The following is a 57,671-nucleotide window of genomic DNA, read 5'->3' as shown; positions in this document are numbered from 1 at the left end:
GCCGAGGCCGCCAGCGTTCACGGTGTGGGAGTCGGTACCGATCATCATTCCGCCCGGGAAGGCGTAGTTTTCGAGCACCACCTGGTGGATGATGCCTGCACCCGGGAGCCAGCAGTCAATGCCGTACTTGGCAGACACGGACTGGAGAAAATCGTAAACTTCCTTGCTTTCTTCCTTCGCGCGGGGCAAGTCCTTTTCGACACCTTCACGGGCGATAATCAGGTGGTCGCAGTGCACGGAACTCGGCACTGCCACGCGGGCCTTACCGGCGGTGGTGAACTGGAGGAGTGCCATCTGGGCGGTAGCGTCCTGCATGGCCACGCGGTCCGGGTGGAATTCGGCAAAATCCTTGCCGCGCTCGTAAGTCCTGTTCTCGGCGCCATCGATCAGGTGGCTGTAGATAATCTTTTCGGCGAGGGTGAGCGGACGGCCGAGCTGCTTGCGGGCAGCTTCAACGCGGGCGGGAATGCGGGCATAGACGCCCTGGATCATGTCGAAATTGAAAAGCATAGTCTCTTTGGGTTATAGGTTGAATTTTCGGGCGTAAAGATAGAAAATTATTTGGTTGCTTTTTTTTACCCTTAACAAAGGGTGTAAATTTTCCTAAATTTGGCCGCGTTCCTAAGATTGGAGACCCCCATGCCCAATATTAACGCCAAAGATTCCGTCAAGAATTTCCTTGCTGGAGTCAAGACGACCGTTACTCCTGAACTGTTCCGCACGATTCGCAGGGGCTACGACAAGAAGAACTTCGTAAGCGACCTCATGTCGGGCCTGATTGTGGGCATTCTGGCGCTTCCGCTTGCCATTGCGTTTGCTATCGCTTCGGGTGTGGGTCCGGAACAGGGTCTTTATACGGCCATTATCGCTGGCTTTACCATTTCGCTGTTGGGCGGTTCCCGTTTCCAGATTGGCGGCCCGACGGGTGCCTTTATTGTGATTGTTTATGGCATCGTGAGCCAATATGGCTACGATGGCCTTGCCTCGGCCACTCTTTTGGCCGGTATCTTGCTGATTATCTTCGGTTTAGCCAAATTTGGCGCTATCATCAAGTTTATTCCGTATCCGGTTACTGTGGGCTTTACCGCCGGTATCGCTATTATTATTGCTCTTGGCCAGGTGCCGAACTTCTTTGGCCTCCGTTTCCTTTCCAAAGACCCGGCCGATGCCGTGGGCAAAATCAAGCTTTACGCCTCTTCGCTTGATACTGTTAATATTTATGCCGTGATTGTTGGCCTTGTGGCTTTGGCCGTTTGCATTCTGTGGCCGAAGATTACGACGAAAGTTCCGGGTTCCCTGATTGCCATTATCGTGGCGACTGTTATGGTGAAGGTCTTGGGCTGGGATGATCCGATTACGGGCCACGGCGTGGTGACCATTGGCATGAAAAACCACATTCCGAGCGGTTTTCCGGTTCCGCATTTGCCGAACATTAGCCTCGAAATGATGCAAAAAGTGTTCCAGCCGGCTTTGACGATTGCCATTTTGGGCGCCATTGAATCCCTTTTGTCTGCCGTGGTGGCCGACGGTATGACCTCGACCAAGCACCGTTCCAATACCGAACTTTTCGGTCAGGGCGTTGCCAACGTGCTGTCTCCGATGTTTGGCGGTATCCCGGCGACGGGTGCGATTGCCCGTACGGCAACCAACATCCGTAACGGTGCCGTGAGCCCGATTTCTGGCTTGGTACACGCGGTAGTGCTCCTCCTCATTATGCTTGTGCTCGGTAAGTATGCCGAAATGATCCCGATGGCAGCGCTTGCCGCCGTGCTTTTCCAGGTGGCATTCAACATGTGCGGCTACCGCAGCTTTATCAAGATGTTCAAGGCCCCGAAGAGCGATGTTGCTGTGATGCTTGTGGCCTTCTTCTTGACCGTGATTATCGACTTGACGGTTGCAATCGAAGTGGGCGTGTTGCTTGCGGCGGTGCTGTTTATCAAGCGCATGAGCGATGTGTCCGAGATGGAGACGGTGACCGAGGCCCTCAAGGATGACGACGAGGAGGCCGCGCACAACGAGCTCAGCCGCCAGGTGCCGAAGGGCGTGGTGGTTTATGAGTTGGCCGGTTCGCTCTTCTTTGGTGCGGTCGACAAGTTTAAAGATACCATGGCCCGCATTTCGGACAAGCCGAAGATTCTTATTTTGCGCATGCGTAGCGTGTCTAGCATCGATGCTGCCGGTATCCAGATGATTGAAGATTTGCTGAACCGTTGCAACCGCGAAGGCACGCAGCTGTTGCTCAGTGGCGTGCATGCTCAGCCGGTGGTAGCGCTTACTCGCGCCGGAGTGCTTAAGCAACTCGGCGAAGAAAACGCCCTCGGTAACATCGATGCCGCTCTCAACCGCGCCCGCGAACTCTTGGGCCTCCCGATTGTGGATACCTCGCATGAAATGCCGCAGGCGCCTACCGTTTCTTGGGAAAAGAGCCTCGACAAGCCGTGGATGCCGGAAGAATCCAACGCTGCCGTGGCCGAAGAAACGCCGGAAGTTATCGCCGAAAAGATGATGGACGAACCAGTCGTAAAAATCGAAGAAAAAACAAAGTAACTTTTGTAAGTTTTTTATCACTTTGTGATGCTTGTCGCAGTGTGATTTCCGTCTCTTTAATTTTAGTTATGTTATATCTAAATTAGGGGCATGGTTAAGAGACATGCTATGACGAGTTCTGAAAGGACGCACATCTTTTGGCACTTCATCGTGAACTATCTGCTTGCCTTCTGGGCGGTTGGATTGATCCTGATGAATATCTGCTAGCATCAAACAATCCTAGATTATTTTTCTATTTTTGGCGCCATGTTTAAAATAGGCGTGATGGCTTCCGGTGGTGGAAGTAACTTTAAAGCGATAATTGACCGCATTGGCGAGGGCGACCTCGAAGCCCAATGCAAGTTCCTGATTACCAACAACGGTGGTTGCGGGGCTGTTTCTCATGCGGAATCTTACGGGATTCCCGTTTTTCATATTTCGGGCAAGACGCACCCCGATACGGCTGCCTACGAAGCGGCGCTGCTCGAAGTCATCGATCGCTACGACATTGATTTGTTGATTCTGGCGGGCTATATGAAGGCCTTGCCGGTAAGCCTCATTAAAAGGCTCCCGGACCGTATTTTGAACATTCACCCGTCGCTTTTGCCCAAGTATGGCGGCAAGGGCTTTTTCGGAATTCATGTGCACGAGGCGGTGATTGCCGCGCACGATACGGAATCGGGCCCAACGGTTCACCTGGTTAGCGAAGAAATCGACCAGGGCCGAATCTTGGCGCAGACGAAGGTCCCTGTGCTCGAAGACGACACGCCTGAAGTCTTGGCAGCCCGCGTGCTCGTGCAGGAACACGCCCTCTACTGGAAGACCATTCGCGACTACGCCAAGCAGGTGCTCTTGTAATGAAGTTTAAAGTCCCGGCATTTCTCGAAGGAATCGAAGCCCCGGTCGATGGCGAAGTCGCCATGCGCAAATTCGCTGCATCCCAGATGGGGGAGAATGCCGTGGTCGTGGGTATTGACGAAGTCGGCCGTGGCCCGCTGGCAGGCCCGGTGGTGGCGTGTGCCGCAGTGCTCAAGTCGCCTGACGCGCTCCTCACGCTTAACGATTCAAAAAAGCTTACTCGCCCCAAGCGCGAAGCCATGTACCAGGACGTGCAAGATGCATGCGCCTGCTTTGCTGTAGCGAACGCCTCGGTCGAAGAAATTGACCGCATGAATATCCTGGAAGCCGACTTTTTAGCCATGCGTCGCGCACTCCAGGCGCTTGGAATGCCTGGAATTCACGAATCAGAACCCGAAATTCCAATCTTCCAGAAAGGCTCATTCGCGTCCCTGACCACTAGCCACCAACCACTAACCACTTTAATCGCTGTCGACGGCAACCTCAAGATTCACGGAATTCCCGAAGGAATGCAAATCCCGGTAGTCAAGGGCGATGGCCGCATTGCAAGCATCTCGGCGGCCTCGATTTTGGCGAAAGTCTTCCGTGACCGCTACATGGACGACCTCGAAAAGAAGTTCCCCGGCTACGGTTTCGACAAGCATGCCGGTTATGGAACCAAGGCTCACCTTGACGCAATCCGCCGTCTCGGCATGACTGCGGAACATCGTAAAAGCTTTCACCCCAAGAGTTTACAGACGGAGCTGGATTTGTAGGCCTGTTTTTGTAAACTTTTGTTTCTTACGATATTGTTGCAAATTTTACCTAGGACCCCGGAATTTTTTCCGTGGTCTTTTGCTATATTGTTGTCAAACAACAAGATACGAGTCTTTTTCCGGCTAACGGGAGGTGATTTTGAACAATTCGGTACCTTTACTCCAAATGCTTGCACAGTCCGATATCGCGACCATCGTGATTTTGGGCATCTTGGCGGTCATGTCGCTCGGTTCGTGGGGCATTATCATTGTAAAGTACATCGTGAATCGCAAGAACCAGCGCGCAAACGTCGTGTTCTTCCGCGAATTCATTAACGTGCGCCAGTTCGTGGAATTGCAGGGCCTCTGCGAAACCGCCGATGACAGTGCGCTGAAGAGCCTCACGTCTGAAGTGCTGAAGGAAGCTTCCAAGTTCAGTAACTTTGTGAGCTATGACTCGATCCAGCATCGCGCCTCGCTCCTGGAAGATACTATCCAGCGTTCGATCGAAGGCCTGCGTCTTACCGAAGACCGCTACTTAGGCTTCTTGGCCACGTGCTCCAACCTCGCCCCGTTCTTCGGACTTTTGGGTACGGTGTGGGGAATCATGGTCGCCTTCTTCCAGATTGGTCAGCATGGTTCGGCAGACCTTACCGTGGTCGCTCCGGGTATCGCCATGGCCTTGATTACCACGGTTGCAGGCCTTGTTGTTGCAATTCCTGCCTCTGCCGGTTATAACTACTTTACTGCCCGCAACGGTCAGAACGAAATTTCGTACTTCAACTTTGGCTCCCAGGTGCTTAGTCTCTTTAAGCGCGGTGACTTGCTCGCCCTTGAAGAAGTGGCCGGCTAGGAGGCATAGTGAAGCGCAGTCGCGGTAAAGAACTTAAGCAGGAGATGAACCTCACGAACATGATCGATGTCGTGTTCGCGATTCTGATTGTGTTCATCATTTCTGCACCACTCATGAGCCAGGGTGTCAAGGTGGACCTGCCTAAGGCAGAAGCCCCGACCATGGAACAAGAGAAACTCTTGAAGGTTTCAATCACCAAAAACGAGGAACTCTACATTGCCGACATGATGGTCGACTTCGCGAGTTTCAACAACGTGTTCAAGTCGCTCTGGAACGGCGAGATGGCGGTGGTCATCAATGCCGACGAGTCGGTGAACTATGGCCTTGTGATGAAAGTGGTGACCCAGGTGCAAAAGCTCGGGGTGACCAAGCTCGGATTCCTGACGATGAATCCCAAGGAAAAACCGGGGAAGTAGGTGAGCGAAGAAAGAAACATCCAATACTTCTCGTCGCAAGACGATGGAATGACGACGAAGATCATCGTGTGTGCGGTGGTGTTCCACTTGCTCGTTGCAGGTATTTGTGTCGCGTTCCATTTCGTGAACTTTAAGCATGAACCGGAACCGATTCCCGTGTTCGAGATGGTGCAGGTACAGCAGGCTGTACAGCCGCGCCCACAGCCGCCGCGCCCTAAGCCGGTGGAGCCCAAACCGCCTGAACCCAAGCCGTTGGAACCGAAACCCAAGCCGGAACCTAAACCGAAGGTTGACCCGCAGCTGCCGCCTGAACCCAAGGTAGAGGAAAAACCGCCCGAACCGGAGCCGGTGGAAGAACCGCAGCCGGAACCGGAACCTGAACCGGAACCGCAGGATGATTTTGAAGTAGACGACCTGGATCTGCCGACATCGGTGGAGGCCCCGAGCCTGAACCCGGTCGGGTCTGTAGACATGGACCCGCTGATGCAAGTTTATTTGGAACGTTTAAAACAAATTATCATGAGCAATTTCAATCCGCCCTCGAACCTGAACGTGCGTCGCGACGTAAAGACGACGGTGCAGTTTACGGTGGACCGCTTTGGTGGCATTACGGCGATTACCCTCAAGCGCAGTTCCGGTAACAAAACTTGGGACCACTTGTCGGTGCGTGCTGTGCAGATTTCGAAGGTTCCGGAACTTCCGCCCAATTTTAGAGCCCCCTCGCTGGTGCTTCACTTTAATTTCACACCGAATTAAGGTGATTGTGGTCTGGGGTAGCGAAAAATTGTATTATATTGAACAAACGAGTGGATTAGAATGGAAAAAATGAGATTTCTTGTAAGCGTCGCTGCCTTTGCATTGGCCATGCTGCCGGTGACATCGCATGCGACCATCGATACGATTGCCGTGGATGTGGGTATTTCTGTCTTCAAGACGATGCCCATTGGCGTTGTTCCCTTTGCAGAAAAGAAGTCCATTGACTGGATCGAAGAAAAACCACACTTGATTGTGACTCGCGATGCAAACCTTTCTGGCCGCTTCGATGTTGTTTCTTCGGACAAGTTTGACTTGCCGAAATTCAGTAAGGCCCATGCCAAGCATTACATTACGGGTAAGGTAACGCCTGTCGGCAAGATGCTGAAGGTGGAATGCTTCTTGTATGCTTCGCAGACCAAGGATGTTCTGCTTGGTGAATCTTACACGGTAGAACAGAAGGACATGCGCCGTGCCTTGCACCAGTTCTTTGACCAGGTGATTTACCGCCTGTGGGGCGAACGCGGCGTGGCCTCGACCAAGCTTGCTTATGTGTCCAAGATGGACGGCGTCAAGCAGGTGGTGGTGTCCGACTATGACGGATTCCATCGCAGCCAGATTACCCGCGACACGACGATTAGCATGATGCCTGTTTGGATGAAGGGCAATGCCGGTCTTTATTATGTGAATTTCAAGACGCACCGTCCGAAGCTTTATTCCAAGACTTTTGGTGGCGTGGAAAAGTCGGTGTTCCCGCAGTTGGAACAGACTTATAGCCCGGCTGTGAACCCGAAGACTGGCGAGCTCTTGTTCTCGAGCACAGTGGACGGCAAGACGGATTTGTATATCGGTAACCCCGAAACGGGCAAGGCCAAGAAATTCGCTTACCTCAAGTCGAACCAGACGAGCCCGGCCTGGAGCCCGTATGCCTCGGAAGTGCTGTTTACCAGTGACCGTGGCGGTGGCCCGCAGATTTTTGCGATGAGCAAGGATGGTTCCGATTTGCGCCGCGTGACTTTTATGGGTCGCTATAACGAACGCGCCGCCTGGTCGCCTGAAGGGGACCGCATTGCCTACACCTCGATGGATGCCGGCCACATGAACATTTACACCTGCGCTCTCGACGGTTCTGACATTGTGCAGCTTACGAGTAACGCCGGTAACAACGAACACCCCACTTGGTCGCCCGATGGCAAGCTGATTGCTTTCGCGAGCAACCGTAGCGGTTCGTACCAGATTTACATTATGAGAAAGGACGGTTCCAACGTTACGCGAATTACCAATTCCGGTGAAAACACTTCGCCCACTTGGTCCTTTTTCTATGACGATTTTAAACAACCAAAAAAGGAAGGTAAAAAATGAAGAACTTCGTTAAACTCGCTGTAGTGGCATCTGCCGCAGCCCTCTGCCTCGTTGCTTGCGCCAAGAAGCAGCAGCCTCAGACTGAACCGGAAGCTGCTCCGGCTCCGGCCGCGGTTGCTCCGGCTGCAGAACCCAACGCAGATTCCCTGGCTGCTGAACAGGCTCGCCTCGAAGCCGAACGCCTGGCTGCTGAACGCGCCCGCTTGGAAGCTGAACGCGCCCGTCTCGAAGCCTTGATCAACCAGATCATGAGCGAAGACGTGTACTTTGACTTTGACCGTTCTGAACTCACCGAAAAGGCTAAGGAACTCCTGGCTCAGGTGGGCGAACTCCTGATTAAGGAAGAACGCTTCACGATTACGATTGAAGGCCACACCGATGCTCGCGGTACCGAAGACTACAACTTCACTCTCGGTGCAAAGCGTGCCATGAAGGTGAAGGAATTCCTCGTTGCTTACGGCATTGACGCCAAGCGTATGGAATCGGTCAGTTACGGTAAGGAAGCTCCGAAGGTTGAAGGTGCAACCGAAGAAGCCTACTCCCAGAACCGTCGCGCCAACTTCCGCGTGAACATCAAGGAATAAGATTCTTTAAATTTCGTCCTCGTCTTGCCTGTTACTGCAGGCGAGGAATTTTGCGGGTAATTAAAAAGAACTTGTTATATGAAAAACAAAAAATTGAACATCGTATTTCCCTTGCTTATGGTCGCAGCCCTGACGGGTTGTAGCCAGATGACGGTACTCCGTACGCAGGAAATGAAGGCTGTCGGCGCTGAAGTTCAGGCCAACCTTGATTCTGTCGCTGTACGGCTTCAGGCTCAAAATGATTCTCTGCGTGCAGAACTTGATGCGGCTGAGCTTGCTCAAAAACGCATGCAGGCCGAAATCACTATGCTTTCTCGCCGCGTTGCAGACGAGTCCGAACGTAACGATTCCAGGCAAGAAGAAATCATCTACCGCTTGGATATGTTGCTCGGCAAGTCCGACAAGATCTTGGCGAAGAAGGTAGTCGTGAGCGGTGCGCCTACAGCGCCCGTGTCCATGGATAGCCTGGAACGCGAAGCCGAAAAGCTCGTGGAAGCCGAAGCGATGTTCAATACGGCCCGCTCCGATTACCATCGTGGCGAATTCAAGCTGGCCTACAGCGGTTTCAAGCAGGTTTACGAACAAATGAAAGAAGGCGAACTCGCCGAGAATTCGCTTTACTGGATGGCTCTCTGCCTGATTGATGTTGCCCAGGTTGACAAGGCGAAAAAGGTCTTTGCCCGCATGTCGGAAGCCTTCCCCGACGGCCAGAAGACCTGCCCCGCATTGTTCAAGCTTTCGGGCCTTTATGGCGAAGAATGCGACATCAACATGCAGAAGCAGTACTTGCAGAAGATTCTTTCGACCAAGTCTTGCGAAAAGTCTGCTGAATTCGAACAGGCCGCCGAAATGTTGCAGGAAATCTTGGAAAAAGAAGACAAGAAATCTGCCGGTGAACCTGTGGAACGTTGCGTGCCTGTGGTTCGCGAACCGGTCAAGCCGACCTCCCGCAAGTCGACGACCGATAATGCTTCTGAACCGACTGCAAGCGCAACGACCGAATCTACGGAAGCCGCTCTGTAATAGTTCAAAAACTTTCAAAACGAAAACTCCGACGATTGCCTCGCCGGAGTTTTTTTATTTCAAAATTTCAACTTCGAAAAATAAATTCCGAAATCTGAACTCAGAATTCTGAACTTGCTACGGTTCGTCCGCGTCGATGATGACGCGCTTGACTTCGGCACCGAGCTTAGCCATTTTAGCTTCGAAGTCTTCGTAACCGCGGTCCAGGTGGTAAATGCGGCTGATCTTGGTTTCGCCTTCTGCGATTAACGCGGCGAGCACGAGGGCTGCGCTTGCACGCAGGTCGGAGCCCATCACGTCGGCGCCTTCGAGCGGGAGCCCGCCTTTGATGGTGGCGGTGTTACCGCTGAGTGTAATGTTTGCACCCAGGCGTTCCATTTCGGCCACATGCTTAAAGCGGTCATTGTAGACGGTATCTTGAATCACGCTGTTGCCCGGAACCGAGAGGAGCGTTGCCATGAGGGGCGCCTGCATGTCGGTGGGGTAGCCCGGAAACGGGAGCGTCTGAATCGTAATCGGCTTGAGTTCCACGTTGCGGGCGTCGACTTCGGCCCAGTCGGGGCCGACGGAAACCTTACAGTTCATGTCGCGGAAGGCATCGAGCGTCGAGGCGATGTGTTCGGGAATGATCTTGGTGACCTTCACGCGGCCACGCGTAATGGCGGCGCCGCAGAGGAAGGTGCCTGCTTCGATACGGTCGGGAATGGTGACGCCATTACCCGGGCGTAGAGCTTCTACGCCCTGCACCGTAAGGGTGCGCGTGCCGCGACCTTGAATTTTCGCGCCCATGCCGATGAGGTAATCGACGAGGTTATCGATTTCAGGTTCGAGGGCTGCATTCTGCAGGACGCTCGTGCCCTTGGCAAGCGTTGCGGCCATGAGTACGTTCACCGTGGCGCCCACGCTCGAAATCGGGAAATGGAATGTACCGCCCGGTAGGCGCCCATCGCAGGTGGCTTCGACATAGCCATGCGTTACCGTAATCTTTGCACCGAGCGCCTCGAGCCCTTTCAAGTGAAGGTCAACCGGGCGCGGGCCCCAGGCGCAACCGCCCGGGAGCGAAACGCGGCAGCGGCCAAAGCGTGCTACCAGAGGGCCAAGCACGTAAAAGCTTGCACGCATGGTCTTCACGAGTTCGTAAGGGGCTTCCAGATGGTCGGCACCGCGGGTGTCGATTCTTAAGGTGTGGGCTTCGCCACCGATGTGGCAACCGATCACGCGCAGCACGTCAGACATGGTCTTCATGTCTTTCAAGTGCGGGACGTTCGTGATTTCGGAGACGCCGTCGGCTAAGAGGGCTGCGGCCATGACGGCCAAAACGGCGTTCTTGGCGCCGGAAATTTCAACTTCGCCGTCGAGCGGCTTTTTAACCTGAGGTACAATAAACTGGTACATAATAAATTCAGAATTATGAATTCGGATCTCGTAATTGTTTTCCGAGGAAAATATAGTAATTCTGAAATTTGCAATCTCAAGGAACGATATATAATGTGTGATGTGTAATGTGAAATGTCTAATCCCACATTTCACATCTCACATTACTTCTTGAGCTTGTCATGTACAACCCTGGTGCGGGCGATGTAATCGTGGAGGGCGCGCCGCTTGGGGTCAATAAAGACAATCAGGTAGCCAAGGCCGTAGAACATGAGCGTGCATTGCGTAATCAGGCTTGCGATAAAGCGGAGTGCGGCACTTACCCAGCTCATGGGTTCACCGTGGGCGACTTCGACATGTATTTTCACGAGCATTTTGCCAGGGGTGGCCGACTTGATGGCTGTAAACGCAATAAAGTAAATGGCCTGTACCACACCCCACATAATCAGGAACAGGTGCGTGCCGGGAATGTCAATCACCTTGTTCAAAGCCTCTTCGGAGGTGGGATTGCTAATGTAGGCGTTCATAGCGTCGGCGAGGGCGTTCAGGTCAATCGCCTGAACGGCGCTCATGATCACCAGAATCAAGACGCCTGTTGCAGACAAAATAACGTTGTCGATAAAGTAGGCGATAGCGCGGACAAAGAATCCGGCGTAATGCTTGCCTTTATTGTGCTCGGCAATAATGGCTTCCAGGGCCTGCTTGATCTGTTCTTCTTCGGAGAGCGGAACTTCCTTGGATTCTTCGGTGTCTTTCCAGGCGACCCAGGCTTCCATGCCCGAATGCCACACTAAAGTTTCGTCTTTTATTGTGCCGTCTTTTACAAAGTCCCTGATTTCGTCGATATTAAAGGGACCCTTGCGTCGTTCACCGTCTGTTACAGTTTCATCTATAAAATACCATATCATACGAGGTAAATATAGAACTTAGAACTTAGAACCTAGAACTAAGAACATAAAATTTGTGGTATGAAACTTGGATTTTCTCTAAGCTCTGCCAACTAAGTTCTGCCAACTTTTTTAAATTTAGGAGGTATGATGAATTTCAAGATTGGCCAACGCTATGTAAGTCAATCGGAACCTACTCTCGGGCTTGGTATAGTCACCGAGGTGCAAGACCGTATTGTTAAGATTTCTTTCCCCGCTGTAAGTGATGTCCGTTGCTACCGTTCCATGGGTGCCCCTGTGGACCGCTTTGAACTTTCGGTGGGTGATACCGCCAAGAGCGAAAAGGGTATGTCTTTTACCGTGGAATCGGTGAAAGAGGTGGACGGCTTGTTAGTGTATACGGGTCGTGCCGGCAGACAGATGAAGGAATCTGAACTGAGCGGCAAGATTTCGATTGCGCGTCCTGCGGACTTGTTCAAGGCCCTCATGGAAAACCGCGTGTCGAACAGCGTGCAGTTCGGTCGCCGTGAATCGGCCATGGAACTTTCTTGCAAGTGGATTTCGTCGCCGGTGCGTGGCATGATTGGTCCGCGTACCTCGATGATTCCGCACCAGTATTACCTGTGCAGCCGCGCTTGCGATAGTTCTACGCTCCCGCGCTTGATGCTCTCTGACGAAGTGGGCCTCGGCAAGACGATTGAAGCCGGCATGATTTGGCATGCACTCAAGGCCCGCGGTCGCCTGACCCGTACGTTGATTATTGTGCCCGAAACGCTCAAGCACCAGTGGCTTGTTGAAATGAAGCGCCGCTTTAACCACTTGTTCACTCTGGTGGACGAGGGCTACATCAAGGGCCTGTTCGTGAACGACGACGATGACCGCCCGAATCCGTTCACGATTGCAAACGATATTATTTGCTCCATCGATTTCTTGATCAAGCAGCCCGCGTTGATCGAAGACTTGCTCAAGACAACTTGGGACATGGTGATTATTGACGAAGCGCACCACCTGGTTTGCGAAGACGGATTCACGAGCCACGAATACTTGCTCGCTAACGCCGTGATTCAGCGCTCGAAGGGTGTGCTGCTTTTGACGGGTACGCCGCTGCAGTTCCATCCGGAATCGCAGTTCAACCGCTTGAAGATGCTCGACCCCGTGCGCTTTGCGGACTACAACAGCTTTATCAAGGACCAGGACGCTTACCGCAAGCTGGTGAACGAACTTTCGAAGTTGCCGACGGACCCCGGCCAGACCATGAGCTGGGACGACTTGAACGAATGCGTGCCGAAGAAGTCGATTATCCGCCCGTGGCTTGAACAGGAAAGCGCAAAGAGCATGCCGGCCGACGAATGGATCCGCCGCATTGTAGATGCCGTGGGTACAGGTTCGGTGGTGTTCCGCAATACCCGTAAGGGCGTGGGTGGATTCCCGAAGCGCGTGCTCGACGAAATCCCGCTGGAACCGAACAAGAATTACCGCGACATGGTGAACGTGGCTGCCGAAAACGACCTCGACATGTCCACCGACATTCAGGAAAATGGCCTCTTGTGCACGAGCTATTCCGACGCCTGGGCGCTCGACGAACGCTACGTGTGGCTCAAGGGATTCTTGAAGGAACACGCGGGCGACAAGGTGCTCCTGATTTGCGAATCCATCCAGGTGGTTCAAGCTCTTGAAACGCTCTTGAACGAATACATGGGCGAGGGCGCCTTCTCGATGTTCCATGAGAACATGACGATTATGGCCCGCGACAAGGCCGCTGCAAACTTCAGTAAAGAAAACGGCGCGAACTTGTTGATTGCATCTGAAATCGGTTCCGAAGGCCGCAACTTCCAGTTTGCCCATCACCTGATTCTATTCGACTTGCCGCTCGATGCAGCCTTGGTGGAACAGCGTATTGGCCGCTTGGATCGTATCGGTCAGACCGAAAACATCATTATTCACGTGCCGTATGTGAAGGGCTCCGGTCAGGAAGTCATGTTCCGCTGGTACCACAACGGCTTGAACGCCTTCGGCACTCCGATGATGAGCGGTGGCGAACTCTTCCTCAAGTACACCGACGAACTGATTGCCGCTTTGGCCGAACCGCAGGCATTGCTCCAGAATTTTGTCGATACCGTAATCCCTAAGGTCAAGAAGGATTGCGATACCATGCGCAAGAATATCGAGAAGGGGCGTGACCGTCTGTTGGAATTCAATTCCCGCAATCCGGCGAAGGCTAAAGAAATCACCGATGCCATCTTGAAGATTGACGCCGACAAGGATTTGGAAACGCTCGTGTTCTCGTCGCTGATGGACCGCGGTCTTGAAATCGAAAAGAGTAAGATCAAGGGCTGCTACATCATTAGCATGGGTACGCAGGTGGAATCGGGCTCGATTCCTGGTATGCCGGAAAGCGTTGGCATGGCGGGCGCCGGTGGCGGTGGCCGCGTGACGCAGGCCGTGGGTAATTTTGAAGAAAGTTCGGGCGGTGGCGATGAAGATGCTCGCTTCTGCGATACGTCTAGCTTGACTGTGACCTTTGACCGCAACGTGGCCATGGTGCACGACGAAGTGGACTTCGTGAGCTTGGAACACCCGCTTTCGCAGGGCGTGATTGACTTTGAAACTTCGCTCGACAATGGTGCCGTGGCATGCAACATCTGGCAGAATTCCGGAATGCGTGGCCTTGTGATGCAGTACAACTTTGCGGTGGACTTCTCGGTCTCCGAAGAATGGGGCGTGTCTGACCTTGCGGGCCCGCGCTACATTAGCGTGCTCGTGAACCCGACGGGTGAAGACTTGACCGAAAAGGTGCCGGAACTGAAGAACGCAAACTTCAAGGATGTGCCTGTTCCGCAGGGGAACGCTGCCGTGAACATGACGCTCAAGTACTTTGGCAAAGAAGGCCTCGCCATTGCACGCCGCATTGTGTCTGCCAAGGCAAAAGAAATCGCCGAGGTGGCAGCAGAAGCTGTCGAAGCCCGCGCCGAACAGGAATACCAGCGCATGAACCATTTGCTGAGCATGCGTGGCAAGGCGGGCAACAACGCCCAGCTGCAACAGCTCCGCAAGAACGCGCAGGAATGGAAAAAGATTATTTCAAACCCGCAGATTCGCCTAGACGCGATTAGATTGCTTGTTTGCCGTTAACCACTGTCTACTTCTAACTTCCTACTGTCTACTACATATGAGTGAATTAAGAAAGAATATTCTCGATGAATCCCGCCGTATTGTCGTAAAGATCGGGTCCCGTATTTTGGTCGACTCCGAAAAGGGCGGCGTTCGCACCCGTTATATCCAGAAACTAGCAGATTCCGTTGCTCGCCTCATGGAAGCGGGCAAGGAAGTTGTGATTGTCACAAGCGGTGCCGTGGGAACAGGCATGAGCCAGCTCGGTTACAAGGAAAAGCCGACGGTGCTTGCCGAAAAGCAGGCCTGCGCTGCCGTGGGTCAGATTGACCTCATGTACGCCTACCGCGAAATGTTCCGTTGGATGCAACTTTCGGTGGGCCAGATTCTTTTGTCTGCCGAAGACTTCCGCGACCGCAACCGCTACAAGAATTTGCAGAACACCATCAAGGCGATGCTTGCCCGCAAGATTGTTCCGATTATCAATGAAAACGACTCGCTGGCTGTTGCCGAAATCAAGGTGGGCGATAACGACAAACTTTCGAGCGATGTGGCGCTGTTCCTTGATGCCGACTTGCTTTTGATTTTCACGGACGAAGACGGACTCTTCGATGATAATCCGAAGAAGAATCCGAATGCACGCCTTTTGCGCTTTGTGCCTGAAATTACGCCTGCGGTGCTTGCACTCGCGGGTAAGCCCGGCGAGACGGGCTCCGCTGTAAGTACCGGCGGAATGCGTAGCAAGCTCGAAGCGATTCGCAACGTGACCAAGAGTGGTTGCAACGCGTTCCTCGCGAGCGGCATGAAGGTGTTGCCGCATCAGGTGATTTTTGAAAACGCCGAAGGAACCTTGTTTGTTGGCTCCAAGAAAAAGCTCAACAGCCGTCAGCGCTGGCTCAGCTTCATTACGACTCCGCGCGGGGCCGTGGTGGTGGACGAAGGTGGCGTGAAGGCTCTGCGCGAAAAGCATTCCAGCCTGCTCCCCGTGGGTGTGTGCGCGGTGAAAAAGCATTTTGACAAGGGCGACCTGATTGAAGTCTTGAGCGAAACCGGCGAGCCGGTGGCACGCGGTGTCGCGAAGTTCGACAGCGAAACCTTGAAACTTGTGCTTCACAAGAAGACCGCCCAGATTCACGAACTCTTGGGCAAGGATGTCGCCGACGAACTCATCCACAAGAATGACTTGGTTGTGTTCTAGCTTAGAATGTCATCCCGGCCCCCGAGCCGGGATCTATTGGTAGATCTTGAACTGAAAATTTGTATCTTGGTAAGCGTATGGAAGAAAATCAGAATTTGGACGATTTGGCCGAAGAATCGGCGGAACTCCCGAAAGTCGAGAGCCAAGAGGATTTGGCCCGCATTATCCAGGCGCTCGTATTTGCGTCTCCTGACATTGTGACGCTTAAAAAGCTGCGTGAAATTCTGGGTGATTTTCTGGATGCGCGCTTGGTGTCCGATGCTTTGATTGCGGCGAACGATTCGCTGAACAAGATTAATTCCCCGTTCGAAATTGTGGAACAGGCCGGCGGTTACCGCTTTAGGACCCGCGCCAAGTATTACCCGTGGGTGCGCAAGTTGTTCCCCGAAGCAAACGCCCGCAGGCTCAGCCAGGCGGCGCTTGAAACCTTGGCGGTGATTGCTTACCAGCAGCCGATTACCAAGGCGGCGATTGAACAGGTGCGTGGCGTGTCGTCGGTGGACGGCCCGATCCGTAACTTGCTCGACAAGGGCTTTATTGCGCTGGGTAGCCGTGCCGATACGGTGGGTAACCCCTATACCTACGTGACCACGCAGGAATTCATGAAGTATTTTGGCATCAACCGCATTCCTGAAGACCTGCCGCGACTCCGCGAATTCAGTGAACTTCTGGAAGCGGGCGCCTTGGTGCCGCAGTATGCGAAACCCGAATCGGTGAGTCCCGAAGAACCCAAGCAGCCCGAAGAAAATCCGGACCAGGTTGAATTGTCGATGGGAGATGCCTAATGGCTGTGACCCCGTTAATGCAGCAGTATTACGAGATCAAGAAACAGAATCCCGGCTGCATCTTGTTTTTTAGAATGGGCGACTTCTTCGAACTTTTCGAAGACGATGCCGTGGTTGCCTCCAAAATTTTAGGACTTACGCTCACGAGCCGCAACAACGGCGCCTCGGGAGCAACGCCTTTGTGCGGGTTCCCGCACCATGCCGCGGACCGCTACGTGCCCAAGATGGTGGCGGCGGGTTACCGCATCGCCATTTGCGAACAGGTGGAAGACCCGAAACTCGCAAAGGGAATCGTCAAGCGCGACATTGTGGAAATCATCAGTGCCGGCACCGCGATGGACGAGTCGAACCTGAATGCGAAAGAGGCGAATTACCTTTGCGCCTTCATTCCCGAAAAGGATTCGGTCTCGTTTGCGATTGCCGACGTGACGACTGGCTACTTGGCAGCGTGCAAGAGCTCGGTGCAGGCTTTTGAATGTGAATTCTGCCGCCGCATGCCGAAAGAAGTTGTGGTGCCCGAAGGAACCGTGATTCCTAGCGGAGTGATGGACTTGATTCGCTCCGAAAACATTCTGGTGACAGAACTTCCGGCATTCCTGTTCGGCGAAGATTCCGCGAAGGATGTGCTGTTTACGCACTTTAAGGTCGAGGCTTTGGACGGTCTCGGCCTCGATGGGCGAGTGGTCGAAACCCAGGTGACGGGAGCGCTTCTCCAGTACCTGATGGACCAGAAGAAGTCCGAACTTTCGCACTTTACGACGCTCGAGATTCTGAATCTCAACGACTACATGACGCTTGACCCGAGCACGCTGCGTAATCTGGAACTGGTGCGTCCGCTGAATGCCGACGACATCAGCAGCACGCTCTGCTACGTGCTCGACTTTACGGTGACCGCGATGGGCGGGCGCAACTTGAAGGAATGGGTGAGTCACCCGCTGATTTCGGTGGACCGCATTAAGGAACGTGAAGAAGCCGTCGAAGAACTTGTCAATAATCCGGTCGCTCTTGACGAACTGAAGGAATCGCTGACTTCGATTCTCGATATGGAACGCCTGATGGGCCGCGTCGGTTCTGGCCGCGCGAATGCCCGCGACTTGGCGGGCATGGGCCGTTCGCTTTCGCAGGCATCCAAGGTGGCCGATGTGCTTGAGGGTTTGAATTCGCCGATTTTTGAACCGATGCGAGAGGCCCTCATTGCCGCCCGAGGCCGTGGCGAAGAACTCCTCTCGCAGTTTAACGATGACTTGCCGCTGACGGTTCGCGAGGGCGGCATGATTCGCGCGGGTGCTAACGCGGAACTCGATGCCATGAACGAAGACATCAAGGAACGCCGCGAATGGATTGCCTCTTTGGAAGTCCGCGAGCGCGAACGCCTCGGAATCCCGAGCCTGAAGGTTGGCTACAACCGCGTTTTCGGTTACTATATCGAAATTACTAAGGCGCAGATGGCGAAGGCGACCGCTCCGATTCCCGATGAATACATCCGCAAGCAGACGACGGTGAACGGCGAACGCTATATTACGCCCGAGATGAAGGAATGCGAATCCATCATCAGTAACGCCGAAGTCAACATTCATGCGCTGGAATACAAGATTTTCTGCGAACTCCGCGAACGCGTGAACAGCTGGCGTGCCGAACTGCAGGAAATCGCAAATGCCATTGCGCATGTCGATACGCTTTACAGCTTTGCCCGCGCCGCCCGCAAGTACAATTACGTTCGCCCCGAAGTCTTCGAAGGCTCGGGTATCGAAATCAAGGGCGGTTTCCATCCGGTGATTGTCGCGGTGAATTCCGACCTCGACTTTATCCCGAATGATGTGAATCTTTCGCCCGAAGCGACCCGCCTGATGCTCATTACGGGCCCGAACATGGCTGGTAAGTCGACTTACCTGCGCCAGACGGGTCTCATTGTGCTCATGGCGCAAATCGGCTGCTTTGTGCCGGCAGAAAGTGCCCGCATCGGCGTGGTGGACCGCATCTTTACGCGCGTGGGTGCCAGCGACCGCCTGAGCCGCGGCCTTTCGACGTTCATGGTCGAAATGATTGAAACCGCGAACATCTTGCGCAATGCGACTTCGCACAGCTTGGTTCTCCTCGACGAAATCGGTCGCGGAACGAGCACCTTTGACGGCCTCTCGATTGCGTGGGCGATTGTAGAAACGCTGCACGACGAACCGGCCCGCGCCGCCATCACGCTGTTTGCAACGCACTACCACGAACTCACGGGCCTTGTCGAAAGCCTTGAACACGCCGGCAACTTCCAGGTGGGCGTTCAAGAAAAGGGCGATAAGCTCATCTTCTTGCATAAGATTTTGGAAGGCGCTTGCGACTCCAGCTACGGTATTCACGTGGCCGAAATGGCGGGCCTTCCGAACAACGTGCTGCGTCGTGCCCGCAAGATTCTTTTGCGCCTCGAAAAGCAGAAGATTGACCCGAGCGATGGTGCTACCCACAAGAAGCTTATGGAAAAGCCGCAGGTCGACCTGTTCGCGCCTCCCGACGAATCTACGCAGCTTCTCAAGGAAGAAATCCGTCGCCTGAAACCCGAAGAAATGACTCCGATCCAGGCGCTCCAGTGCCTGATGGACCTGAAGGAACACTACGGAAAATAATTCGGAATTCAGATTTCAGAATTATGAATTAAATTTTATATAGGTAATTCTGAATTCCGAACTCCGAAATCTGAATTAGATCTATGCTAGATTTTGCTGCCTTACAGGAGTTTGTCTATAGCAATCGAATCGTGGATTCGACGATTCATGGACTTGCTCATTGGCGGCAGGTGGAATTTAACGGCTTGCTCCTTGCGCCCATTACTGGTGCCGACGTGACAGTCGTGCGGCTGTTCGCACTCTTTCACGACTGCAAGCGCGAAGATGACGGCTACGATGGCGAACATGGCGAGCGCAGCGCAGCTTTTGCCAAGGAATGTTTCGAAAAGGGACTCCTCGATATTACGCAGGAACAGTTCGACCAACTGTACCATGCCTGCTTCTATCACACTAAGGAACATCAGACTGATAATCCGACCATCAACACCTGCTACGATGCCGACCGCCTAGACCTCGGCCGCGTAGGTATGCATCTGGATCCTAAAAAGATGGCTACCACTCCGGGTGCAAGAATCGCCCACAAGTCTTTGCGGGCGAAAGTTGATGTCTATGAAATGCGCGAATGGTTAAAGACGGTTAATCTTTAACTTGCGAAATTAACCGGCAAAATTCTTTCCGAGAATCGCAGAGACATTTTTTAGAATGCCTTCTGCAACGTCGGGCTTGTTCATGGAATACACGTGAACGTTGGTGATGCCGTTGGCGTACAGGTCGATAATCTGGTCGCTTGCGTAGATGATGCCCGCCTGCTTCATGGCCTCCGGGTCGCTTCCGAACTTGTCGACCAGCGACTTGAAGCGTTGCGGCATAAAGGAGCCCGAAAGCTTGATGGCGCGTTCCACCTGGTTTGCGTTGGTAATCGGCATAATGCCGGGGAGCACCGGGCAGTTGACGCCTGCATCGCGCAACTTGTAGAGGAAACTGAAGAACAGGTTGTTGTCAAAAACCATCTGCGTGGTCAAAAAGTCTGCGCCGGCATCCACCTTTTCTTTAAGGTGCTTGATATCTTCGGCCTGGTTGACGCTTTCGGGGTGCTTTTCGGGGTAGCAGGCGGCGCCAATGCAGAAGTCTGCATTGGATGCCTTGAGTTCGCGGATAAGCTCGACGGCGTAGTGGTAGTCGCAGTTGTCGCGGCCTTTTTCGATGAGTTCCGGGGTCAAGTCGCCGCGGAGAGCCATCACATTCTTGATGCCTGCGGCCTTCATGTCTTCAATGCGCTGGTGCACAGTGTCCTTGCTGCTTGAGACACAGGTGAGGTGGGCGAGCATCGGGATGTTGAACTTTTCCTTGAGGTTTTTCGCGATATCGAGTGTGAAATGGCTCACGCCGCCGCCTGCACCGTAGGTGACGCTCATGAATGCGGGGCCGAGCGCCGCAATGGATTCTGTCGCCGCCTTCACGTTTTCGAAGCTCGTCTCTTTTTTAGGCGGGAACACTTCGAACGAAAGGCTCATCTTATCTTGCTTCAGAATGTCTACAATCTTCATAATCTCTCCGTGGGCGGGTCAAACCGGCGTCCTAGGTTTATGCAAATATTTTAATATATGCATAAATATAGATAATGTTTCTGAAAGTGGCAACTGGAATTATGAAATAGTCAATGAAAACTTGAAAAATTTTTCTATATTTGCGCCACAACGCTCGAGTAGCTCAGTTGGATAGAGCAATTGCCTTCTAAGCAATGGGTCGTGGGTTCGAATCCCGCCTCGAGTATATAAAAGAGGCTCCCGAATGGGAGCCTCTTTCCATAAGGAGTAGAATCTAGCGGCTTTAGATTACATCATGCCGCCCATGCCCATGGACGGGTCCATGGCAGGAGCTGCCGGCTTCGGTTCCTTCTTTTCTGCAATCACGCAGTCAGTGGTAAGAATCATCGAAGCGATGGAGGATGCATTCTTGAGAGCCGTACGGGTCACCTTGGCCGGGTCAATCACACCGGCCTTGATGAGGTCTTCGTAGGTGTCAGTCTTGGCGTTGTAGCCGAAGCTATCCTTGCCTTCCTTCACCTTGTTCACCACGACAGAGCCTTCGAGGCCTGCGTTCTGGACAATCTGACGGAGAGGTTCTTCGATAGCGCGGCGGATGATGGCGGCACCAGTCTTCTGGTCGGCGTTATCGAACTTGAGGGCGTCAATAGCCTTTTCGGCACGGATGAGGGCAACGCCACCACCCGGAACGATACCTTCTTCGACGGCAGCGCGGGTTGCGTGCATAGCATCGTCGACGCGGTCTTTCTTTTCCTTCATTTCAACTTCAGTAGCGGCACCGACCTTGATCACGGCCACGCCGCCAGCGAGCTTAGCCAAGCGTTCCTGGAGCTTTTCGCGGTCGTAGTCGCTCGTGGTAGCTTCGATCTGCTTCTTGATCTGGGCGATACGGCCCTTGATAGAAGCGGCGTCGCCAGCACCTTCAACGATCGTGGTGTTGTCCTTCGTGATGGTGATAGACTTGGCCTGACCGAGCACGGTCACCGGAGCGTCTTCGAGCTTAGCGCCGGTGTCTTCGGAAACGAGCATACCGCCAGTGAGGATAGCGATGTCTTCGAGCATGGCCTTACGACGGTCACCGAAGCCCGGAGCCTTGACGGCAGCGACCTTCAGGGTGCCGCGCATCTTGTTCACAACGAGCGTTGCGAGAGCTTCGCCATCGACGTCTTCGGCGATGATGAGGAGAGACTTGCCCTGCTTTGCCACATGTTCGAGCATCGGCAGCAAATCCTTCATGGTAGAAATCTTCTTGTCGTACAGCAAGATGTACGGGTTTTCGAGGTTTACTTCCATGCTGTCAGTGTTAGTGACAAAGTACGGAGAGAGGTAGCCGCGGTCGAACTGCATACCTTCGACAACGTCGAGAACGGTTTCAGCGGTCTTGGATTCTTCGATGGTAATCACGCCATCGTTACCGACCTTTTCCATAGCGTTGGCGAGGAGTTCGCCAATTTCGGGGTCGTTGTTTGCAGAAATCGTTGCGACCTGGGCAATGTGTTCCTTGCCATTGATCTTCACGGCCATCTTGCCGATTTCTTCGATGACGGCGTCAACTGCAGCGTCCATACCGCGCTTGATGTCCATCGGGTTTGCTCCGGCGGCCACGTTCTTGAGGCCTTCGCGAGTAATAGCTTGGGCGAGCACGGTAGCGGTGGTGGTACCGTCACCAGCAGCGTCGCTCGTCTTGTTGGCGACTTCCTTGGCCATCTGGGCGCCGAGGTTTTCGTAGGCGTCTTCCAGTTCCACTTCCTTAGCGACAGACACACCGTCCTTGGTGACGTTCGGGGCACCGAAGGCCTTTGCGATCATCACGTTACGGCCCTTAGGACCGAGGGTGACCTTGACTGCGTTGGCGAGTTTGTCGACACCCTTCATCAGGGATTCGCGAGCTGCTACATCAAACTTAAGTTGCTTTGCCATTGTTGTTTTCCTTTTTTATTTAAAACTTTTTGTTGAAAGAGTAGGAAGTAGGCAGTAGACGGTAGACAGTTTAATAGCTAGGCGGCGAAGCCGCGATTGTAAATACTTTCTACTTCTAACTTCCTACTGTCTACTAACCACTACAGAGTAGCGATGACGTCCGATTCCTTCACGATCAGGTAGTTTTCGCCATCAACAGTGACTTCAGTACCGCTGTACTTGCCGTAAAGCACCACGTCGCCGACCTTGACTTCCATGGCAACGAGTTCACCCTTGTCGTTCTTGCGACCCGGGCCCACGGCCACGACCTTACCCTGCATCGGCTTTTCCTTGGCGTTGTCCGGGATAAAGAGACCCGAAGAGGTCTTCTGTTCGGCTTCTGCCGGCTTGACGACGATTCGATCTGCAAGAGGCTTAATCATTTTCACTTTTCCTTTTTTGCGGGCTTTTGCGCCCTGATTGAACTTTTTAGTCCATGTTGGACTATTTTTTTGTTTCGCCCTAGAGTAAGCAATTTCTGTGCCAAGTCCTATTGGTGGGCGATTTGTGTCTGTTTTGGTGTTTTTTGGCGTCTTACAGTATCGTTTTGAAACGTTTTTGGCGGCTTTTAAGGTTTTAAGGAGGACGTGTTTTAATTTGAAACAGTGTATTTTGCTTGTGGCGGGCCTGCGGGCGATTCCGTAATTGTCCACACTTGACGGCATTAATGAAGAAGTGTAGACTTTTTATTTTTATTACAATTATTAAAAACGCCTAATTGTCTTCAAAAATTTTTAAATAATGTGGACTTTTTATAAAAATTTTGATTATATTTAGAAAAGGAATTGCTGTGGAGTCCTGTTGTCTAAAGACTACAACTAAGAATAATTTGCGTTCTGTTTTTAGCATTTAGAAATAGATTAGCAGTAAGGCCATAGAAAATGGAGTTTATATGGGTATTGGTTTAAAAACATCGACAGTTTTTGCAGGAGCAGTCCTGGCTTTTGGTCTTGCGTCGCCCTCTTTCGCGGCGACCCGCCAAATGGAAAAACTTTCGCGTGGCCTTGCTGTAGCGAATACGGGCAAGGGTATGCTTGTGAGCTGGCGCCTCTTGGGCACCGAGAATCCGGACACGGAATTCAACCTTTACCGTGACGGAACGAAAATCGCCACCATCGGAAAGACTGCTGGCACGAACTACCTGGACGCTGACGGCAAGACGACTTCCAAGTATACGGTCGCGGCAGTAGTTGGCGGCAAGGAAGGGGCCAAGCAGGGTGTTTCCGTGGTGCTCGACAAGACGGTCTCCAACAGCGGAAAGTCTTTTCCGTACAAGACGATTAAACTGGAAGTCCCCGCGGCACAGACGATGCCTGACGGCGAAAAGTGTACGTACACTCCCAATGACGTGAGTACGGCCGACCTCGACGGCGACGGCGAATACGAACTTATCTTGAAGTGGGACCCGAGCAATGCCCACGACAACTCCCAGACGGGCTACACGGGCACGGTGTTCATCGACGCCTACAAGCTCGACGGTACGCGCCTGTGGCGTATCGACCTCGGCAAGAACATTCGCGCGGGTGCTCACTACACGCAGTTCCAGGTGTTTGACTACGATGGCGACGGCAAGGCCGAAATGATCGTGAAGACTGCCGACGGTACCATTGACGGTACGGGCAAGGCGATTGGCGACAAGTCGAAGGATTACCGCAGCTCTGCGGGAACAATCCTCGATGGTCCCGAATACCTGACTGTTTTCCGCGGTGTTGACGGTGCGGCGATTACGACGGTCACGTACGAACCGAGCCGCAATATCTTGAGCCATTCTTCGCCCCAGGCCAAGGGCAAGTGGGGCGACAACTACGGCAACCGCTGCGAACGCTACCTGGCGGCAACGGGCTACTTGGATGGCGTGCATCCGAGCGCTATTTTCGCTCGCGGCTATTATAGCTCTGCCTACGTGGCTGCCTACGATTTCGATGGAAAGGACTTGAAGCTGCGTTGGCTCCACAAGTCCGAAGACCCGGACAAGGGGCTTTACGGCGAAGGAAACCACAGCCTCCAGGCGGCTGACCTCGATGGCGATGGTTACGATGAAGTGTTCTTCGGGGCAGCAGCCTTGAACCACGATGGAACGCTGCGCTACCGCACTGGCCTCGGTCATGGCGATGCCCATCACATCGGTGATTTGGATCCGGATCTTCCGGGGCTTGAATCCTGGGATGTGCACGAACACAAGAATGCCCAGTACACCGAAGAAATGCGTGCCAACGATGGCAAGATTATTTGGGGCACTCCGCAGCCTTCTGCCGAAGGTGTTGATAATGGCCGCGGTATGGCGGCGGACGTTGATTCTGAATATCGTGGCTATGAAATGTGGTCTGCGAAGGGCGGTGGAATGAAAACCGCCAAGGGTAAGCTCATTGGTACGCCTGCCGTGTCTCAGAATTTCCGTATTTATTTTGACGGTGATGAATACGATGAGCTTTTGGATGGCGCCTACGTGACCAAGTTCAATTCATCTTCGAAAAAGTCCGAGGTGTATTTCGACGGGCCTGCTGCTCTCGGTGCTACGGGTTGCAATGGCACCAAGAATACGCCGAGCCTTGTGGCCGACCTCTTCGGCGACTGGCGCGAAGAACTGGTGGTGCGTAGCGAAAAGGACCCGACCACGATTTACATCGTCTCGACTCCGGTAGAAAGCAAGCTCCGCGTCTATACGCTGATGCACGATGCTACCTACCGCACGGCGGTCGCTTCCGAAAATACGGCTTACAACCAGCCGCCTCACGTGGGCTATTATCTGCCCGATATGGTCAAGTCGCTCAAGCAGCCGAGCATCTTCGTTGTGGGCGAGGACCCGGCACCTGCCGACACGACTCCGGTGGTGAACAACGGAAAGTCCGAACTGGATGCCTCTACCCCGAAGGATGGCAAGGGCTGGACGGAAACGACCAACGAGGGCTTCCTCAAGAACGGCTATTATAACTTTGACAATGCGCTTTCGAGCTACGGCACTTGGGAAATCTTCTCGAAGACCGAGGCGAAGACGACGCTTATGGTGCGCTTCACGAACGGTGGGAGTACTTCCCGCAATATGGCGGTTACCGTAAATGGCGCTTCTGCCGGCACGATAAGCTTCCCCTCGACAGATGCCTCCTGGACGACGTATTCCGAAGCCAAGGTCGATGTGAAGCTGGTCGCGGGCGTGAACACGATTACGTTTACCTCGATGACAAGTGACGGTGGACCGAACTTTGACATGTTCACTTTCGGTATCGACGGTGTAGAACTCTATGACGGTACACAGAAGATTGATAATCCGACTGCACTTGCGGTAATTCCGTTCAAGAGCGGTGTGGCCTTCAATCCTTCCACAGGCGTACTCTTTACCCCGAGGGGCGGCTTTGCCGAAGTGTACTTCTACGACATGTCCGGTGCGATGCGCCTGGGTATCTCGAAGAATGTTTCTGCGGGATCTACAGCGATGGCACTCGACCAAGAACTGCTCCCGAAGGGAATGTACTTGGTGAAGGTTAAACTTAACGGAAAGGCTGTTTCGACGAAGAAATTCTCGAAGCTATAAACACCTCACTGCCTAGCCTTGGTCTTTCGAGTGTTGGACCGGGGCTAGGCGATTTTTGGTTTTGGTTATGAAAATGTTTAATAAATTTTGGCAATCTGCCGTAATCGCATCGATGGTCGTGGCGCCGCTCACATGGTCGGCAGTGACCATCTATATGTGTGGCGACTCCACCATGCAGGACTGGAACGAAGGCTACTATCCCAAGCAGGGACAGGGACAGGATTTCCATTTCTGGTTTGATCCGACCAAGGCTACGGTCGTGAATCGCGGCCAGGGTGGCATGTCGCTCGGTGGCGGCGGTCTTGACAAGAAGGGTAATACCGCTGTCGGCTATTACGACATGTTCTTCAAGAAAGGTTGCTCCAATGGCAACTGCATCGCTGAAAAACTCAAGGCGGGCGACTATGTCGTGATCCAGTTCGGTATTAACGACGTGAACTACAGTACCGAAGAATTCTTTGCTTCGAACATGAAAAAGATGGTGAGCGATGTCCGCGCAAAGGGTGCGTACCCGATTATCATGAGCCCGATTCGTCGTAAGTATTACGATTCCCCGACGCAGATTCACAATAGTTACCGCGGCTACCCGGCGCTGAACAAGAGCCTTGCCGAAGAACTCAACGTGCCGTTTATCGACATGAGCGAGATGGTCGCGAACTACATGATTTCTGTGGGTGAACGCTATGCGGAACAGTATGTCTTCAACTATGCGACCAAGTCGGAATACAGTAACCTTGGCAGTGACCAGACTGACGCCGTGCATTTGCAGATGAACGGTGCGAATGCTTTCGGGCGCATTATTACCGAACAGATGCGTGCGCATACGGACCCAATCGTGAAAAAGCTCGGCGACTACATGGCGCCCATGTACCAGGTCGAAGTCAAGGTGAGCCCCGAAGGTGCTGCCGAAGCGACTTCGATTAACGCCTATTACCCGAAGGGCATGACCGTGATGCTCAAGACCATCCCGAAGGAAGGCAAGAAGTTCTTGGGCTGGTACGACGGTAACGGCAACAAGGTGGGTGCCCCGAGCCGTTCGAACGTGAAGTCTCCTTACATTCATACGTTCGTGATGGGGAGTGCCTCGACGCAGTTCACGGCGGTTTACGAGGGCGGAACGGCGCAGAAATATACCGGCGATGGTGCTGCGTTAACCGCATTCCCGACCACGACCCCGAAGAGCCTTGACGATGTGACCTTTGTTCCGTTTACCCCGATTGGAGGCAGCACGCAGGATACGGTGAAAATTGACAAGGATATCAAGAAATTCTTTGATGCAAGCACTCCGGATACGGCTGGAATCGGCTGGACTCAGAACGAATGGACTGGCTTTACGGGCGAAGGCTATTACAATCTGGATAATACGAATGCCTCGTTTGCCGCATATAAGGTCAAGTTCCCAGGCGCAGGCTATGTGACGCTTGCGGTGCGCTATGCAAACGGTGGATCGTCGGACCGTATGTTCAACGCTTATTTGGACCACGACTACCTCGTGAGTGCGCCTCCGACGGGTGGTTGGGACAAGTGGGATACCGCCTACGTGGTGATGGATGCTCCGCAAGGTGAAGCCGAACTCAAGATCATGTCGCTTACAAGCGATGGCGCTCCGAATCTAGATGCCTTTGGTTTCAGTATCGACGGCGTTTGCCGCGTAAGCGAAGGCTGCACCGAAGATACGTCGACGACTATTTTGAATAAGGTTCGCGATGTGACTGGTTTTGCTTTGCATGGCGAAATGCTGCGCCTTGTTGGTACGGAACGTGCACATGTGAATGTGTTCGATATGAGTGGTCGTCTGGTGGCAAAGCGAATTGTCGAAAACGCATCAGAAGTTTCGCTAGCAACGATGGTGAAGTCTGCCGGACTCTACCGCGTTGTGGTGAAGCAGGGTAACACGAAGTTTAACGCAAACTGGGTCAAGGTTAAATAGGATACAAAGTGTCATCCTGAGCGCAGAACCGAAGGTTCGTAGTCGAAGGATCTAAGGAACTCTTTATATGAGATCTTTCGACTTCGCTAAAGCTTCGCTCAAGATGACACAAGGAATGGTTGGAAAAATGAAATCGTTGTTCAAATTTTTCATCGCTGCAGCGGTGTTCGCGGGTGTTGCCGTAAGCGATTCCACCAGTTTCGCAATTTACGTGGTTGGCGATTCTACAGTTTGTACGTACAAGGATAGCGCCTACCCGCAAACGGGCTGGGGTCAGGTACTTGGTTATTTCTTTGACGCATCTCGCGTGAAGGTGAATAACTATGCCATCGGTGGCCGCAGTTCTAGAACCTTTATTGAAGAAGGCCGTTTGGACGAAGTCAAGGGCAAGCTCCAGAAGGGTGATTACCTGTTCGTGCAGTTTGGCCATAACGACCGCGACTACAGCAAGGCGGCCCGCTATGTGGAACCCTCCCAGTTTTCGGGCTATATCCAGAAATATGTGGATGCTGCCAAGGCGAAGGGGGCTAATGCCATTTTGATTTCGCCGATGAACTTGAACGGTAGCCGCAACGTGTTCTCTACCGGCGACAAAAATTACGATGCCCGCGGCATGATGCAGACGGTGGCGAAGAACAACAAGGTCCCGTTTGTGGATTTGAACATGAAGTCGTACAATACCTACAATACGACTTACAAGAACATGCCGGATTACGTGACACGTTATCTGTACAAGAAACTGGAGAAGGGCGAATATCCGAATTACCCGGATGGCGTGAACGATGGAACGACACATTTCCAGGAGATGGGCTCGATGGGCCATGCCCAGATGATTTGCGAAGAACTTGAAGAAAATCTCAAGAGCAATTCGAATCTTTCTGCCGACGCAAAGGCGGCACTCACCACGCTTGTTTCTACTATCAAGAAACGTTACACCATCAAGGTGCAGACTAACCTTTCGAATTACAACGGTCTTATCACGCAGACACAGTATTTCCCGGCGGGTTCCCCGATGACGCTCCGCGTGACTCCGAACGGTCAGACCTTCGAAAAGTGGGTGGACGACGACTGTAACGAAATCTCGAAGAACATGATTTATTACGGTTTCAAGACCAAGGCCCGCAATATCACTTATACGGCGATGTTCAAGGGCGGTTCCGAATGCAAGAAAATTGCTCACGATAGCGAAGAATCCGGCAACGAAAATCCCACGTCCTCTAGCTCCGAGGGTCCGGAATCTTCGAGTTCCATTGATCCGAAACTTTGCTTCGATGGTACAGCCGACGCGGCATGGCCTTCTCCGATCGATATGGCAAGTCCCGAAATTGCAGATGGCTTGACTGAAACGAACCACGAAGGTTATACGGGCCAGGGCTTCTTCAATATTGAAAACAGCGCCTACAGCACTGCTACTTATAAGTTGACGTCCGACCAGTCTGCATCGAATGCCCGCGTCATGATTCGCTATTCGTTCCAGGGGAATACCAATCGCGACATGAAAATCACGATTGACAACGGAACGTATGATGTGGCATTCCCCTCGACAGGTAGCTGGGACAAGTGGGATACCGCCTACATCGAAGATGTCTGGGTAGACGCTCTCGATTTCAAGATGAAGATTGCTTCGACGACAAGTGATGGCGGCCCGAATATCGACATGATTGCCTTCAACATGAAGGGCGTGTACCGCACCGGTTGCAAACCCGCAAAGGTTGAAAACGATATTGAATCGTCTTCGAGCGGCACGACGATTGTCAGTGTACGTCCGGCTCCGAGCCTGCATTTTGATGCACGAAACCAGACAATCACGACAGCCGGTGGAATGTTGATGGTTCAGGTGTCCGATGCAATGGGCAAGGTGGTTGCCCAAGAAACGCACAATGTCGCTCCCGGTACGGTTCCGTTGCTGCAAAATCAGTCGAAAATGACGTCTGGGCGTTATTTCGTGCGGGTTCAGCTCAATGGACAGGTCTTGATGTCTTCATTTTTGTATATTAAGTAAAAAATGGAGGCTTTATGAAGCTTTTTAAATTGATGGCATCTGTATGCGCTGTGTCTGCTGCATTTATGTTTGCTGCTTGCGATGATTCTTCGTCTGCAAGCTCCAATGACGAACCCTCTGCATCCAATGATTGCTCCGTCGAAGATGGCGTGAAGGTTGTTTCTCCCAAGAAGGGCGATTCCTTCAAGATGGGCGATACCATCACCGTGATTTATGGTTCTGACGTGCAAGGTTCCGGTTACCGTTTCGTCTTCAAGACTTCTGAAGAAGATGCTGGCCTTGATATGCTCGAAGAATCTGCCGGTCCCATGAAACCGGACGGCAAGAAGTGCTATGAACAGAAGGTCGTATTGACCGAAGACGTGGCAGAACCGACCAATACGGCAATCATTCGCGTGGTTCCGTACGAACAGACTGCCAAGGGCGCAAATTCCGGTACCTTCAAGGTGACCGAGTAATTTGAACTCGACTCTCGAATTTAAAGATTCTTCAATCACCGTAGCCCTTGTGGGTTGCGGTGGTTTTATTGGTAGCCACCTTTTGCGAGCCATCTTTGAACGCACGAGTTGGCGCGTTTTTGGTGTTGATCTTGATTCCTATCGCATTCAGGAGCATTTGGCGAATCCTCGCTTTGAATTCCTTAGCGCAGACCTTGCAAACCCCGAGGTGGTAAAGCGTATTGCGCAGTATCCTGTAGTGGTCAACTTGGCGGCGATTTGTACGCCCGGGCGCTACATGGCCGAAGCAGCCGAGGTGATTCGCAGCAATTACGACCTTCCGCGGGCACTTGCAGACGCCTGTGCCCAAAGCGGCAGTTGGCTGATTCATTTTTCGACATCCGAAATATACGGCAAGACGGCGGCTGATTCGGGTGCGCTTCTCGAAGACGAGTCCGAAATTGTGCTTGGGCCAGTAGCGGCGAGTCGCTGGAGCTATGCGACGGCCAAACTCTTGACCGAACGCTACTTGGCCGGTCTGGACGGACTCCATTGGACGGTGGTTCGACCGTTTAATTTCGTGGGCCCGTTTATGGATTTCATGCCGGGGGTCGATGGCGAAGGGATTCCTCGCGTGCTTGCGAATTTCTCGACGGCACTTGTTCGTGGGGAATCGCTAAAACTTGTAAATGGAGGTGTTGCGAAACGCTGCTTTACCTCGGTGCACGATGCGGTGGACTTTATGTTCTGCCTGTTTGCTGCCGGGGAGTGCGCTTTTTCGCAGGCGTTCAATGTGGGCAATGCGGCAAACGAAGTCTCGATTGCAGAACTTGCTCAACTGATGCGCTCCGTGTATGCCGTTATTAAGGGTGTGCATGAAAACGAAGTGCCTGGAGTCGAGGTGATTCCGGGCGAAGAGTATTACGGGAAGGGGTACGACGATTCCTTGCGTCGTTTACCTTCTGTCGAAAAAGCGGAACGCCTGGTTGGCTTCAAGGCCAAGATTCCGTTGAAGAATGCTCTGGAAGAATCCTTAACATGGTTTGCACACCATTATGGCTAACGACTACTTTATATTTGTTCCTGCTTATAACGTTGCCGGTACGCTTGCGTCGGTTTTGGAAAAAATTTCTGATAACGTTTGGAACAAGTCTCTCGTCTTGATTATTGATGACGGTTCTACGGACGATACACGTAGCGCCTATGAAGATTTTGCGAGCTCGCTTGCCGAAGAGCAAAAGTACCGTTTACGCTATATGCGGTTTGAACAAAATAACGGCTACGGTGCTGTGGTCAAGAAAGGAGTTGCCGAAGGGCTTCGTTCCGGTGCAGAACTGGTAGCCTGTTTGCATGGCGATGGACAGTACCCGGCAGAGCAACTGGATGAATTTTTTGACTATCTCAAGACGGTCAACAATGTTGACCACGGAGACGAAAGAAAGTTTGCCTTGGTGCAGGGCTCTCGCCATTTGACTCGTGGTGGAGCTAAAGCCGGAAATATGCCCTTGTACAAGCGCTTGGGCGGAACCTTCTTGACCTTGATTGAAAATTTTGCCTTTTACCAGAAACTCACGGACCGCCACAGCGGATTTATCGTGTACGATTCCGAGTTTTTGAGGACGCTTGAATTGGATAAATTGAGTTCTTCGTTCGATATCGATCTCGAGATTATTTCGATTGCGGATTCTTTGGGCTACAAGCTTGCGGAACTTCCGATTCCGACGCGTTACGCCGATGAAAAATCGAACTTGAATGTGGTTACCTATGGCTTGCGCGTATTGCGACAAGTCTTTAGACGATTTGCGACTCGTTTAACTGCTTAAAGTATATGCATATCGGTTGTCATTTATCTTCTTCGGCGGGCTTTTTGGCCATGGGGCAGACGGCGCTTTCGATCGGCGCTGATACTTTTCAGTTTTTTACGCGGAATCCTCGCGGCGGGTCGGCAAAGCCCTTTGACGCGGCCGATGCAAATGCGCTTGTCAAGTTGCTGATTGACAACCATTTTGCTCCGATTCTGGCGCATGCTCCTTATACGCTGAATGCTTGCGCTGCTGACGAAGGCTTGCGGCAGTATGCGGTTGACGTGATGATCGATGACATCTGGCGTATGGATCACTTTCCGAGGGCGATGTACAATTTTCACCCTGGAAGCCATGTGAAGCAAGGTGTCGAAGTGGGCGTGGACTTGATTTCTCGCGCGCTGAACCAGATTTTAAAGCCGGAACAAAAGACGCTTGTGCTGCTTGAAACGATGGCGGGCAAGGGCTCCGAGGTGGGCCGTACTTTTGAGGAACTGCGTGCTATTATTGACCGCGTAGAGCTGGGCGATAAACTGGGAGTTTGCCTGGATACTTGCCATGTGTTCGATGGCGGTTATGATATTATTGACGACTTGGACGGCGTCCTTGAACAATTTGACAAGGTGATTGGCTTAAAACGTTTGAAAGCGATTCACCTGAACGACAGCAAGAACCCCATGGGTAGCCACAAGGACCGTCATGAGGTTTTAGGGGCGGGGTATATCGGCTTGGATGCGCTGACGCGGGTGGCAAACCATGCAGCGCTGAAGAATTTGCCGTTTTACCTGGAAACGCCGAATGAATTGCCCGGCTACGCAAAAGAAATTGCCTTGATGCGCGAAAGGGCGAAGTAAATAGCCTTAGGCCACACGGATTTGGAATCACTAACGTGATTCCTTTTTTATTATATATTTAGAATATGGTAAAAGAGCTAATAGATTCTTTAAATGGGGTTCTGCTGGGTAAATCGGACACGGTGGAACTTTTGGTGATGGCGCTGTTGGCGGACGGCCACGTGCTGGTAGAAGATGTTCCCGGCACGGGCAAGACGACGCTTTCGAAGGCGCTTGCGGCTGCCATTGGGGCTGACTTTGCGCGAATCCAGTTTACGCCGGATTTGTTGCCTGCCGATGTGACGGGCGGTGCGGTATTCAAGGCGAATACGGGCGACTTTGAAATCAAGAAAGGCCCCGTGTTTACGCAGGTGCTTTTGGCTGACGAAATCAACCGAGCCTCGCCGCGTACGCAGAGCGCCTTGCTCGAAGCGATGGAAGAACGTCAGGTGTCGCTGGAAGGCGAACGTTATAAGTTGCCTGAACTCTTTATGGTGCTGGCGACGGAAAATCCGGTGGAGTTCCACGGAGTGTTCCCGCTGCCCGAAGCGCAGATGGACCGCTTTATGGTGCGCATTTCGGTAGGTTATCCGAGTGCGGAGACGGAACTTGAAATTTTGCGCGCACATCGTATAAGTCGCCCGATAGATACTTTGAAGGCGGTGACGAGTCCCGAAGAAATTTTGAAGGCTCGTGCCACGGTGCGCGGTATTCATATTGATGAATCGCTGGAACGCTACATTGTGAGTTTGGTGCAGGCGACGCGTAACGACGGCGGCGTGCGTCTGGCGGCTAGCCCGCGTGCAGGTTTGAATTTGGTGCGCATGGCGCAGGCTTGTGCGTATGTGAATGGCCGTGACTTCGTGAATCCCGATGACATTCAGCGCGTGTTTTTCCCGGTGATGGAGCACCGCGTGTTCGCCAAAGACAGCGGCGACCCTGACGCTAGCAAGAAGATTTTGCAGGGAATCCTGAAGCAGGTGAACGTACCCAAATAAAAACAATGTGTAATGTGTGGTGTGTAATGACTAATCATTTCACATCCCACACCTTACATCTCAAAGGCGCATTGCGCCGACCTCAAACCTCATACCTCGTACCTCACATCCCTACTTCCAACAATGTCCTTCTTCCACTGGTTTATTCGTTCTATTCCGCGGGCCCCGAAAAAATCGGGAGTCCTGATGGCGATATACTTTTGGTGGCTGGACTATTTTACTCCGGCGGGTCGCGCTTTTGCCTCGCTTTTTTTGCTGGCGATGTTTGCAGGCGCAGTGCCTGGATTCTGGGCGGCGTGGATTTTTGCAGGGATTGATTTTCTGCTGTTCTTGGGGCTAGTATTCAGCCTGTTCGTGACGGCGAAGCGGAGCAAGATCTGGATTGAAAGTGTCTCGGTGAATCGCGTGCGTGAAGGCGAAACGGCTACGGTAACGGCTTTTGTGGCGGTGCGCTCGACGATTGACTGCGTGACTTTGGGAGCGAACCGTTTGCCGCCCTCGCTGACAGGCTTTGAATCGGACCGCGCAAAGATTAAGAAGGGCGAGCCGCCGCGCAAGATGGAATGCCATGTGCGTACGACGCGCCGCGGCTCCTTTATGCTGAATAAGGTCTCGGCGAATGTGCCCGAAATCATGGGACTTTTGCGCTGGCCTTATGGCTTTAACGGCTCGGTCGAATTGCTGGTTTACCCGAGTGCGCTCAAGGTGCAAGAATTTCCGTTCCTGACGCAGGGAGCTTCGGGCATGGCGTTTGCGCCGTTTTTGATGCCGAGCCTTACGCGTGGAATGAATTTTATCGGCGTGCGGCCTTATCGCGAAGGCGATTCCTTGCGGGATTTGCACCATAAGGCTTTTGCCCGCTATGGAAAGCCTTTCACGAAGGAATTCGAGGTCGAACGCGGTGCGGGCGTGATTCTGCTGTTGGATACGGCGACACCGAATTTCAAGTCGCGGCAATACTTGGAACAGGCGATTCGCATGACGGCTGCGGTGGGCGAGTGGCTCCTGGACCGCGAAATTCTCGGAAGATTTTTTATCGATAGTGAAGAAATTGCCTTGGATGGCGGTAGCGAAAGCCGCAAGAATTTGCTGGATGCCTTGGCGAGAATTCCGCCTGCATCGCTTGCGCATGCAAAACTGCCGGTACCTTGGGCACCTGCGGCGCGCCCGATGGACCCGGTGCTTCGCATAGGACTTTACGAAAACGAAGAACCGCTTGTAAACAAGCATATCGTGGTCGGAACGCAGCCTGCTTCGACGGATGATAAATTGCTGGTGGTATCGCCTGAAGAATTGGATGGCCTTGAACGCGGGGTGGTGACTTTATGATGGCTAGCGAAAAAGTTGACATCCGCTACGCCTTCAAGGTGTTATTCCTTTGCCTTGCCTCGGTGAATCTGGGGCATACGTTTGATTTCTTGTGGCTCGGCGTTTTATTTGCCATCTACTTTGTGGTCATCGGTGTGCTGAATGCGACGCGCCGCCGCGAATTTGCGAAGCGCCCGCGTTACAACAAGATTTTGGCGTACGGCGCGATTGTGCCGCTCGCATTATTCTGGGTGATGTCGCCGTCCGTTGAAAACGGCGTGTCGCCTTATTTGATTTTCTTGCCGGGAATTTACTTGCTGTATTTGGCGGCGTTGCAGGAACGGAGCCGCGGAAATGGCGGCTTTGAGGCTTTTGTCGCCTTCGATGGCGTGGGCGCGTTACTCTTTGGAATGTACATGGTACCGCACGGCTGGGGCTTTGTGGGGCTTGTCGGATTCTTGCTTGCGCTCTGTGCTTATAGCCGCCGCGGTACAGCGCCTTACAAGTACGGGCTCTTTTTGCTCGTGATAGCGGCCCTCGGCGCCATCTCTTACGGTGGTTGGCAATACTGGAAAACGCAGCGTTACCGCTATGGCGCGCAGATGGCCGAAAACTATTACCAGCGCGAACGAATGATGGGCTTTGATCCGGTCGCGGCATTGGGAAGCTTCGGGAGCAATTATAGTTCTCGCTACAATAGCCAAGTGGTGTTGCGAGTGTGGGACAAGCAGCCTTCGCGTTACTTTAAGGCGGCAAGCTACGAAAAGTACGTGGCGGGCATTTGGAAGTTGCCGACAAAATTTGCGAAACGCCTTTATCCTGCCTACTATCAGGTGGACTATGCGGTGTTTGAAACTGCGGATTCGCTGACGAAGGCCGATTCCTTGCGCGAGGTAGAACAAATCTGGGTGCAATCGACACTCAATAACTTTGGCTTTGTGTTTGCGCCGTACGGTGTCGTGGGTTTTGCGGCGAAAGATGTAGATTCTTTGACCTATTATGCCGGCGGCATGGTGCAGGGGTTGGACGGAAACGGAAAACGTTCTGACTGGCATTATTTCAAGTGCAAACCGGTTTCGATGGAAACATCGCCGGGGGTATGCTCTTTGCCGGATTCTCTGATGGCTCCGAGTGAAGGCGATTTGCTGGTGGGCGAGCGGTACTTACCGCTGATTGATACCGTGATTGCGGCGATGGGATTGCGCGACTCTGCGGCGGTGGATTCTGCAGCGCTTGCAAAATCGATGCCGGATTCTCTGGTGTTGCAGAAAATGTTGGCTTATTACCTCGCAAATTTCACCTACTCGCTCTCGGTGCCGGGAATTACGCGCTGGAATGGTGCGAAGAATGAACCCTTGGCCGTCTTCTGGCGTGAAAAGCAGGGCTTCTGCGAATACTATGCGACGCTTTCGACGCTGGTGCTTCGCCGCCTGGGAATTCCCTCGCGGTATGTGACGGGCTTTGCAAATCCCGAGGTGGTCGAGGGGCTGCCTTATAGTATTTTCCGCCGCAAGCATTCGCATGCATGGGTCGAAGCGTATGTGGATAATCGTTGGGTAATCTTCGACCCGACGCCTCCCATTTTGCCGCAGTTTGCGGAATCGCCCAGCTGGTGGAGCGTCAAATGGGAGGGCGTGCGCGGGCGTTTCGCCCGCGTGATGCATGCCCTTAAAGAAGGCGAGTGGCGTCGAGTCGTCGATAGCTGGCAGAATCAGTCGACCGCATTATTAGAAAGTCCGATTCTGTATGTGGTGCTCGTGATTCTTGTCGTAGGCTTTGCTGGCCGCAAGATTTACATTGCGTATAAATTAAGTACCAAGGATCGCGCCTATGTCTCGGCGCGGTCCCTGGAATGGACGAAAAAGCTTGACAGCGCCGAAAAAGCGCTTGCCTCAATCGGGCTCCGTCGTGCGCCCGGCGAAACTGTCGGCAAATTTGCAGAACGCTGCCGGATTGCGTTTTCACGCCTCGCCGAGAACCAAACCAATCTCAAAAAAATCCAGAAGGCAAAGAATGCTCTTGCGGTTCTAAATGATTATGAAAAAGAACGCTGGACAAAATAATGTGTAATGTGGGCGGCAGCGCCGCAATGTGTAATTCTTCATCCCACATCTCACATCTCACATACCACATCCCACATACCACATCCCACATCCCACATCCCACATCCCACATCTCACACTTCACATCAAGCGTCTCGCAGTCTCATTCTTGCATTTTTTTCTATCTTGTTCTTCAAAAAATCAGGAGATTATATGTCTGTACAAGTGATGGTTAATGGTATTCCGGGCAACATGGGCCGCATTGTGGCCGAAACCTGCGTGGCTCGCGGCCTCGAACTCGTCCCGTATTCTCTGACGGGTGAAATTATTGTGGAAAACGAAGCCGAAGTCGCCGGCAAGACCATCCAGCTTTTGAAGCCGAGCAATCGCGAAGCTCGCATCGCAGAAGTTCTTGAAAAGTACCCGAACCTCATTTGCATCGATTACACGCACCCGACGGCCGTGAACGACAACGCCGCTTTCTATGTAAAGCACAAGATTCCGTTCGTGATGGGGACCACTGGCGGTGACCGCGAAGCGCTCGCCAAGCTCGTTGCCGATGCCAATCACCCGAGCGTGATTGCCCCGAACATGGCAAAGCAGATTGTTGCTTTCCAGATGATGATTGAATTTTTGGCTAAGGAATTCCCGACGGCATTCAGCGGCTACAAACTCTCCGTGGTGGAAAGCCACCAGAAGACCAAGGCCGATACGAGCGGTACCGCGAAGGCCGTGGTGGGCGACTTCCAGAAGATGGGCTTCGATTTCACCGTGGACGATATCGAAAAGGTCCGCGACGAGAAGGAACAGATGGAACGCATGCACGTGCCCGAAGAATACCTCGGCGGTCACGCCTTCCACACCTACAGCCTCGACAGCGCCGATGGTACGGTTCACTTCGAATTCCAGCATAACGTGTGCGGCCGTAAGATTTACGCCGAAGGCACGGTGGACGCTGTGAACTTCCTCGCATGCCACATTGCAAACGGAACCGCAAAGCCCTTTAACATGATGGACGTGCTCCGCTCCGGCAAGATGCGTTAAAAAGTAGACAGTAGACGGTAGGAAGTAGACAGTTACTTCCTACTTCCTACTTCCTACTTCCTACTACACCATGCGTTCCTATATCCTCCGTCGCTTACTTTTGATGATTCCGACTCTCATCGGGATTTCACTGGTATGCTTTATCCTTATCCAGCTGTTGCCGGGTGGACCTGTGGAGGAAATGATTTCACGTGCGCAGCAGGCCGCTGCCATGAAGGGCGGGGTAGATGCCTCCAAGGCACTCTCGCCCGACCAGATTGCACAAATCCAGGCGTACTTCGGTTTTGACCAGCCCGCCTGGAAGCGTTACCTGACTTGGCTCTGGAACGTTCTGCATTTGGATTTGGGCTCCAGTTACACCTACGGACTCCCCGTGTGGGACGTGATTACGAGCCGTTTCCCGATTTCGCTGTTCTTTGGAATCACCTCGTTCTTCCTGAGTTACCTTGTCTGTATTCCGCTGGGCCTCTGGAAGGCGGTGCATCACGGAAGCAAACTCGATTCGCTTAGTTCGGGCGTGATTTTCTCGGGCTACGTGATGCCGGGGTACGCACTCGGTATCCTCCTGATTATATTCCTCGCGGGCGGTTCGTACCTCGACATTTTCCCGCTGGGCGGCCTCACGAGCGATGACTTCGAAGACTTTACCTTCTTCGAAAAGATTGTGGACCTCGGGCACCATTTGATTTTGCCGATTTTCTGCTACATGATTAGCGAATTTGCGTTCCTCACGTTCTTGATGAAAAATTCAGCGCTCGAAGAACTGGGCAAGGACTATATGCGCACGGCGCTTGCCAAGGGCATGAGCTTTAACCAGGCGCTCGTTCGCCACGCGCTCCGTAACGCTCTCATCCCGATTGCAACGCGCCTTTCCGAAATCTGCACCTTGATGTTTGCGGGCGCGCTCCTCATCGAAAAGGTCTTCGACATCGACGGTATGGGACTGCTCTACTACAACTCCATGGTGAACCGCGACTACAACGTGGTCATGGGAGTTATCTTCCTCAGCAGCTTGATGGCGATGATTGGACGCTTGTTCAGTGATATCCTTTACACCCTCGTAGACCCGCGCATCAAATTCTCGTAGCTTTAAGGCGTGATTTTTCTCTCGTCTTTCGTCTTTCGTCTCTCGTCTTTTTTATATTACAGACCATGAGTAACGAAATTGTTTCGCCTGTTATTGAAAAGTTTTTGAAGTCCCGCGGCTATGCCGACTACGAAGTCACCTCTATCGCCGGTGCCGGTTCGGGCCGTAAATACTACCGAATTGCCTCCGGTAAGCAGAGTGCCGTGTTGCAGGTTTCTGCCTCGGTAGATGAAGATTTTAAGCGTTTTGTGGATTATGCCGAAGCCTTCGGTTCTTTCGGACTTCCGGTGCCTAAGATTTACTGCGTAGACGAAGCCTCTTGCTCCGTGCTTCAAGAAGACCTGGGTGCCCACAACTTGCTTGACAACATTGTTTCGCCGAGTTCCGAAAAGAAGACGGGCAACGTTCGTATTCTTTACCCCGAAGTCATCGATTCCTTGATTAAGTGGCAGAACATTTCCCGCTCGCTCTTCAGTTCTCGCTCTGACCTCTGGCTGCGTCGCTTTGATTTTGCCGCCCTCAAGTGGGAAACCGACTACTTCACCGAAAACTACTTGAAGAATTTCAAGGGCATTGCTGAAATCCCCGAATACGTGCGTCAATTCTATTCCCTGATTGCGGTTTCTGTGGAAGCCCAGCACAAGGTACTGATGCATCGCGATTTCCAGAGCCAGAACATTATGGTCAAACCGAATTCCGAAATCGCCTTCGTAGATTTCCAGGGCGCACGCCGCGGTGCCATGTTCTATGACTTGGCCTCTCTCTTGTGGGACCCGTATGTGGAACTCTCGCTGACTGAAATCAAGGACTTCTTTGAATATTGGCGCGTTTCTTATCGCGAAACCAAGACCTACACCAAGGAAGACGCTTGGGAAGCCTTTATTCACGCTAGCTTGCAGCGCGTGATGCAGGCCATGGGTGCCTACTGCTTCCTCAGCAAGGTGAAGGGAATCCAGAAGTTTGAACAGTACATTGAACCGGGTAAGCGTCAGCTGCGCATCGTCTTCGATGAATTCAAGAAGATTGCCAAGGCAACCTCGCCGAAGACCTTCGACTTCATGGACAACGCACTGGTATAAATGCTGCCTATTTACGTAAAACATTATGCAGAACCCGAATCCTTCGCTAGGGCTTTGGGTTTTGCTTACGATGCCCTGGTGCATGGCCCGGTCAAGTTCGACCCCATGGCGACATGGAAGTCTTTGTCGGAACGCGTGTCTCAGGGAATCTACATGGGCGAGGGCCTCTTGTTGCCGCATACGCGTGTGCCTGGCCTCCCGCAGCCGCTGTTTGCTTTTGCCGTTTGCCCCAAGGGTTTTACCGACATTGCTGTAAAGCAAGGGCAAGTGCCGCAATACATTTGCTTGCTGCTTTCTCCGGCAGAGTCTGCCAATTGTCATACGCAGTTTATCGCAGGCATTGCACGTAAACTGCTGAACCCGGAGTGGCGTGCCCGGGCGTTAGATGCAAAAACTCCCGAGCACCTGAAAGCTTTATTTGAAGAGTAAGTTTAGTACTGCACGCTTCCTCCGACCATGGCGCGGAATCCTTCGTAATCACCGAAGTAACGGTCATAGCCCGCGCGGAATGTCATCCATTCCCACGGCTTGATTTCGATTTTACCGCCGACTTCCACGTAGTGCAAGGTGGTGTTGTCGTTCAAGAATTTCTTGTCGGTGGCGCTTTCGGGCGTGTGCATGTCGGTAATATTTCCGCCGAAGGCTGTGTCTTTTGCGACGGCGCTTGCATGCAGCGTTCCTTTGAACAAGGCGTCTTTCAAGAGTCCGCTTTCGACCTTGTAGAGCCCGCTGACTTCGCTATAGATTTCGCGGCTGTTCGGACCGAGATCGGAGCCGAGGCTCTGGGAATAGCTGCGGTAAGTGTAACCGCCGCCCTTGTGGTGCGTGTATACCCAAGGTTCTACGCGGGTGTATTCCAGATACCAGTTCCAAAGCGTGCGGCCGAGTTTAAGGCTGTCGCGGGCGATACCGACCGAGGTGGCCCACTTGTTGCCCCACCAGCCGTCATCGAACATGCTCGTAGGCGATTTCATGTCGTCCCACAAGAGTTCTCCGTAGAATTCCCAATGCGGAATCGTCTTTACGCTCAAATCGAACGCGAGTGAAATGTTGTCCTGGTCGCCCTGCAGGTGTTCCTGGAAAACATAAGGAATGAACGGAATCACGTAAGCCCATTCGAATTCGCGGCCGGTGCTGTCGGCGTCTTCGTTCGGGTTCGGGAATTCCTCGGTGGTGCTTCCGTAGAGCGCCGTTTCAGAAAGGCCGAATGTAATGTTCTTGGGCAAGTTCAAATCCAAGCGGTGTACGTGCATGTACTTGCCGAAGTTCTTTTTCTCGAAAAGTTTCATGGCGTACTGCGAGTAAACGATTGGGCCCAATTCAAACTGGTAGCCGAAATAAGGCGTGGGGGCGGGTTCGAAAATGCGGCTCGTAGAATCTTGCCACGGGCGGTAATTGCTCTGCTCGCCGCGCAAAATTACATGGTTTCTGCGGGCGGGGCCCATGCTCAAATAATCAAATCCGGCAAGTAGCTTAACGACGTCCAAGTCGTAGCTGGCGTTAGCTGCGAAAATATCCCAAGTGCGCTTGCTGTCGCTCTGCTTGTTGTAGGGGATTCCTTCGCTCGGGTTGTAAAAGTTGTCGTAGATTTCTTTATTCGTGTGGTCCGTGCTTACCTTGACGCGGGCATTGAACAGGAACCGTTCGGTAAAATGCCCGTTCAAGAACAAACGAACCGATGCCGAATTGTCGTAATGCGTCGGTGCATTCGTCAGGTTCGTAATCGCAAGGGAATCCACCAGCTGCGCACCAATACTCACCTCGTGGTGGCGAGCGGAATCGGTAAACGTAAAATGCGCCGGGCTATCGTTGAAAGAACCTGTGGCGTTAGCTGCATTCATAGAGACTGCAAAAAACAGTCCCCAATAAAGATTCTTATTCATGAATTTCATAGTAGCCACCGTTGTTTTCAATGAACTTTTTAAGTCTTTTCGTAGAAAGAGTAATTTCGATAATTTTCAGAACGCGATTGAGTTGGCAACGTTTTAGGCGTATTGCAAGCGAAATCAAGAATCCTGCCCAAATGCCGACAGCGGGGAATCCGTTTCGCTTGGCAAAGTGTATGCGGTTGCGAATCATCAGGCAATCGATAAAGAAGGGAACGCAGCCTTTGGCGTTTTCGCTCCCGGTGCTCGAGCCGATTCTGTGCTTGACAATGCTTTCGGTTGCCCAGGCAAGCGTGAACCCCGCTTTCTTTGCCCTGTAGCAGTAATCGCTTTCTTCAAAGTACAAGAAAAATTCTTCGCTCAGCAAGCCGACTGTCTTGATGCATTCTGGCGAAATCAGGAACGAAGCGCCTTCGATATAATCAAAATGCGGAACGTTAGAACCTTGGGGTGCTTGAGGGCGGCCGACCGATGCAAACTTTGCGTGTGCCGTTCCAGCGCCACCGATGTAGTTGCCTTTTTCGTCTACAATCAGTGAACCTGTAATGCCTGCGCCCGATTCGTTTGCTTTCTGCAAGAGCATTTCGAGGGCAGTTCCCTTGGGTTCGGTGTCGTTATTGATCAGCCAAACAAAGCCTTCGAATCCTTCTGCATGTGCCGCACGCACGCCTTGGTTGTTGGCTGCGGCAAAGCCTACATTGTGCTTATTCCAAATAAACTTTACTGGAATCGAAAAATCTTCGCTTTGGAAAACCTTTTGGGATTCTTCGCAAGTGGCGTTGTCAATCACATAAATAAGGTCGGGCTTGACAGTGCCCTGTGCCAGGGCGTGCAGGCATCGTACCGTCAAGGCCGCATTCTTATAGTTGACAAGGACTGCGCAGGTTTGCATTACGACCTTCCCATGAACTTGGCTGCAAATTTTGCCCCGATGATTCCGTACAGGATTCGCGGAAGCATCGCCGTTTTCGACGATACATGCGGGTAAAGCGCCTTAGCGTTCTTTATAATCCAGAAAAGGTAACCGGGCAGAATAAACTTTGTGAGTCTGCTTTCGACATAGGAAATATAGACGTTCAAAAATTTCTGGTCGGTAGCGTTCAGCTTCTGGTAATGTGGCGTTTCACGCAACATTTTGGCCCAGCCCAAGTTCAACTTCAGGTTTCCGGTCCAAGTGTGCGTGTGACCAAGCCCGATGGCGTTAGAACCATGAATGCGGTATTGAATGACGGGCGCCTTGATTGATGCGTAGCCGTTCCTTGCAGACGCACAGAATGTAATCCATTGGTCGTGGACAGGAACTGCAACAGGAATCGGGAGAATGTCCTTGAGAAGGCTTGCGCGGAAGAGGACCATGCAACCGGTCACGTCGGTAAAGCCGGTCATGATTGCTTGCAAAGAAAGGTGCTCGGGAATCTGCCCGAGGGCGCGCCAAGAATCGGCCGTCTTGTTTCCGTCGGCATCGATGACTTCGGCATCGCCAAAAACAAGATCCACGTCGCGGCTTTCAATTTCCTTAATCAATAGCTCATGCTTTTGCGGAAGCCAAATGTCGTCTTGGTCAGCAAGCGCAATATAATCGTTTTCGGCAAGAATCTTCTGCGCTTCTTCGAGTGCTCTTGAAAATGCGGCGCGGTGCCCCTGGTTGTGTTCAAACTTGATAATCTTTAAGGGGAGCCTGTCGACGTAGCTTTCGAGAATAGAGACGGTCGAATCGGCAGAGCCGTCATCAACGACAATGATAGAATCCGCTGGCCTTGTCTGGTTGACTAGCGAATCTAGCATTTGCGAAAGATATTTTTCGCCGTTGTACGTTGCCATTACGATGCAGAGTTTTGCCATAGCCCACAATATATAAATATAATGTTATATTTTAAGCCATTACCGGAATTTGACTATGAAGAAAATCCTGTTTATTTGCGATAAGAACGAATGTACCAGTTTTGGCCGCCTCACATTGAACTTGGTGAGGTCTGTAGCCAAGGAATTTGATACGCATGTTCTGTGGATGAAGACTCCCAAGTTTTTCCCGAATCCGGAACATACGGCAGAAGGCGGCAAGATTGTGGCCGATCCGAGCACGTATACGGCTCACGAAGTCTGGGTGAAGTCGCTTTATACAGGTTTTCTTAGCTTGCGCAAGCCTGTTTACGATTGCGTCAGAGAAGTCAAGCCCGATGTCGTTTTCTTTATTCGCCCGGAACTCGGATTCCTGATTTCGTCTGCCAAGAAGGCGATTGAAAAGAACAAGCGCGAAGGCGGCCCTGATGCAAAGTCTGTCTTGTACCTGCACGATGACTTTGCCGAAACGCAGTATCCGCACAGCATCAAGTTTATCTTGCTGAACAAGTTCTATATCGATCCGACGATCAATGCCGACTGCTTCGTGTACAATTCTGAATGGACCAAGAATGCGGTGTGCAAGCACTTTGGCCCGAAAATGGCGAACGCTCCGGGTGCTGTTATTGGCTGCCCGATCGATGGAACCGTGTTCAAGCGCCTTGAAAAACCGAAAACCGCCGAAGAGCGTGAAGCCTTCCGCCGCAGCTACGGCATCAAGAACTACAAGGCCATGTGCGTTCATGTGGGCCTTGCCGAACCGCGAAAGAATGTGGAAACGTATTACGAAATGGCCCGCTTGCGCCCCGATGTGGCTTTTGTTCGCGTGGGTAAGTTGACTCAGCATTACCGCGATATCATTAACGCGAAAAAGCTTTACAATGTTTTCCATTTCCCTGAATTTAACGCCCCTGAATTGCGCGAATTCTACTATCATGCCGAACTGATGGTGTACCCGAGCCTTCTTGAAGGCTTTGGCCTTCCGCCTGTCGAGGCTATTAGCTGCGGAACTCCTGCAGTTGCCGGTGGAACGACGTCGCTTCTCGAAAACTTGGATGGCGTGTGCCCGCTTATTGACCCGCCAACCGATGCCGAGGCTTATGCCAAGGTTTTGGACCGCGTGCTCGCTGGCGAAAAGGTCGTAAACGAAGAAAAGGCCCAAGAACTCTTGGACCGTGTTTCAATCGAAGCTTATTCGAAGCGCGTTGTAGACTTCCTGAATTCTATTTCCGGCGCCACACCTTAATCAGGCTGTGATTCTTTCTGGTTGCAAGCCAGAGCGTGGGCCAAATCAGAATCAAGTCGCGAATTAGGCTTGTCCACGCCTCTGCCTTGTCGTGAGCGTTGCCGTCTTCAAGCTCAAAGCAACCGCAGGTAATGCCGAGATCATTGCCCAAGGCCCAAGCGAGAGCAATGATAAAGCTTACGAACATCCAGAAAATGGCGAAGGCCGATTCACGCACGAACGGCGTTACAATCATGGCAAGTCCAAACCAGAATTCAAACTGCGGGTAAACCAGCGCAAAGAAGTTGTTCACGCTTTCCAAGTGCAAAGCGGGGAAGAACTGGTACTGCGCCACAAGGACTGCGAACTGGTGCGGGTCCTGAATCTTGTAGATGCTTGCGAAAATGAACATGCCGCCAATGCCCACACGGAACAAGGTCTCGAGCGCACGGATGGCAAAGTCCTTTTGCAGGCGGTAAGCCGGAACGCAAATGCCCGTGGCGATAATGATGGCGGCAAGGCCCACATGAATATTGTAGCGGTATGCCTTCGGCCAAATGTCAATCAGCCAATCCTGGTCGGTAAAAGTCAAGAACGATTCCGGGAACGAAATTTCGGCAACACCGAAAGCTACCAGAATCGAGGCTACAACGAGCAGTACTGCAGAGATAATCGTCTTCTTCATTACAGCACCTCGTCCGGCTTGGCAAGTATTTCCTGGCTGCCGATCCAGTCGACCGACTTGGAATCTTCAACGCGAATGTTGTTGATTACGGCAAGCGCAATGCAGAATGCGGCAATCCCCAAAAGGACAATCCAGTTCAGGGATTTTAAATAATTTTTGAGGTAATCGAATACTTTAAGAGCAATTGATTTCATATCCATAAGATACAAAATCTTCGGTCTTATTTAGTCCATAGGCTCTTTTCTTTTTCAATAAACTTGGCGAAATCTTCAGGCGCCACCGGCTTCGAAAAGAAATAGCCCTGAATTACGTCGCAACCCATTCTTCTGAGTGCGCGCAGCTGAGATTCATTTTCGACACCTTCGGCAACGCAAGGAACCTTCAAGAATTTGGCGATATCGATAATCAGTTCCACCATCCTCTTGTTCTTTTCGTGTTTTTCCATGCTGCGGACAAAAGACATGTCGATCTTTAGAATGTCGATCGGAATTTCGGTCAGCATGCCGAGCGAAGAATAACCGGTACCAAAGTCGTCCATTTCGATTTTAAACCCTTTCTTGCGCATGCTGTCGAGTACTTCGATTAAGCCCTGTGCGTTTTCGGCGTAGGCACTTTCGGTAATTTCGATCATGTACTCGCTGGGCGAGAGGTTGTTCTCTTTCAAAATGTTGCAGAATTTGTTCTCAAGATCCGGATCGTAAATGTCAATACGCGAAACGTTTACCGACACGGGAACGGTAAAGTCATATTCGTCCTTCCAGCGGCGGATTTGGGCGGCGGCTTCTTTCCACACGTAGTAGTCAACCATCTGAATCAGGCCGTTCGATTCGAACAAAGGAATGAAGTCTCCCGGATTGATAAAGCCGAGAGTCGGGTGAATCCAGCGGATGAGCGCCTCGGCACTGCGCAGGTGCGGCTTGTCGCCTTGAATAGCGTACTTGGGCTGGTAGTACACCCTCAAGTTCTTGCGTTCGATCGCTTCGTAAACGTCCCTGATCAAGCGTTCTTCGCGAAGATGCTTACTGTGTAGTCCACTGTTGTATGTGGATACAGAAATCGTAAAGTTTCCGCTAATGCGGTCGCAAGCGCTCTTGGCACGGTCAAACCATGTTTCGGGGTCAATCATTCCTCGTTCTACGTAATGCCATACGCCCACACGGACTCGGATATTGCTTACTTTGATATAATGGGTAAGAATAGTCTGAAGCGCTGTCTGAAGTTCTTGGTAGTCATCTTGGTGAATGCAGTATACGTAGAAAACGTCTGCGCTGGCGCGGCAGGCAATCGCATTCAAGGTTGTAAGCACTTGTTGCAGGTAGACCCCGATTTCTGCCAGAACCAGGTCGCCGGTACCGCGTCCGTAAATTTCATTAATCAAACGGAAATGTTCGATGTCAATGACAACGGCATCTCGGTCAGAACCCATGTCCAGCGGGAGTATCTGCTTCAGGTATTCAAAGAAATAGTCAATGGTATAAAGTCCCGAGAGCTTGTCCCTTTCGGTCTGTTGCACCAGGTTCTTGCTTTCGTATAAAGCTATGGTGCGTTCGCAGCGGGCAAGAATAATATCGGGGGAACTCAGGGGCTTGCGTATGAATTCATCTGCACCCAGTTTGTAACATCTGTTTTCATCGTTTTCTCCTGTAATGACGATAACGGGAATGTTCTGCAAAAAGCTTTGGGCGTTTCGTTGCTTTAAAAATTCGATACAGGTGTCGTCGGGTAGGTCTTGTTCCAGTAGAATAAGGGTATAGGTCGTGGGGGCGTCCATCAATAAAAGCAAAGCTTCTTGCGTGTTGCCGACAACAGTGATGTTGTAAGACTCTTCCAGGACATTCTGAAATGTTTCCTGACAATCTGGATCGTCTTCGATCACCATTATATTTTGTCTAGACTTGTACGACGACATTATTTTCTCACTTCCTCGTAAAGAATATAAAAAAAAGACGCTCGACGAATGCCGAGCGTCCCAAACTCTTGGTTTGAGTGGTTACTACCTGGAGTAGTATTCCACGACGAGCTGTTCTTCCAGCTTGACCGGAATCTGTTCGCGGAGCGGGAGCTTCACGAGCGTGCCTTCCATCTTGCCGGCATCGACAGTCACGTATTCAGGGACAGCCGGAGCGTTAGCAATGGCTTCCTTGATCTGAACGTGTTCCTTAGAGCCTTCGCGAACTGCAATCACGTCACCGGCCTTGATCTGGCGAGACGGAGAGTAGCTGCGGACACCGTTCACGGTGAAGTGACCATGAGCGACATACTGGCGAGCTGCAAAAATCGTGCGAGCAAAACCCATGCGGTAGACAAGGGCGTCAAGACGGGTTTCGAGCAAAATCATCAGGTTGTCACCAGCAGAACCGGCGCGACGGTTGGCTTCGTCATAAGCCTTGGCCAACTGAGCTTCGGAAATGTTGTAGGTGAAACGCAGACGCTGCTTTTCGACGAGCTGCTGCTTGTACACGGAAGAAGACTTCTTGCGGGTCTGGCCATGCTGGCCGGGTGCAAAGTTACGGCGATCGAGAGCCTTCTGAGTCTTCTGAGAGACGGCGAGTCCGAGAGAACGGGCTACCTTACCTTTTGGTCCACGGAAAGAGGACATTTTTACCTCGTTAAAGGAAGCTCTTTGGTTAACATGCATGTTGGCAGAGCTTGGCGCGACATGCACTCATTGGAGTCCCATATATAGCAAAATTTCATTTTTACGTCATTGCGAGCGAAGCGAAGCAATCCATTTTCGCTAGTTTTTCCGGAAAAACACCCCGAACCACCCCTAGAGGACAGAAAATTCGGAATTATGAATTCAGAATTCGGAATTATTTAAATTTCAAACTCTGAACTCAGAATTCGGAATTATTTAAATATCTAACTCTGAACTCTGAATTCTGAATTATTTAAATATCTAACTCTGAACTCCGAATTCTGAAATCCGAACTATTTATATATTAGTGCCATGATTTGGAACGAATCGAATCTCAACGAACCGCAATTAATTGACATCCCTATTGCCCACGACCAGCGGGGTAACCTGAGTGTGGTGGAGGGGGGCGAACTGGTGCCCTTCGATATCAAGCGAGTGTATTACCTGTACGACGTTCCCGGTGGAACGACCCGTGGTGGCCATGCTCACAGGAATCTCCGTCAGCTGATCATTGCCGCAAGCGGCAGTTTCGATGTCATTTTGGACGATGGCAAAAAGCGCACCAAGTACTCGCTGAACCGTTCCTACCACGGACTCTATATTCCCACCATGCATTGGCGCGAAATCGAAAATTTCTCATCGGGTGCAGTGTGTATGGTGCTTGCGTCCGAACATTACGATGCATCGGACTACATCTACGAGTACGACGAGTTTAAGAAGATAGTGAATGAAATGTAGAGTGTAATGTGTAGTGTGAAATGAAGAGGATAATCACTCATTTCACATCTCACATCTATTTTTCGAATCTAGCATTCAAGCAGGGGAGCGCTCCGAAGTTTTCCTTGAACCGGTAAAGGTTCTCGTTCAAGTATTTGCCGCCGTCTTCGGTCGAAATTCCCCAGGAGAATTTTTCAAACTGGTTCCGTGCGGCTTCGCGCATGACGTTTACATACAATGCTGTGGTGGCATTGGTTTCACGCTGGGTGTCGTCGGGTGCGAGGTACTGGAAGTGGTAAGTTTTTGCCTGCCTGAAAACGAAAATCATCATGCCCGAAAGGTAGACGCCGTCTTTCCATATACCGCGGAAAAGGATTTCTTCGGGGAATCTTTTCTTGAGATCTTTGAGTTCAGACAAAGTATGAACAGGCTTGGTGTTGTGGCGCGCCTTCGATAGAACCAGAAGTTCGTAGAATTTTTCCATTTCGCTGTCGGGAATTTCGCCATAGGTCAGGTTCAGCTTCTCGGCTTGCCTAAAGTTGTGGCGGCATTCGCGCCTGCAGTTTTCGAGCGGGTCGATGTCCTTGATCAACGGCGTGTAGCAGCTGAGTTCGGTATGCCGCGTATAGCCTTTGTTTTCTAGCGCGTATTCCAGCAGTTCGGTGGGGGCAGTCGCAAAAATAGGGGCGGTGGGCTTGAGGCGGATTCCCTTGAAATTTTTTTCGATATGGTCGTTCATGACCTGGATGATTTCAAGAATCTTGTTTCCGGAATAAAAATCCCTGGAAATAACGGGGCCGCCAAAAGTAGAACCCTGGTGCGAAATAAAATTGCCTTCGACATTGCAACCGGGAACGACAGCGACAATGATTCCGCTCTTCTCAATCAGGAACGAGGCGTCTTGGAACCTGCCTTCCGGATGGTAACTCAGGAATTTGCGAGTCTGCAAAAAAGTCCCGTTCATGGATTCTTTCATGACGAAGAGGTCCCAGCGGGATTCTTTTTCGGGGCTGTAGGGCAAAATTTCGTACATATTTCCTAAAATAGTAAATTCCTAACTACTAATCATTGTCTACTGTCTACTTTCTACTTCCTACTAATTTGCTATTTTCATCAAACAATGATGAATGTCCCGTTTTATTCGCTGGATTATGTGAATCGCACCCTGGGCGATGCCCTGCGCGAATCTTTTTCTGACGTCCTTGATTCTAAATGGTTTATTCGCGGCTCGCGTTGTGCTGCGTTCGAAGAGGCTTTTGCCTCCTATTGCGGTAAAAAGGCTTGTGTTGGAGTCGGCAATGGGTTTGATGCACTGACCTTGATGCTGAAGGCTTCTATTCAACTGGGTCGCTTGCAACAGGGCGATGAGGTGATTGTTCCGGCGAATACTTTTGTGGCGACCGTTCTTGCGGTGCGCGCTGCCGGTCTTGTCCCGGTTCTTGTGGAGCCGAATCCAGAAACATGCGTTCTCGATGTCACCCGTTTGGCGGAATCCTGCTCTGAAAAGACCCGAGCCATTTTGGTGGTGCACTTGTATGGCCGTTTGGCGGACATGCCTGCCGTTTGTGAATTTGCGAAGGCTCATGGATTGCTTGTGTTTGAAGATGCAGCTCAGTCGCATGGAGCTACTTTAGACGATAGAAACGTCATTGCGAGCGAAGCGAAGCAATCTAATGCAGCGGCCTACAGTTTTTACCCTACCAAAAACCTCGGCGCCATGGGCGACGGGGGTGCGGTCGTTACCGATGACTTGGAACTTGCCCAAGTGGTAAAGTCTCTCGGAAATTACGGCTCTGTTGAAAAGTACGTGAACAAGTATGTGGGCGTGAATTCCCGATTGGACGAAGTCCAGGCCGCCATACTGCTGGCAAAGCTCCCGTATTTGGATTCTTGGAATGCTCGTCGTCAAGAAATTGCGGCCCGCTACTGTGCCGAAATCAAGAACCCCCTGGTGCGTGTAACGCCTGTTCCTGCGAATCCGAAATCCCATGTGTGGCATGTGTTTCCGGTATTCTCTGAACGTCGCGACGAATTGCAGAATTTCTTGAAAGACCGCGGGATTGAAACTCTGATCCATTACCCGATTCCGCCGCACAAACAAGAGGCTTTTGCCGGAGCGGTTACGCGAGGTGAACTCCGTCATGGTGCGTTACCCATTGCCGAGGAACTGGCTCGCATGGAACTCAGCATCCCGATGGGGCCGGCCATGACTGACGAACAAGTCACCTACGTCATCGAATCCATTAACGCTTTTGCTTGATTTACGATGTCCTCAGATTTGAATTTTACAAAACTTTTTGCCGGCTCCGGAGCAGTCACGTTGTTCAACGCGCTTCGAGCGTTTGCTATTAACAAGTTGCTTGCTGTATTCCTGCCGCCGGCGGCGTTCGCCTGCGTGGGGCAGTTCCTGAATTTCATGAGCATCGGTTCGGCAACGTCTTCGCTTGCTCTACAGAACGGTTGGACTGCACTGACGGCGCAGAACAAGAATAACCAGGACAAATTGCTTGGCATTTGGCGTGGCGGTCTTCGTCTGACGACTTTTGCAAGCCTTTTCACGTTTGTCATTGCGCTCCTGTTCTGTTTTATGGCTCCGCTAGAAATGTTGTTGCCGGGGGTTCCTACGCGTCTTGCCCAGGCGGCAATCCTCTTTGCGTTGCCGGGAATCTTGGCGACAAACATCATCACAATTACTGCTGCCGTTATGAACGGCCTTGGCGAAAACCACAAGTGGGCGCTCATCAATATCGTGACTTCGGTGTGGCAAGTGCTTTGGGTGGCTTTCTTCCTTTATACGGGGCGACTCTCGGTGCTTTCGATTATCGCGACCCAGTCGATTGTGGCGGCCATTTTTGCAGGTAGAATCTCTAGCCGCGCCGGTTTTAGCGTCAATCGAATTTGGAAAACCGCTCTTGATACGCGCGGTCCGTGGCTTTCGTATGCGCTCATGGGGCTTGTGCCAATGGTTCTTTCGCCAGTGGTGCTTACGGTAATGCGAATGACTGTTGCATCAAATTTCGGAAACGATGCCGCCGGCATCTGGCAGAGCGTCTGGAAGGTTTCCGACTTTTTGTTCATGGCCATGTCTGCCATTTTGACGGTCATTATCTTGCCGCGGGTTTCTGCAAGCATGAACCGCGGTGAATTTTTCAAGATGTTTAATCCGCTCTTGCTTCGCATTATGGGAATCTCGCTTGCAATGATTGCGGTTCTGTATTTTGGCCGCAGCATCCTGGTACAGGTGCTGTTTTCGCAGGCGTACATGGGGGCGGTTGATTACTTGCCCTTGCAGCTGGTGGGAGATTTCTTTAGAGCCGGCGGCTTCGCGCTTGCGCTGGTGCTGATTGCCCGTCGCGAAACGGTGGCGTTTCTGTCTGTAGAAGTGGGCTCTGAATTTTTGCTTGCCGCAGGCACTTTTGTGGGAATCAAGTTCCTGGATTTCAACGGCCCTATGGCGGCATATGCCTTTGAAAACTTCGTCTATTTTGTGGTGCTCTACATTTTGGTGAGGAGGCTTAAATGGAATACTCCGTAACGAACATGTTTGCACAGAAAATGACCGAAAATGTCTATGTGAAAGCTTTTGCCCAAGGTGAAGAGATGGAGCAACGGGAACTTCCGCCGGTCGTATCGGTGCTCCTAGCTAGCTATAATCATGAAAAGTACGTGGAAGCTGCGGTGCGTTCGGTTTTGTCGCAGAAGGGCGTCGCCTTTGAATTGATTGTCCTTGACGATGGTAGTAAAGATAAGTCTCCCGATATTCTGGAAAAGCTTGCCGAAGAATTCAAGTTCCGCTACATTCATCGCGAAAACAAGGGCGTCGTCGCAACATTGAACGAAATGTTGGAACTTGCGCGGGGAAAGTATTTCTGCACCTTTTCTTCCGATGACATCATGCCTCCGGACCGTTTGAGAAAACAGTTGGATTTTTTGCTCGCTCATCCGAATGCGGTGGCCTGCTTTGGACAGGTAAAGCCCATGAGCGAAGGCGGTGTCGTTGCAGAACAAGTGGATTCCGCTTACTTGAAAGCGGTTCCTGAAATCCATTTTGAAGAATTCCTGTTGGGTCTAAAACCGCTCCATGGTTGCGCCGAGATGCTTTCCGTCGAGGCGGTTCGTCGTATGGGCGGTTACGATTCTAGGTTCTTCTTTGAAGACTATCCGCTGTTCCTGAAGTTACTGTATGAGTACGGTCCGCAGCCCGTGACTCCCGATGTCGTGTGCTGCCATTACCGCACTCATGGAAACAACTTGCATGCCAATCACAATCGCATGTATGCTGAGTTCCTGCGCATTATTGAACTGTACAAGGACCATAAGCTTTACCCGCAGGCGGTTCGGAACTGGAAGGCGAACTGGTTCTCGATGTTGGCTTATGCGCAAAAAGGCGAAGCGCTCAGACGCTTGCCGCAATTGGCTTCGTTCAGTCCGGCATTCCTCAAACGCCTGCCCAAATTGTTTATTCCGAAGTTCCTGTTAAAACGGTAGGGCTAAAATGATTTCAGTCTGCATGGCGACATATAATGGCGGCAAGTTTATCCGCGAACAGCTGGAAAGCATTCTTTCGCAGTTGTCGTCTGATGCAGAAATTGTCATTGCTGACGACGGCTCGGCTGACGATACCCTCGCCGTAGTGAAATCTATCGGGGATGCCCGACTCCGCCTTTTGCCAGCCGAAAAGCATTTAGGCGTTATCTACAACTTTGAACGAGCCCTGCAGGCATCCAAGGGTGAAATCATTTTTCTTGCAGACCAAGACGATGTCTGGCTTCCGGGAAAAGTGGAAAAGGTTCTTGCAGCGCTGAATGAAGCCGACCTCGTGATTCATGATGCATGGATGCTTCGCCCTTCCGGCATATCGGATTCTTCTTGGACTCGCGCTGGCAAGTTGAGCGGTATTCGCGCCTACAAGAGTGGGGTAATCGCAAACTGGTGGAAGAATACCTTTACGGGGTGCTGCATGGCATTCCGTCGCCGTATTTTGGATAAAGCGCTTCCGTTCCCTAAAAATCTTCCGATGCATGACCAATGGCTCGGCCTTGTGGCAGAAAAAAACTTTAAGGTGAAGTCTATCGACGAACCGCTAGTGGAATACCGCCAGCATCATGCCAATGCGACGCATATCGGGAATTCTCCCGCAGGCGTTTTTCAGAAAATCAAATGGCGGCTTGATTTGTTGAAGGCGATTATTTAATCGCTTGAACGACTTCGCCCCAACCCATTTGCACAATGGCGCCTGCGCGAACCAGGTTGCCTTGCGCTTCTTCGTATTCTTTTAGGATTCGGCTCCATTCAGACACGTCGCGGCGGAACTTGACATCTTTATGAATGCGTTTCATGAGCATGTCCTGTTTCCATTGGGCCGCGGCAGAAAGTTTTTGGCAAGAAATATCGAGTGCGTCCAGGTAGGCGGGGACAGCGTTCAGGAAAGTCTTTTCGAAAGGCTTTGCCTTGGACTTTGCCTGTAGGACCAAGTTTTTTTGGTTGATGGCGTTCTTGCGGATTTCGCTCATGAGTCGAACAATGCGTTCAAAATCCACTTGCGGCCAGAACAGGCTGAACGGCCACATTTTTTTCCAGTGGAATTTGAACATGGATTCGTGGGCTGTGTTTTTAGCCCTGATAAGCTCCTTGAGGTTTTCGAAAATGACCTGGGAGGGGAGCATTTCTTTGTTTTCTTGTTCGCTCATGGCCTGCAATATACTAAAAAAGGGGGTGTTTTCTGTAAAAAAGCCTTAAATTTCGGAAAGTTTGCTTGTTTTTTTTTATTTTGGAAGTAAATTCTATATGCAAAAAACTTGCAAAAGGATACTTATGGACAAAAAGAAATTCAAAATTTTGATGATTGTCGATATTGTGCTCATTATCGGCTTGTTTGCCTTGATGATGGTTCTGAAGGGCCAGTACAACGACCAGGCCCAGAAGACGGTGAAAGAACAGGTGGATGCCTACCTCGAACTTTCCAACGGTGCCGTTCAGGAACAGTGGAAGGCCGTGGACCAGTACGGTATGGCATGGCGCTTGGTTTATGCAACTCTGACCACTGCAAAGACCGAAGCTGCTTTTGATGCCGCAGTCAAGGCTATCGAAGGCGACAAGGATGCCCGTTTCAAGCAGCTTTCTTACATGTACGAAGCTGCCGGCATTCCTCCCCAGGCCCAGAATTCCATTTACGAAAAGGCCGGCCTTGCCGACAAGTTCCTCTTGAAGAACGAAGGCGGCGTCAAGGAAGTGGCTTGCGGTAAGAACTGCGTCATTTCGTTCACGTTTGCAAAGGGCAAGCTGAAGTCCAGCGACTACAGTGCTCTTGCCAACTACAACATGGCCGATCAATTTAAGCTCGAAGCCCCTGCGGCCTACCATTTTGAATAAGGAGTTGTGAAAATGAACGTAAAGAATATTTCGATTGCACTCACCGTTCTGGTTATCGCTCTCCTTGCGACACTTTTGATGCAGAAGGGTAGCTACGTGTCCCAGGCTACGGAACACTACACCAAGACCACCACCAATTCCTACAAGGGTGCCTCCAAGATCATCGAATACGTGAACAACTCTATCGATGTGAACAAGGGCGTGTGGTCCCTGGCTTGCGAAACCGTGCAGTCTGTAAAGACTTCTCAGGACCAGGCTCGTCTGGAATCCAAGTATTTCCCGTCTACCAAGGGCTCCATGAGCATTGCGAACATGACTCGCCGCTTTGAAGCCACGGGTGCCTACTACATCATCTCCAAGTTCTCGAAAGTCGAAGTCGATAAGAAAACCGAAGTCAAATCTCTGGCTGGCCTCGTCTCTGTGAACGTGAACGCTCTCGTCGGTAATCCGGGCGAAGAAATTGAGGAAGCTGAGGAAGGCGAAGAAGGCGCTGAAGAAGCTGTCGAAGAAGCTCCGGCACCGAAGAAGGCTGCAAAGCCCGCCAAGCCTGCCAAGGGCAAAAAAGGCAAGAAGGGCAAAAAGCGCTAATCGCTTGACTCTCAACGAGTTAGAAAATCGTAAGAAACGACCCGCTCTGCGGGCCGTTTCTTGTTGTGATTATTTCTGCCTACTTCCTACTTCCTACTGTCTACTAATTTCTAAATTTCCCCTCGTAAAAAATCAAACCGAGGTTTATAATGCTCATTCTTCGTGGTACGCCGGCTCTGTCGGATTTCCGTCTCCAGAAACTTTCTTCCGATTTCAAGAGCGCAGGCCTTTCTGTCGCTTCCGTCTATGCCGAATTCCTGCATGTGGTGGACCTGTCCGCCGACCTGACCGATGCAGAAACTGAAACGCTCAAGAAGGTGCTTCACTACGGTCCGGCCCGCGAACCCAAGGCTCTCGAAGGCGAACTCTTTGTGGTGTGCCCGCGTCCGGGTACCATCAGCCCGTGGAGCTCCAAGGCGACCGATATCGCTCACATCTGCGGCCTCCCGGCCATCAAGCGCATCGAACGCGCTATTGCCTACTATGTAAAGTTTGAAGGTGCTGCACCGGCTGGCGCCCGTGAGAAAATCTCCGCCAAGATTCACGACCGCATGACCCAGGCCGTGTTTGCCGACACCGCCTCCTTGGAAGTCCTCTTCAGCAAGGAAGAACCGCGTCCGCTGAACGTGATTCCGGTGCTTACCGCAGGCCGCGACGCCCTCGTGAAGGCCGACAAGGAAATGGGCCTCGCTCTGAGCTCCGACGAAATCGATTACCTGGTGAAGAACTTCACCGAACTCAAGCGTAATCCGACCGACGTGGAACTCTACATGTTCGCGCAGGCCAACTCGGAGCACTGCCGCCACAAGGTGTTCGGTGCCGAATGGACCATCGACGGCGTCAAACAGGATAAGTCCTTGTTCCAGATGATCAAGAACACCTACCAGCTCCACAACTCCAACATCTTTAGCGCTTACAAGGACAACGCCGCCGTGATGAAGGGCGCTGTCGCTGGCCGCTACTACGCCGACCCGCGCAACAACAAGTACGACTTCCACAATGAAGAAGTCGATATCCTCATGAAGGTCGAAACCCACAACCACCCGACGGCCATTTCTCCGTTCCCGGGTGCCGCTACTGGTAGTGGTGGCGAAATCCGCGACGAAGG

At 51.9% G+C, this 57,671-nt stretch carries 52 protein-coding genes and 1 tRNA gene (2 of these 53 only partly in view); 38 read left to right on the top strand and 15 right to left on the bottom strand.

Annotated elements, in window-relative coordinates; genetic code table 11:
* Window positions 1–510, bottom strand: partial view of an aconitate hydratase gene (locus tag B7988_RS04405; RefSeq protein ID WP_088656953.1) — the 5' portion only. It extends 1,764 nt beyond the left edge of the window; 510 of the gene's 2,274 nt are visible here — the first part of the coding sequence; it begins with the start codon at window positions 508–510; the stop codon falls past the left edge of the window.
* A gap of 129 nt (window positions 511–639) precedes the next feature.
* On the opposite strand from B7988_RS04405, the gene sulP reads away from it, so the two are divergent.
* The 9 genes from sulP (at window position 640) to B7988_RS04360 (ending at window position 9,109) form a co-directional block, all read left to right on the top strand.
* Window positions 640–2,547, top strand: a complete 1,908-nt coding sequence (sulP, locus tag B7988_RS04400) for a sulfate permease (protein WP_088656952.1) — start codon at window positions 640–642, stop codon at window positions 2,545–2,547.
* A 246-nt stretch (window positions 2,548–2,793) separates the two neighbouring features.
* Window positions 2,794–3,384, top strand: a complete 591-nt coding sequence (gene purN / locus B7988_RS04395; RefSeq protein ID WP_088656951.1) for a phosphoribosylglycinamide formyltransferase — start codon at window positions 2,794–2,796, stop codon at window positions 3,382–3,384.
* Complete coding sequence (locus B7988_RS04390; RefSeq protein WP_088656950.1) at window positions 3,384–4,139, top strand: ribonuclease HII; 756 nt, start codon at window positions 3,384–3,386, stop codon at window positions 4,137–4,139. Before purN ends, B7988_RS04390 begins: the two co-directional genes overlap by 1 nt.
* 166 nt (window positions 4,140–4,305) lie before the next feature.
* The gene (locus B7988_RS04385; protein WP_073320503.1) at window positions 4,306–4,971 is read left to right on the top strand and encodes a MotA/TolQ/ExbB proton channel family protein; all 666 of its coding nucleotides are present in this window, start codon (window positions 4,306–4,308) and stop codon (window positions 4,969–4,971) included.
* An 8-nt stretch (window positions 4,972–4,979) separates the two neighbouring features.
* A complete protein-coding gene (locus B7988_RS04380; protein ID WP_073320505.1) occupies window positions 4,980–5,387 on the top strand; it encodes a biopolymer transporter ExbD in 408 nt (135 codons plus the stop codon).
* Window positions 5,388–6,143 (top strand): energy transducer TonB, encoded by a 756-nt coding sequence (locus B7988_RS04375; RefSeq protein WP_249268846.1) that lies wholly within the window; start codon window positions 5,388–5,390, stop codon window positions 6,141–6,143.
* Between the two features lie 69 nt (window positions 6,144–6,212).
* The gene (locus B7988_RS04370; RefSeq protein ID WP_249268845.1) at window positions 6,213–7,502 is read left to right on the top strand and encodes a translocation protein TolB; all 1,290 of its coding nucleotides are present in this window, start codon (window positions 6,213–6,215) and stop codon (window positions 7,500–7,502) included.
* The gene (locus tag B7988_RS04365) at window positions 7,499–8,086 is read left to right on the top strand and encodes an OmpA family protein (protein ID WP_088627719.1); all 588 of its coding nucleotides are present in this window, start codon (window positions 7,499–7,501) and stop codon (window positions 8,084–8,086) included. Before B7988_RS04370 ends, B7988_RS04365 begins: the two co-directional genes overlap by 4 nt.
* A gap of 78 nt (window positions 8,087–8,164) precedes the next feature.
* Entirely contained in the window at window positions 8,165–9,109 is a 945-nt protein-coding gene (locus B7988_RS04360; protein ID WP_141225555.1) for a tetratricopeptide repeat protein, read from the top strand.
* Between the two features lie 117 nt (window positions 9,110–9,226).
* Here the strand turns inward: B7988_RS04360 and murA are convergent, their stop codons facing one another.
* On the bottom strand, window positions 9,227–10,504 hold the full coding sequence (murA, locus tag B7988_RS04355; RefSeq protein WP_073320510.1) for a UDP-N-acetylglucosamine 1-carboxyvinyltransferase: 1,278 nt from the start codon (window positions 10,502–10,504) through the stop codon (window positions 9,227–9,229).
* A gap of 143 nt (window positions 10,505–10,647) precedes the next feature.
* Complete coding sequence (locus B7988_RS04350; protein WP_088656948.1) at window positions 10,648–11,391, bottom strand: RDD family protein; 744 nt, start codon at window positions 11,389–11,391, stop codon at window positions 10,648–10,650.
* 126 nt (window positions 11,392–11,517) lie between these two features.
* On the opposite strand from B7988_RS04350, the gene rapA reads away from it, so the two are divergent.
* The 5 genes from rapA to B7988_RS04325 all read left to right on the top strand — a co-directional run bounded on the left by rapA (window position 11,518) and on the right by B7988_RS04325 (window position 19,663).
* Complete coding sequence (gene rapA / locus B7988_RS04345) at window positions 11,518–14,502, top strand: RNA polymerase-associated protein RapA (protein ID WP_249268844.1); 2,985 nt, start codon at window positions 11,518–11,520, stop codon at window positions 14,500–14,502.
* Window positions 14,503–14,539: 37 nt separating this feature from the next.
* The gene (proB, locus tag B7988_RS04340; protein ID WP_073320518.1) at window positions 14,540–15,679 is read left to right on the top strand and encodes a glutamate 5-kinase; all 1,140 of its coding nucleotides are present in this window, start codon (window positions 14,540–14,542) and stop codon (window positions 15,677–15,679) included.
* A 77-nt stretch (window positions 15,680–15,756) separates the two neighbouring features.
* Window positions 15,757–16,464, top strand: a complete 708-nt coding sequence (scpB, locus tag B7988_RS04335; RefSeq protein WP_073055697.1) for an SMC-Scp complex subunit ScpB — start codon at window positions 15,757–15,759, stop codon at window positions 16,462–16,464.
* Entirely contained in the window at window positions 16,464–19,076 is a 2,613-nt protein-coding gene (gene mutS / locus B7988_RS04330; protein WP_088656947.1) for a DNA mismatch repair protein MutS, read from the top strand. The genes scpB and mutS overlap by 1 nt, the downstream gene beginning before the upstream one ends.
* Before the next feature lie 83 nt (window positions 19,077–19,159).
* Window positions 19,160–19,663, top strand: a complete 504-nt coding sequence (locus B7988_RS04325) for a hypothetical protein (RefSeq protein WP_088656946.1) — start codon at window positions 19,160–19,162, stop codon at window positions 19,661–19,663.
* A 9-nt stretch (window positions 19,664–19,672) separates the two neighbouring features.
* Here the strand turns inward: B7988_RS04325 and metF are convergent, their stop codons facing one another.
* Window positions 19,673–20,563 (bottom strand): methylenetetrahydrofolate reductase [NAD(P)H], encoded by an 891-nt coding sequence (metF, locus tag B7988_RS04320; protein ID WP_088656945.1) that lies wholly within the window; start codon window positions 20,561–20,563, stop codon window positions 19,673–19,675.
* Window positions 20,564–20,715: 152 nt separating this feature from the next.
* On the opposite strand from metF, the gene B7988_RS04315 reads away from it, so the two are divergent.
* Window positions 20,716–20,789: transfer RNA gene (locus B7988_RS04315), tRNA-Arg, on the top strand.
* A gap of 62 nt (window positions 20,790–20,851) precedes the next feature.
* Here B7988_RS04315 and groL read toward each other — a convergent pair.
* Both groL and groES read right to left on the bottom strand, forming a co-directional pair.
* On the bottom strand, window positions 20,852–22,483 hold the full coding sequence (gene groL, locus B7988_RS04310; RefSeq protein ID WP_088656944.1) for a chaperonin GroEL: 1,632 nt from the start codon (window positions 22,481–22,483) through the stop codon (window positions 20,852–20,854).
* Window positions 22,484–22,623: 140 nt separating this feature from the next.
* Entirely contained in the window at window positions 22,624–22,905 is a 282-nt protein-coding gene (gene groES, locus B7988_RS04305; protein ID WP_073320529.1) for a co-chaperone GroES, read from the bottom strand.
* 509 nt (window positions 22,906–23,414) lie between these two features.
* Between groES and B7988_RS04300 the strand changes: the two genes are divergently transcribed.
* The 14 genes from B7988_RS04300 to B7988_RS04235 all read left to right on the top strand — a co-directional run bounded on the left by B7988_RS04300 (window position 23,415) and on the right by B7988_RS04235 (window position 41,042).
* Window positions 23,415–26,051, top strand: coding sequence for a T9SS type A sorting domain-containing protein (locus tag B7988_RS04300; RefSeq protein ID WP_088656943.1), 2,637 nt, complete (start codon window positions 23,415–23,417; stop codon window positions 26,049–26,051).
* Window positions 26,052–26,124: 73 nt separating this feature from the next.
* The gene (locus B7988_RS04295) at window positions 26,125–27,981 is read left to right on the top strand and encodes a GDSL-type esterase/lipase family protein (RefSeq protein ID WP_249268843.1); all 1,857 of its coding nucleotides are present in this window, start codon (window positions 26,125–26,127) and stop codon (window positions 27,979–27,981) included.
* A gap of 127 nt (window positions 27,982–28,108) precedes the next feature.
* Window positions 28,109–29,983, top strand: coding sequence for a GDSL-type esterase/lipase family protein (locus B7988_RS04290; protein ID WP_249268842.1), 1,875 nt, complete (start codon window positions 28,109–28,111; stop codon window positions 29,981–29,983).
* Window positions 29,984–29,997: 14 nt separating this feature from the next.
* A complete protein-coding gene (locus B7988_RS04285) occupies window positions 29,998–30,441 on the top strand; it encodes a hypothetical protein (protein WP_073320537.1) in 444 nt (147 codons plus the stop codon).
* Between the two features lies 1 nt (window position 30,442).
* On the top strand, window positions 30,443–31,483 hold the full coding sequence (locus B7988_RS04280; protein WP_088656941.1) for an NAD-dependent epimerase/dehydratase family protein: 1,041 nt from the start codon (window positions 30,443–30,445) through the stop codon (window positions 31,481–31,483).
* Window positions 31,476–32,243 (top strand): glycosyltransferase family 2 protein, encoded by a 768-nt coding sequence (locus tag B7988_RS04275; protein ID WP_088656940.1) that lies wholly within the window; start codon window positions 31,476–31,478, stop codon window positions 32,241–32,243. The genes B7988_RS04280 and B7988_RS04275 overlap by 8 nt, the downstream gene beginning before the upstream one ends.
* A 5-nt stretch (window positions 32,244–32,248) precedes the next feature.
* On the top strand, window positions 32,249–33,076 hold the full coding sequence (locus B7988_RS04270; protein WP_088656939.1) for a deoxyribonuclease IV: 828 nt from the start codon (window positions 32,249–32,251) through the stop codon (window positions 33,074–33,076).
* A gap of 65 nt (window positions 33,077–33,141) precedes the next feature.
* Window positions 33,142–34,053, top strand: coding sequence for a MoxR family ATPase (locus B7988_RS04265; protein ID WP_088656938.1), 912 nt, complete (start codon window positions 33,142–33,144; stop codon window positions 34,051–34,053).
* 186 nt (window positions 34,054–34,239) lie between these two features.
* Window positions 34,240–35,382: a DUF58 domain-containing protein gene (locus B7988_RS04260; protein ID WP_170930530.1), complete on the top strand. Its 1,143-nt coding sequence runs from the start codon at window positions 34,240–34,242 to the stop codon at window positions 35,380–35,382.
* Entirely contained in the window at window positions 35,379–37,424 is a 2,046-nt protein-coding gene (locus tag B7988_RS04255; RefSeq protein ID WP_249268841.1) for a transglutaminase domain-containing protein, read from the top strand. The genes B7988_RS04260 and B7988_RS04255 overlap by 4 nt, the downstream gene beginning before the upstream one ends.
* Before the next feature lie 192 nt (window positions 37,425–37,616).
* Window positions 37,617–38,447 carry a dihydrodipicolinate reductase gene (dapB, locus tag B7988_RS04250; RefSeq protein WP_088656936.1) on the top strand — a complete coding sequence of 277 codons (831 nt, stop codon included), beginning with the start codon at window positions 37,617–37,619 and terminating at the stop codon, window positions 38,445–38,447.
* Between the two features lie 70 nt (window positions 38,448–38,517).
* Window positions 38,518–39,534: an ABC transporter permease subunit gene (locus B7988_RS04245; RefSeq protein ID WP_072797323.1), complete on the top strand. Its 1,017-nt coding sequence runs from the start codon at window positions 38,518–38,520 to the stop codon at window positions 39,532–39,534.
* Window positions 39,535–39,599: 65 nt separating this feature from the next.
* A complete protein-coding gene (locus tag B7988_RS04240; protein WP_088656935.1) occupies window positions 39,600–40,613 on the top strand; it encodes a phosphotransferase in 1,014 nt (337 codons plus the stop codon).
* Window positions 40,614–41,042 carry a PTS sugar transporter subunit IIA gene (locus B7988_RS04235; protein WP_088656934.1) on the top strand — a complete coding sequence of 143 codons (429 nt, stop codon included), beginning with the start codon at window positions 40,614–40,616 and terminating at the stop codon, window positions 41,040–41,042.
* A 2-nt stretch (window positions 41,043–41,044) separates the two neighbouring features.
* On the opposite strand, the gene B7988_RS04230 is transcribed toward B7988_RS04235, so the two are convergent.
* From B7988_RS04230 to B7988_RS04220, 3 genes are read right to left on the bottom strand one after another with little or no spacing between them, the layout of a single operon-like run.
* Entirely contained in the window at window positions 41,045–42,505 is a 1,461-nt protein-coding gene (locus B7988_RS04230; protein ID WP_249268840.1) for a capsule assembly Wzi family protein, read from the bottom strand.
* Window positions 42,489–43,391 (bottom strand): glycosyltransferase family 2 protein, encoded by a 903-nt coding sequence (locus tag B7988_RS04225; protein ID WP_088656933.1) that lies wholly within the window; start codon window positions 43,389–43,391, stop codon window positions 42,489–42,491. Before B7988_RS04225 ends, B7988_RS04230 begins: the two co-directional genes overlap by 17 nt.
* Complete coding sequence (locus B7988_RS04220) at window positions 43,391–44,341, bottom strand: glycosyltransferase (protein ID WP_088656932.1); 951 nt, start codon at window positions 44,339–44,341, stop codon at window positions 43,391–43,393. The genes B7988_RS04225 and B7988_RS04220 overlap by 1 nt, the downstream gene beginning before the upstream one ends.
* A gap of 55 nt (window positions 44,342–44,396) precedes the next feature.
* On the opposite strand from B7988_RS04220, the gene B7988_RS04215 reads away from it, so the two are divergent.
* Window positions 44,397–45,584, top strand: coding sequence for a glycosyltransferase family 4 protein (locus tag B7988_RS04215; RefSeq protein WP_141225554.1), 1,188 nt, complete (start codon window positions 44,397–44,399; stop codon window positions 45,582–45,584).
* Here B7988_RS04215 and B7988_RS04210 read toward each other — a convergent pair.
* The 4 genes from B7988_RS04210 to rpsD form a co-directional block, all read right to left on the bottom strand.
* A complete protein-coding gene (locus B7988_RS04210; RefSeq protein ID WP_088656931.1) occupies window positions 45,562–46,248 on the bottom strand; it encodes a MauE/DoxX family redox-associated membrane protein in 687 nt (228 codons plus the stop codon). The genes B7988_RS04215 and B7988_RS04210 overlap by 23 nt on opposite strands.
* Window positions 46,248–46,442 carry a hypothetical protein gene (locus B7988_RS04205; protein WP_141225553.1) on the bottom strand — a complete coding sequence of 65 codons (195 nt, stop codon included), beginning with the start codon at window positions 46,440–46,442 and terminating at the stop codon, window positions 46,248–46,250. Before B7988_RS04205 ends, B7988_RS04210 begins: the two co-directional genes overlap by 1 nt.
* A gap of 26 nt (window positions 46,443–46,468) precedes the next feature.
* Complete coding sequence (locus B7988_RS04200; protein ID WP_170930529.1) at window positions 46,469–48,127, bottom strand: EAL domain-containing response regulator; 1,659 nt, start codon at window positions 48,125–48,127, stop codon at window positions 46,469–46,471.
* A 114-nt stretch (window positions 48,128–48,241) separates the two neighbouring features.
* The gene (gene rpsD / locus B7988_RS04195) at window positions 48,242–48,847 is read right to left on the bottom strand and encodes a 30S ribosomal protein S4 (protein ID WP_073320591.1); all 606 of its coding nucleotides are present in this window, start codon (window positions 48,845–48,847) and stop codon (window positions 48,242–48,244) included.
* Between the two features lie 351 nt (window positions 48,848–49,198).
* Here rpsD and B7988_RS04190 point away from each other — a divergent pair, with 351 nt between their 5' ends.
* Window positions 49,199–49,624 carry an FdtA/QdtA family cupin domain-containing protein gene (locus tag B7988_RS04190; RefSeq protein WP_088656928.1) on the top strand — a complete coding sequence of 142 codons (426 nt, stop codon included), beginning with the start codon at window positions 49,199–49,201 and terminating at the stop codon, window positions 49,622–49,624.
* A 55-nt stretch (window positions 49,625–49,679) separates the two neighbouring features.
* Here the strand turns inward: B7988_RS04190 and B7988_RS04185 are convergent, their stop codons facing one another.
* Window positions 49,680–50,636, bottom strand: a complete 957-nt coding sequence (locus tag B7988_RS04185) for a GNAT family N-acetyltransferase (RefSeq protein ID WP_073320597.1) — start codon at window positions 50,634–50,636, stop codon at window positions 49,680–49,682.
* Window positions 50,637–50,756: 120 nt separating this feature from the next.
* On the opposite strand from B7988_RS04185, the gene B7988_RS04180 reads away from it, so the two are divergent.
* From B7988_RS04180 to B7988_RS04165, 4 genes are read left to right on the top strand one after another with little or no spacing between them, the layout of a single operon-like run.
* Window positions 50,757–51,863 (top strand): DegT/DnrJ/EryC1/StrS family aminotransferase, encoded by a 1,107-nt coding sequence (locus tag B7988_RS04180; protein ID WP_249268839.1) that lies wholly within the window; start codon window positions 50,757–50,759, stop codon window positions 51,861–51,863.
* A 6-nt stretch (window positions 51,864–51,869) separates the two neighbouring features.
* Complete coding sequence (locus B7988_RS04175; RefSeq protein WP_249268838.1) at window positions 51,870–53,138, top strand: O-antigen translocase; 1,269 nt, start codon at window positions 51,870–51,872, stop codon at window positions 53,136–53,138.
* Window positions 53,123–54,091 carry a glycosyltransferase family 2 protein gene (locus B7988_RS04170; protein WP_249268837.1) on the top strand — a complete coding sequence of 323 codons (969 nt, stop codon included), beginning with the start codon at window positions 53,123–53,125 and terminating at the stop codon, window positions 54,089–54,091. The genes B7988_RS04175 and B7988_RS04170 overlap by 16 nt, the downstream gene beginning before the upstream one ends.
* A 7-nt stretch (window positions 54,092–54,098) precedes the next feature.
* Complete coding sequence (locus tag B7988_RS04165) at window positions 54,099–54,797, top strand: glycosyltransferase family 2 protein (RefSeq protein WP_088656926.1); 699 nt, start codon at window positions 54,099–54,101, stop codon at window positions 54,795–54,797.
* Here B7988_RS04165 and B7988_RS04160 read toward each other — a convergent pair.
* Window positions 54,790–55,293 carry a hypothetical protein gene (locus B7988_RS04160; RefSeq protein ID WP_073320606.1) on the bottom strand — a complete coding sequence of 168 codons (504 nt, stop codon included), beginning with the start codon at window positions 55,291–55,293 and terminating at the stop codon, window positions 54,790–54,792. The genes B7988_RS04165 and B7988_RS04160 overlap by 8 nt on opposite strands.
* 124 nt (window positions 55,294–55,417) lie before the next feature.
* On the opposite strand from B7988_RS04160, the gene B7988_RS04155 reads away from it, so the two are divergent.
* The 3 genes from B7988_RS04155 to purL form a co-directional block, all read left to right on the top strand.
* Window positions 55,418–55,975: a hypothetical protein gene (locus B7988_RS04155; protein ID WP_073054910.1), complete on the top strand. Its 558-nt coding sequence runs from the start codon at window positions 55,418–55,420 to the stop codon at window positions 55,973–55,975.
* A gap of 12 nt (window positions 55,976–55,987) precedes the next feature.
* On the top strand, window positions 55,988–56,563 hold the full coding sequence (locus tag B7988_RS04150) for a hypothetical protein (protein WP_141225551.1): 576 nt from the start codon (window positions 55,988–55,990) through the stop codon (window positions 56,561–56,563).
* 149 nt (window positions 56,564–56,712) lie between these two features.
* Window positions 56,713–57,671 carry the 5' end (the start) of a phosphoribosylformylglycinamidine synthase gene (purL, locus tag B7988_RS04145; protein WP_088656925.1) on the top strand. It continues 2,926 nt past the right edge of the window, so only the first 959 of its 3,885 coding nucleotides appear in the window; it begins with the start codon at window positions 56,713–56,715; the stop codon falls past the right edge of the window.

Origin of the sequence: Fibrobacter sp. UWB1 (genome assembly GCF_002210325.1) — a bacterium.
In the GTDB taxonomy this organism is placed as follows: domain Bacteria; phylum Fibrobacterota; class Fibrobacteria; order Fibrobacterales; family Fibrobacteraceae; genus Fibrobacter.
The sequence above is the reverse complement of the archived record's forward strand: the minus strand, read 5'-3'. Positions and strand labels throughout refer to the sequence as shown.

Excerpts from the sequence above, each read along its gene's own strand:
- B7988_RS04285 (WP_073320537.1), top strand. The coding sequence starts at position 29,998 with ATGAAGCTTTTTAAATTGATGGCATCTGTATGCGCTGTGTCTGCTGCA.
- B7988_RS04160 (WP_073320606.1), bottom strand. The coding sequence starts at position 55,293 with ATGAGCGAACAAGAAAACAAAGAAATGCTCCCCTCCCAGGTCATTTTC.
- dapB (WP_088656936.1), top strand. The coding sequence starts at position 37,617 with ATGTCTGTACAAGTGATGGTTAATGGTATTCCGGGCAACATGGGCCGC.
- B7988_RS04385 (WP_073320503.1), top strand. The coding sequence starts at position 4,306 with ATGCTTGCACAGTCCGATATCGCGACCATCGTGATTTTGGGCATCTTG.
- B7988_RS04275 (WP_088656940.1), top strand. The coding sequence starts at position 31,476 with ATGGCTAACGACTACTTTATATTTGTTCCTGCTTATAACGTTGCCGGT.
- groES (WP_073320529.1), bottom strand. The coding sequence starts at position 22,905 with ATGATTAAGCCTCTTGCAGATCGAATCGTCGTCAAGCCGGCAGAAGCC.
- B7988_RS04215 (WP_141225554.1), top strand. The coding sequence starts at position 44,397 with ATGAAGAAAATCCTGTTTATTTGCGATAAGAACGAATGTACCAGTTTT.
- B7988_RS04240 (WP_088656935.1), top strand. The coding sequence starts at position 39,600 with ATGAGTAACGAAATTGTTTCGCCTGTTATTGAAAAGTTTTTGAAGTCC.
- B7988_RS04370 (WP_249268845.1), top strand. The coding sequence starts at position 6,213 with ATGAGATTTCTTGTAAGCGTCGCTGCCTTTGCATTGGCCATGCTGCCG.
- B7988_RS04200 (WP_170930529.1), bottom strand. The coding sequence starts at position 48,127 with ATGGTGATCGAAGACGATCCAGATTGTCAGGAAACATTTCAGAATGTC.
- B7988_RS04245 (WP_072797323.1), top strand. The coding sequence starts at position 38,518 with ATGCGTTCCTATATCCTCCGTCGCTTACTTTTGATGATTCCGACTCTC.
- B7988_RS04295 (WP_249268843.1), top strand. The coding sequence starts at position 26,125 with ATGTTTAATAAATTTTGGCAATCTGCCGTAATCGCATCGATGGTCGTG.
- B7988_RS04175 (WP_249268838.1), top strand. The coding sequence starts at position 51,870 with ATGTCCTCAGATTTGAATTTTACAAAACTTTTTGCCGGCTCCGGAGCA.
- groL (WP_088656944.1), bottom strand. The coding sequence starts at position 22,483 with ATGGCAAAGCAACTTAAGTTTGATGTAGCAGCTCGCGAATCCCTGATG.
- B7988_RS04205 (WP_141225553.1), bottom strand. The coding sequence starts at position 46,442 with ATGAAATCAATTGCTCTTAAAGTATTCGATTACCTCAAAAATTATTTA.
- B7988_RS04170 (WP_249268837.1), top strand. The coding sequence starts at position 53,123 with ATGGAATACTCCGTAACGAACATGTTTGCACAGAAAATGACCGAAAAT.
- B7988_RS04360 (WP_141225555.1), top strand. The coding sequence starts at position 8,165 with ATGAAAAACAAAAAATTGAACATCGTATTTCCCTTGCTTATGGTCGCA.
- B7988_RS04190 (WP_088656928.1), top strand. The coding sequence starts at position 49,199 with ATGATTTGGAACGAATCGAATCTCAACGAACCGCAATTAATTGACATC.
- scpB (WP_073055697.1), top strand. The coding sequence starts at position 15,757 with ATGGAAGAAAATCAGAATTTGGACGATTTGGCCGAAGAATCGGCGGAA.
- purN (WP_088656951.1), top strand. The coding sequence starts at position 2,794 with ATGTTTAAAATAGGCGTGATGGCTTCCGGTGGTGGAAGTAACTTTAAA.
- B7988_RS04270 (WP_088656939.1), top strand. The coding sequence starts at position 32,249 with ATGCATATCGGTTGTCATTTATCTTCTTCGGCGGGCTTTTTGGCCATG.
- B7988_RS04365 (WP_088627719.1), top strand. The coding sequence starts at position 7,499 with ATGAAGAACTTCGTTAAACTCGCTGTAGTGGCATCTGCCGCAGCCCTC.
- mutS (WP_088656947.1), top strand. The coding sequence starts at position 16,464 with ATGGCTGTGACCCCGTTAATGCAGCAGTATTACGAGATCAAGAAACAG.
- B7988_RS04265 (WP_088656938.1), top strand. The coding sequence starts at position 33,142 with ATGGTAAAAGAGCTAATAGATTCTTTAAATGGGGTTCTGCTGGGTAAA.
- B7988_RS04185 (WP_073320597.1), bottom strand. The coding sequence starts at position 50,636 with ATGTACGAAATTTTGCCCTACAGCCCCGAAAAAGAATCCCGCTGGGAC.
- B7988_RS04150 (WP_141225551.1), top strand. The coding sequence starts at position 55,988 with ATGAACGTAAAGAATATTTCGATTGCACTCACCGTTCTGGTTATCGCT.
- rapA (WP_249268844.1), top strand. The coding sequence starts at position 11,518 with ATGATGAATTTCAAGATTGGCCAACGCTATGTAAGTCAATCGGAACCT.
- B7988_RS04225 (WP_088656933.1), bottom strand. The coding sequence starts at position 43,391 with ATGCAAACCTGCGCAGTCCTTGTCAACTATAAGAATGCGGCCTTGACG.
- B7988_RS04325 (WP_088656946.1), top strand. The coding sequence starts at position 19,160 with ATGCTAGATTTTGCTGCCTTACAGGAGTTTGTCTATAGCAATCGAATC.
- B7988_RS04255 (WP_249268841.1), top strand. The coding sequence starts at position 35,379 with ATGATGGCTAGCGAAAAAGTTGACATCCGCTACGCCTTCAAGGTGTTA.
- B7988_RS04390 (WP_088656950.1), top strand. The coding sequence starts at position 3,384 with ATGAAGTTTAAAGTCCCGGCATTTCTCGAAGGAATCGAAGCCCCGGTC.
- B7988_RS04350 (WP_088656948.1), bottom strand. The coding sequence starts at position 11,391 with ATGATATGGTATTTTATAGATGAAACTGTAACAGACGGTGAACGACGC.
- B7988_RS04165 (WP_088656926.1), top strand. The coding sequence starts at position 54,099 with ATGATTTCAGTCTGCATGGCGACATATAATGGCGGCAAGTTTATCCGC.
- B7988_RS04210 (WP_088656931.1), bottom strand. The coding sequence starts at position 46,248 with ATGAAGAAGACGATTATCTCTGCAGTACTGCTCGTTGTAGCCTCGATT.
- B7988_RS04220 (WP_088656932.1), bottom strand. The coding sequence starts at position 44,341 with ATGGCAAAACTCTGCATCGTAATGGCAACGTACAACGGCGAAAAATAT.
- sulP (WP_088656952.1), top strand. The coding sequence starts at position 640 with ATGCCCAATATTAACGCCAAAGATTCCGTCAAGAATTTCCTTGCTGGA.
- B7988_RS04260 (WP_170930530.1), top strand. The coding sequence starts at position 34,240 with ATGGCGATATACTTTTGGTGGCTGGACTATTTTACTCCGGCGGGTCGC.
- murA (WP_073320510.1), bottom strand. The coding sequence starts at position 10,504 with ATGTACCAGTTTATTGTACCTCAGGTTAAAAAGCCGCTCGACGGCGAA.
- B7988_RS04230 (WP_249268840.1), bottom strand. The coding sequence starts at position 42,505 with ATGAAATTCATGAATAAGAATCTTTATTGGGGACTGTTTTTTGCAGTC.
- proB (WP_073320518.1), top strand. The coding sequence starts at position 14,540 with ATGAGTGAATTAAGAAAGAATATTCTCGATGAATCCCGCCGTATTGTC.
- B7988_RS04290 (WP_249268842.1), top strand. The coding sequence starts at position 28,109 with ATGAAATCGTTGTTCAAATTTTTCATCGCTGCAGCGGTGTTCGCGGGT.
- B7988_RS04300 (WP_088656943.1), top strand. The coding sequence starts at position 23,415 with ATGGGTATTGGTTTAAAAACATCGACAGTTTTTGCAGGAGCAGTCCTG.
- metF (WP_088656945.1), bottom strand. The coding sequence starts at position 20,563 with ATGAAGATTGTAGACATTCTGAAGCAAGATAAGATGAGCCTTTCGTTC.
- rpsD (WP_073320591.1), bottom strand. The coding sequence starts at position 48,847 with ATGTCCTCTTTCCGTGGACCAAAAGGTAAGGTAGCCCGTTCTCTCGGA.
- B7988_RS04235 (WP_088656934.1), top strand. The coding sequence starts at position 40,614 with ATGCTGCCTATTTACGTAAAACATTATGCAGAACCCGAATCCTTCGCT.
- B7988_RS04155 (WP_073054910.1), top strand. The coding sequence starts at position 55,418 with ATGGACAAAAAGAAATTCAAAATTTTGATGATTGTCGATATTGTGCTC.